A 42,008-nucleotide genomic window follows, 5' to 3' on the forward strand; every position below is an offset into this window, starting at 1 on the left:
GGTAGGCGGTTCGGTCGTTGGTGTCTGCGGGGATTGCCGGGGTGGGGTCGTAGGGCGTGATGGTGGAGTTTGAGGCGGCCGCGGGTTGGCAGATGCGGCTGCGGTGTAGGTGATTTCCGCGCGGCGGTTGCGGGCTCGGCCGGTGGGGTTGTCACGGCCGTCGGGGTGTGATTCCGCGGCGAGGGGGGCGGTTTCGCCTTTGCCGCTCACCTGGAGCATGTACTCGCGTGGTAGGGCCCGGGAAAGTGCTTGGCGCACGGCGTCCGCTCGTTGGCGCGACAGCCGCTGGTTGTAGGAAGCGGGGCCGACCGCGTCGGTGTGGCCGACAATCGTGATCGGATGGCTGGGATCGCCGTTATCGCGGATGTCGCGGGCGGCTTGCGTGATGGCGTCCTGTGCGGGGCGGGACAGGTGGGTGGCGTCAAAGGCGAACTGCACGACGATGTGGTGCTGCTGGAGCGAGCGAATCGTCTCCGTTCGTTGGGAGTGGTGTACAAAGAGGTGCTTGGGTGCGCTGGCGAGGTCGCTGGTGACTTGGGCGTCTGCCCATTGGGTGTTGGTTGACGGCGATGGTGCTGGGGTGTCACTCGCGGAGGGCGCGGTCGGCGGGGGCGGCGCGGAAGCCGTGGTACCGGGGTCCACGGGGGGAGGCATGATCGTTCGGCTGATCGGCGCGGTGGCTCCGATAGCGGCTATGCCCAGGCTCCCCACCAGGACGGCGGCGCTTCGTTGCAGACCGGTGAGCCCGGGGATCCGGGGGACGGCTCCGCCGATGATCTGAGCGGCGGCCTCGGTGAACACCAGTAATGTCCAGCCGGCCCAGCAGGTCCATGCTAGGTATTTGGCCGCCTCTAGGAGCAGGGTCTCGTCGGCTCGGTGAGACAGTCCCGCACCGATGTCGTCGAAGGAGGGTGGGGGGCGAGGGATGGGCGATCCGGTCACCAGGAGCAGGAGGCCGGGCAGGCCGATCACGCCAGCGATCAACAGCATGGCCGCGCCGAGGCTGCGCAGCGGGATAGTGCGGCGGCCGCGCTGCGCGCCTGCGGCTGCGTGCCGTTGCCGAGTCATCGCTGGTCCTACGGTGAGTGGCTGGTGTCAGCATGTGGCCCTGAAGAGGTCAGTCATGGAAAGGCTGAGGAATCCGCGATCACACGGATACTCCGTCCTGGGTTGGCGATCGATGTGGATCATGAATCGGCGGAAGGGCCGATTACCGGGAGGCGGCGCCCGTACCGGTTTTGTTCTGCGGTGATCTCCGCCATCGCCTCGGCCATGTCTTCGCTGATCAGATCGGCGCGAACGTAGGTCGTCTGGTCCTGGCCCCGCACGTCCACCACGGCGGGCTGTAGCGCTGCCGGCATCTGGTCGGCGGAGAGCCGGTGCATGCGGGCACGAGTTCTCGGTTCGGTCGGTGTCGTGATCGACACGGTGGCCTGGGAGTAGCGGTTGGCCAGCGCTTGGAACTCCATAGCCAATTCTTCGGCGATCTTGTCCGCCCGGCAGTAGAAGATCCATGCGGCGGGGGTCCGGTGGACCACGACCGGGCCGAGTTGATCGTCCATATCATCCGGTTTCACCCGGATGAATCGCGCTGGGATACTCATTGGTCACCTCGCAGCTGCAGTAACTCCAGGTCTTGATCGTCATGGTTCTTGCGGCTGCGGGGTGTATTGGTCTCTGGTTTCGGGTGGACCGAAGCATCAGGTCGGCTGCGTTCCCGTGTCGGCGTCGGGTGGTTCATCCAAGCGTCGGTTCTGGCGGTGGACGAACTCCTCGGCCATCCGCCGGAGCATGCGTTTGTCCTCGTCAGGAAGGTCATGCGCGAGCCGGAACAAGATCCATTCATCGGAGCCGAGGCGAACCTCGCTGATCTCGTACTCCAGCCACTGGCGCGCTGCCAGTGTCTTCACCGAATCTTCGGGCACGTCCATGGCCGCGGCCAGGGCGCGCATCTGCCAAGGCTCCGGGGACTTAGCCACCTGGCCAGCGGCAAGCTTGCTGATCCACTGGAATCCCAGGTGCTGCTCGGTCACTGGGTCGATCGCGCGCACTGCCATACGCCGATAGCTCAGCCCCTGCTCGTTGCGCTCGTGCACGAACTGGCTTAACGCCAGCTGCGCCGGTCTCGGTGTCGTTGACATTTACCTCAACTCACTCTGGCGTCCCTCTTTACAAGACTGCCCGGGAGTGTCTTAATATCACGACAGTTCGACCCAATCCAGTGACGACGGATACTGATCATGGTTCGATGCTCCCACCGAAAGCCGCGAAGTACGAGGTCAGACACGTCCGCCCAGCTGAACACGTTTGCGCTAGTGATCAGTTGCTCTGATGACGACGATAGATCGGCGCTGACGCCTCCGGTGCGAATGCCCGGCACCCGAGCATCATTCGCGGTGGCGCGTTCGTCGGTGGAAGCGGTCAAGTGCGGTCATGTCCAGCAACTGGTCCTGCGCCCTTGGGACGTTTCCGCAGGTGGTGAGATCTACGATCATGATCTTCAGGTCGAGGAACTGCCCTCCCCGGAGGATGGCGCGGTTGGCGCCCCCAATGCGCAGGTAAATGGCACTGCGGCTGCTCCCCAGACCTTCGCTACGGGTTGGCTCATGGAGGGTGGGCCGTGGCACGAGAAGCGATGATGGCGATCAACGAGTCCGCCCGTGGCTGGGCTGCGGCGGTGCCGGCTCCTGACATCTCGCCCCGGCATCGTTCCGCCCGCGCGCTTGGCCCTGGTCGGCCGCCGGCACGCCGTGCTCTGGCGGCCTGCTGCGCGATCGTTGTGGCAGCCGGTGGTCTGGCGTGCTCGCCGGGTTCAGACGATTCGGTGACGGTACCGTCGTCCCCGCCGCTCAGCGCGCCTTCAGGGAGCGGATCCTCTTCTGCCGGAGCGTCTTCCGCATCGCCCCGTGACGCGATCATCGCGAGCTATCAGCAGTACTGGGACGCTGGCCGGAAGGCGGCGACGGTTCCGGAAGACCAGGCGCGAAAGCTGCTTGAGCCGGTATCTACTCCCAAGGTGATGGCTGCTCAGTTGCGGGGTATCCGCGACATTCGTGCTAAGCGTCAAGAGCCCTGGGGCAAGATCGTTATCCGGGTGTACGCGGTCGATATCACTGGTTCCACTGCGGAGTTGGGTGATTGCCAGGACACCAGCGGGGCGGGGCTGGCGGACTCGCGCACCCATCAACTCATTCCCGGGACGCGGGGCAGCGCCAAACCGGTCAACTTCTCGGTGAAGCTCAAGCGCGGGGCCGATGGGCGCTGGCGCGTGTCGTCGATCTGGGCTGTGGAGGCGCCATGCACTCCCCCGTCTACCACCCCCGGTTCCTGAGCATGATGCGCGCTGCCATAACGGCCACAGTGGTGATCATGGTGACGGGTGCCATGGTCGGCCCCGCGTGGTCCAATCCACCGGCGCCGCCCAGCCCGGGCCCGTGGAAATGGCAGGGCAATATCGGCGATAATCCGCAAACACCAGAACATCCCGGTCGCGGCGGCGGTTCAGGCGGTGACGGTCCTGGCAGGCAACCTGTAGGCGGCGCCCCCTCTAGTGACCGCGGCTGCCGCACCGTCACCCCCGCCGACACGGGCTGTGACACGCTGGCCTGCGGTCCACTAAGCGCCATTTCCGGCTGCCAACCCGCCGGTGGCGGTGTTGCCGTCCCGGCGGTCACCCCGCAGGATCTGCTGCAGCAAGCGCTCTATGAACTTCGGCTCCCCAAGCCCCAGATTGTGACGGCTCCGCCGCGCGGAACCGAGGGTGTCGTGGGGTTGGCCGAGTGGTTCTGGCTCGATCCGGCGCAGCGAACCTCCAGGTCGGTTCGCCAATCGGCTGGGGACGTATGGGTTGAGCTCACCGCCTCTCCGCAGACCATGACGGTCCACCCAGGAGGTGGGCACGAGCCGGTCAGTTGCCCGGGCGGTGGTGTTCCCTATCAGGCTGGAGCGGCCGCTTCGGCGGCTTCATGCACCGTCACCTACACCCGCAGCTCCGCGCGGCAGCCCGAGAACGCCTACCAGGTCACCGCCACTGTCAGCTGGGGCGGAACGTGGCGTGGTTCGGGCGGAGTCGGCGGTGCGCTCACCCCGATCACGGTGACCTCGACCCTCCCGGTCCGGATCGCCGAGGGGCAGGCTCTCAATGGTGGTGGCCGGTGAGCAGCCCCCGTTCCGTTTCCACCCTTCCGCCCTCCGAGGACAGGCAGTTGCGGCCTTTGCCCCGCTCAGCCCGTCGCGGCCGGATTCTGTTGGGAACGCTCCTGATCGCGACGTCGGCCGCGGTGGTCGCCTGGCTGTTTGTGTCGGCGGGTAACCGCGCCGACGTGCTGGTCATCGTCCGTGACCTGCCGGTGGGGACACCCGTCTCCACGGCCGACCTGGCGACCACGCGCGCCGGGGTGGACGCGCCCGTCCAGACGATCCCCGCGTCCCGCGCGGACGAGGTGGTGGGAAAGATCGCGGCGGTGGACCTGCGGGCAGGGTCGCTGCTGTCGCCCGGCCAGCTGACCACCACGCTCACCCCCGGGCAGGGACAGCAGATCGTGGCCGTCGGGCTCAAAGCCTCTCAGCTGCCGGTCGGCGCCCTGCGCCCGGGAGACCACGTTCTAGTTGTGCCAACTCCCGGTGCCGCCGGGCAGGATGCCGCCTCGGCTGGGGCGTCACCGCTGGGCCGGGAGGTCGCCGCCGCGGTCGATCGGGTCTCGCAGCCCGACGCGGACGGAACCGTGGTGGTCAATCTTCTGATCGCCGCCGCATCGGGTCCCACGGTCGCCAAACAGGCCGCCCTTGGCCGGGTTGCGCTGGTCGTCACCGCCAGGAGGCCGTGAGATGGGGCTGATCGCGGTGGTTTCGGCCGGGGGCGCTCCAGGAGCGACCACCACGGCTTTGGCCTTGACCCTTGCCTGGCCAGAGCCGGCGCTGATGGCCGAATGCGACTGCGATGGCGGCAGTGTTCTGGCCGGGCTGTTCGGGGGCCACTTTCCGGCCGACCGGGGGCTGCTGAATCTGGCGTGGCAGATCACCGAAGACCCTGGCCGGGTCGCGTTGCACGAGCAGACCTATCCGCTCGATGACGTGGGCGATCGTCCGGTGCTGCCCGGCCCGGCCGATCCGTTCCAGGCGCAGGCCATCACTGCGGTCGCGTGGGAGAAGATCGCCGCGGTGCTCGCACGGCAGACCGCGGACGTGATCGCCGACGTCGGCCAGGTCCGCGCTGTCGGGTATCCGTTCGCGGTGCTGGCCGCCGCCGACCTCATCGTGCTGGTGTTGCGTCCCACGCTGCGGCAGGTGGTCGCCGCTCGGCCCCGCGTTGCGGCCATTCGCGACGCCTTGGGCCGGCAGGCCGCGATCGGGTTGTGTCTCATCGGCCGCGGCCCGCACTCGGTCGCCGAAGTCCGCAAGGTGCTGGGCGGCGACTTCGCGGTGGTCGTCCAGTTCCCCGACGATGCACGCTCTGCCGCCCGGTTGTCGGACGGCGACCCCAAACGCCGCCGCCTCACCCGGTCCAGTGACCTGCTGGTCCAGGCGCGGACGGTTGCCCGTGCCTTGCGAGCCGCCGTCGACCATCGCCCCGGCCGACGTCCGGATCGGCCGGTGTCACCGCTGAGCACTGGGGGCGGGCGCCCGGTATGAATCATGGCTCCTTCACCTGGCCACCTCCCGACCAGATTCCCGCCATGCCCCAGCCCGCGCGGCAGGCCGAGCACTCGCCTGAGCACGGTCCCGCCGCGCCGCGTGCGGCCGCGGGCGGCGCTCCCGGTGGGGTGTGGCGACCACGTCCTACCGCCGGTGCGGCACCTGCGGCCAAGCCCGAAGATCGGCTCGATGACGCGGCGGTGCGTGCCGCAGTGAAACACATCAACGCGGCGCTGGATGAGGTGCTGCTGGATGCCGACCCTGATGCCACCCGGACGCAGTTGGCCGTGGTGGAACAGGTCAAGGCTTGGGCGCAGCAGCAGGCGAACGCGGGCCGGATGCTGCTGCCGGCCGCCGAGCAGACGCGGCTGACCCGGGCGGTGCTGGATGAGCGGTTCGGGTTGGGGGTGCTGCAGCCGCTGCTGGACGACGACGACATCGAAGAGATCGACGTCAACGGGCCCGGGCAGGTGTGGCTGCACTACGCCGGTGCCCGCAAGGCCCCGGGCTCGCCGGTTGCCGAGTCCGACGACGAGTTGGCCGACAAGGTCCGCCGGTGGGCGGCTCGCGCGGCCAGCCCACGCGAGTTCAGCGCGGCCCGGCCGCTGCTGAACGTCGCGCTGGGTGTCGGGGTGCGGATGGCGGCGACGATGTCGGTCACCACCGGCACGCACGTGTCCATCCGCAAGCAGCGGCTGATGGATGTCACCCTCGACGAACTCGTCGGCCGCGGCACCATCGACGAGAGCCTGCACATGTTCCTGGGGGCCGCGGTGCGGGCCCGGCTGGACATTCTGGTCACCGGTGGTGTGGCCGCCGGCAAGACCACCTTTCTGCGGGCGCTGTGCAGCGAATTCGATCCTGAGGAACGCATCGTCACCCTGGAATCGGAACGGGAGCTGTACCTGGATCGCCTGGACCGCCACGACGATGTCGTGTCGTTCGAGGCACGGGAGGCCAACCAGGAAGGCATCGGCGCCATCACGCTGGTCGACCTGATCCCGCAGGTGCTGCGGATGAACCCCGACCGGATCCTGGTCGGCGAGGTCCGGCACGCCGAGATGCTGGCGCTGCTGCAAGCCATCGACAACGGCCTGCAAGGCAGCCTGACCACCCTGCACGCCAACTCCGGCGCCGAGGTGTTCGGCCGGATCCTGACCCTGTGCGCCTACGCCGAGCGGCACCCCGAACCCGCCGATCTGTTCCGCCTGGTCGGCCGGGCCGTCGACCTGGTCGTGCACCTGCGCCGTGACCCGCGCACCGGCCACCGGTACGTGTCCGAGATCGTCGAGGTCCTCGAACCCGCCGACGCACACGAGCCCGCCATCAACCGGATCTTTACTCCCGGGCCGGACGGCCGCGCCGTCCCCGCCGGGATCACACCCAAACTCGTCGGCGAACTGGAGGCGGCCGGGTTCGACCGGCGCCTGCTCACCCACGCGCACCGGCTATGGGAGGTGCCCCGCGAAAGAGGACGCCCATGACGACCGTGCTCGCGCTGCTGGCCGGGGCCGGGTTGGCCGGCGGGGCGCTGCTGATCAGCGCCGGACTGTTCGGCCGGGCTGTCACCGCGGCGCGGCCGCCCTCGCGCCTCGGCCGGATGCCGGCCCGGCCGTTCCAGCAGCACCGGCTGACCTGGGCGGCCGCCGCGGTATTCGGCGCCGGGGTGCTGCTGGTGACCCGGTGGCCTGCCGCAGCGATCGCCGCCACGGTGGGGGCGGTCTGGCTGCCGCGGGTCATGTCAGGGCGGGCCGTGGCCCGGCAACTGACCCGGCTGGACGCCATCGAACAGTGGGTCCGCAAGGTGTCCGGGCTGCTCGGTGCCAGCCGTGGCCTCGAAGACGCGCTGCAGACCAGCGTCCGTCATGCGCCCACCGCGATCGAGCCCGAAGTGGCGGCGTTGGCGGCGCGTCTCCGGGCGGGAGTGAGCGTCGAGGAGGCGGTGTACCGGCTGGCCGATGACCTCAACGACCCGGTCGGGGACCTGGTGGCGGGGGCATTGCTGCAGGCGTCGCAGATCCGCGGCGGCGGCGTCCAACCTCTCCTCAATGACCTCGCGGCGTTGGTGGCCGCCGACGTGGCTGGGCGACGTGAGGTCGAAGCCTCCCGCGCCCCGCACCGCACCACCATCCGCGGCCTCGCGGTGATCTTCGTCCTGTTCGCAGTGGCGCTGACGATGCGCCCCGACTACTCGGCCCCGTACGGCACCTTCCTCGGGCAGATCGTCCTGGCCGTTGTGCTGAGCATCTGCGGCATCGGGCTTTGGATCATGAACCGACTGGCCAACCAGCCGCCCGTCCAACGATTTCTGACCCGTCGCGACGCCGACCGCTCGCCCGGCGACCGGGACATGACCCGGGAGGGGGCGGCGCGGTGATCCGGTTGGCGATCGTGTTCGGGGCGTTGCTGGGTGCCGGGGTGATGCTGGTGGTCTCCGGCATGCGGCGCAGTCCACCCCGTCTGGACGCGGCACTGACTCGACTGGCGGGAACCGACGCCGCCGCGGTCGCGGCGCCCGGCGCAGTGCAGCCATGGCTGCGGCGGCAGGCGCAGCGGCTCACCGGGCCGGGCGGCCTGCCGATCCCACGCCAGGACCTCGCTCTGCTGGGCAGGTCACCGGAGCGGTTCATCGCGGAGAAGATCGGCGCGGGCCTGTTCGGTCTGTGCCTGCCGCTGCTGTTGTCCATGTTGGCCACCGTGCAGGGGCTGAGCATGCCGTGGACGGTGCCGGTCGCGGCCACCCTCGGATTCGCCGCCGCCGGTTTCTTCGTACCGGACGCGACCGTGCGTTCCACGGCAGCGCAACGGCGCGCCGACTTCCGGCACGCCCTGTCGGCCTATTTCGACTTCGTCCGGCTGGCCTTCGCCGGTGGCGCCGGCCCCAGCCAAGCCCTGGAACAGGCCCCCCGCTACAGCGACGGGTGGGCCTTCCGCCGGATCGCTGAAGCCGTGGAGGCCGCCCAGCACGCTCGGCTCACCCCCTGGCAGGGCCTGGCCCGCCTCGGTGCCGAGATCGGCGTGGACGAACTGGGTGATCTGGCGGATCTAGCGGACCTCGCCGGCAACGAGGGCGCCAAGATCGTCGACGCGATCACCGCCTACACCCAGCAGATCCGCTCCCGGCAGCTCACCGAAATGCGCTACGACGCCGAATCGCGCACCACCAGCATGACCGTGCCGATCGCCACGATCGGGCTGGCGTTCATCACCCTCCTGGGGTTCCCACAGATCTACCTGCTGCTGACGAGCTGACGATCAAAGGAGATGGCGATGCCACCTGAACTCATGTACGTCGCGGCGATGGTGCACGCGCTGCGCACCCGAGCACGGAACCTCACCCGGGCCGACCGCCGCGACGTCGGGTTGACCACGCTGGAGGTCGCCATCATCGCCGGCGGCCTGGCCCTCCTGGCCGCCGGCGTGATCACCGCGATCGGTACCGCGATCGAGAACCGCAAGGGGAACATCCGGTGACCCGCTGGCAGCCCATCCGAGCACCCGCACGGTTTCGCGCTGCGGTGACCGCCCGGACTCGGCGCACCGGACCGCGGGAGCGGGGCAGCGCCGCGTTAGAGACCGCCATCCTGGCCCCCGGGTTGCTGGTCCTGCTCGCCCTGCTGCTGCAGGCCGGATGGTGGTACATGGCGCGGTCGACTGCGCACGCCGCCGCGGCCGAAGGTGCTCGGGCAGGGCGGGTCCGGGACGCTCCCCCAGGGGCCGCGACCACGGCCGCGCGGCAGTTCGCCGCCGAGGTCGGCAGTGGTGAACTCCACCACATGTCTGTGGACACCGACGGCAGCGACACCCGCACCGTGGCGGTTACTGTCCGTGGCCGAGCGCCGTCGTTCGTGCCGTTCTTCGAACCGACGGTCTCGCAGACGGTGCGGGCACCGCGTGAACGGTTCACCGTGCCTGGGGACTCTCCGTGACCACGGCACCGTGCAGCCCAGGGCGCCGTGCCTGGTTCGGCCACCCTACAGCGCACCCGGGCTGCCGTTCCCCGGAGCGGGGTAGCGCCGCTTTGGAGACCGCGATCCTCGCGCCGGGGTTGTTGCTGCTGCTGGCTTTGCTGATCGGGATCGGCCGCACTCAGCATGCGCATCAGGCGGTGGAGGCGGCCGCCCGTGACGCCGCCCGCCAGGCCAGTATCACCCGGGACCCCGGCTCGGCCGCCGCACAGGCGAGCGGCAGTGCCCGTGCGGCACTCCAACGCGAGGGGCTGCGCTGCACCCCCGTGACGACCCTGGACACCTCGGGAATGCAGCGTCCGGTCGGTACCCAAGCGGCCGTGACCGCCCAAGTCAATTGCCAGCTCCCCCTGTCGGACCTGCTGATCCCTGGCCTTCCAGGGGAGACGACGATCCGGGCGCGGTTCTCCTCGCCCATCGACCCATACCGCGGGAGAGACCTCGGGTTCACGAATTCTGAAGGGACCTCTGGCCGGAACTTGAGCCTGGGAGGTCGATGATCATCATGCGGGTGAAGTCGACGGCGCCTCCCGGCACCACGGAGACGATCTCATCACCGACGACGCCTTGGCGCAGGCGAGTCTGGGTCCGCCGGGCAGCGATCTGCCCTCCAAGAGCGGGCGCCGCGGGGGACCGCGGACAGGTCACCGTGTTCGTGGTGCTCCTGTCGGTCGGCGCCCTGATGATTACCTCGCTGGTGTACTTCCAGGGGCTGAAGCTACGTGTCGGCCGCGAGGCCGGCAACGTCGCCGAGGAAGCCGCCCGCGCCGGGGCAGGCCAGCTCAACCGCGCCCAGTTCTACCAGACCGGCGTCAAGTCGATCGACCCGGAGGCGGCCGTACGGCAAGCGCGCGTGTACCTGGCCCGTGCCGGGCAGCGCGGCACCGTCACCCCGGTGAGCGCTCGCCGGGTCCGCGTCACCGTCACCATCAGCCGCTCGGCTCCGATGCTGTCGCTCATCGGCGTCGAAACGGTCACCGTGACCCGTACCGCCACCGCCGACCTCGTGACCGGCGTGGATTCAGGGGAGGGCCAGTGACCTCCTCATCGCCCCGCCCGTATCGCTCCCTCTCACGTCTTGCCGGCCTGGTGCGCGGCCTGGTGTCGCTGCTGGCCTTGGCCGCCGTCCTGGCCGTGTTGCCGTTGGTGCTCGCGCATGCGGCAGGCAACCCCCTTCCGGGACGATTGCCGTCCCTGGAGCAGGTCGGTGACGCGTTGGCTCGTCCCGCATCCGACGACACCCTGATCCTGCTCGTCGTCCGTGATCTGGCCTGGCTGCTGTGGGCCGCGTTCTGCGTCTCCACCTTGTTGGAAGTAGCCGCCCACGCCCGCGGCCGCGCGGCTCCGCGGCTCCCCGGGCTGGGATCGGTGCAGCACCTGGCCCGCAATTTGATCACCGGTGTCACGCTGATGACCAGCGCTCCTCCAGCGGTAGCACTGGCATCGACAGCGTCCCCATCAGCAGCGACTGCGCCCGCCGTGACGGCAGGCTCTGACGCACATACGGGGGCGCTCCCCCGCGATGCCACTGCCACGCCGTCGCCGCCGGTGCCCGCTATGCCCGAAACCGCCTTCTCGGCGTCCGTCGCCCCTTTGGCGTCCGCCACCGACCCGACGGTCGCCGAGTCGTCGCAGCCGCCGGGCCACACCGATTACGACGGCGACGTGTCCTGGGGGCCGCTGACCGCCGTGTTCGCCACCGGCATGCTCGCCGGCGGAGTGCTCACCAAGATCGCGCAGATGCGGCACGTGCAACGGCAGTACCGCCGCCGAGGCCGACGCATCCGGCTACCGCACTTCCCCCACGCCCGCCACGTGGAACAACGCCTCGCCTGCGAAGCACAGACCGCCGACGTGGACCAGGAAGCCGGACGGGTACTTCGAGCCTCGCTCCGTGCGTTGGCACACGGTGTGCGGCAAGGAGACCTGTCGCCACCGGAGATCGTCGGCATCCACCTGGCCGGCCACACCGTCGAAGTACTGCTCGCCCATCCAACCCGGGTCGCCCCCGAGCCTTTCGCCGTCCGCCCCGGCAGCAACGACATGTGCTGGCAACTCACACCCGACGGACGCACCCGTCTGCTCAGCGATGACACCACGGGCGCCATCGGCGATCAGGGCAGTGACCCCATCCCCGGGCTAATCAACGTCGGCCGGACCGGAGCGGGAGGGCAACTCCTGGTCAACGTGGAAGCCCTCGGCGTCGTCGGATGCGCCGGGGACCCTCAGCTCATCGAGAGCATCCTGTGCACCATCGCCACCGAGGTCTCCACCAACCCCTGGGCCAGCCTCGACGCCGTCCTGGTCGGCTTCGACGAACTCTCCGTCACCCAGGGACGGGTGCACTCCTACAACGACCTGGACAAAGCACTAGACCTTCTAGCCCACCGCGCCGAGGCCGTCCGGCGACGGCTCGATGACGCTAGCGCGTCCGGCGCCGGTGACGTCCGAACCCTACGGCTCCGGGGCAGCGGCGACACCGACCTCACCCTCCTGGTATCCCGAACCCCACCCGACCGCGATCAACTACGGCGACTCCTCGCGGCCGTCAACGGCACCGGTGGGGTAGCCGCGATCCAGCCGGCCGCCACCCATACCGAGTTTCCCGCGCTCTTCACCCTGGACACCAATGAGCAGCAAGCCCCGGTCCTGCGTATCGAACCGTGGCATCTCACCGTCACCCCCCATCCACTGACCAGCGACGACTACAACGCCATCGCCTCGATCCTGACAGCCGCAGCCGATACCAGCGACGTCGCCGCCGACCAGCCGCCCTACGGCACCGCCACCCACAACGTCGGGACCGTCCGCGCACCCGGCACCGAAGCGTTCTGGTCTGCCGCCACCGAACCGTCCGGCACCACCGACCACACCGGTCCAGCCGATCAGGACCGCTACCGCACCGCCTCCGGTGAAATGAACCTCCTACAGTCCCGACCCCGCACGGGCGCCACGCCGGGCAGCGCCCCCACTCCCGGGACAGGAACGGTCACCCCATCCCCGGCACCAGCCACACGGTGCGCTCCCAGCACCGATGACATTCCAGCGCCGACCGACTCAGTACGCCCCACGCAAACAGAAAGCGACGACGTTCTCGCCCCGGCCGGATTCCGCGTCCCGCCGATCACGCCAGGCATCGCCACCCGCACCCGCGCAGAGCCTGCTGAGGACGAGCACTCGGCAGGACTGTCCATCGGTGTCCTCGGGCCGCTTGAGGTGACCGGCGCCCACCACGATCTGCAGCCAAAACAACTTGAGATCGTGCTGCTGCTGGCACTCAACCATCCCGCTGGTCTCCGCAACGACCAGCTGCGGACGCTGCTGGGCCCTGACCCTGACCATCCACGCGGCAGCGACAGCCTCCGGCAGGCCATCACCCGGACACGGCGCCGACTCGGGCCAGCCACCGACGGCACCGAACGCATCCTCCATGTCGGGGACGGCGTCTACCGCCTCCACGACGCCGAACTGGACTGGAACCTTTTCCAGACGCTGGTCGATGAGGCCAATGGTCACGACAGCGACGCGGCCGACAAGCTCCGCCGAGCCCTGCGACTAGTGCGCGGCCGCCCCCTCGAAGGCTGCTACCACTGGTGGATCGACAGCCCGCTACTGGAGACCATGCGGGCCACCATCGTGGACACCGCCGAACTACTCGCCGAACTCGACCTGGCCACCGGCGCCATCACCAGCGCCGGACGAGCCGCCCGCATCGGCCTTATCGCCGACCCGGCGGCGGAACAGCTGTGGCGGATGGTCATGCACGCCGAGCACGCCGCCGGCAACACCGCCGGAGTCCATGAGGCCTGGTCCGGATGTCTTCGCGAACTCGCCGCCGTCGACACGGAACTCGAAACCCACCCCGCCACCGTTGAGCTCTACCACCGCCTCACCCACAAGCCCACGACTGCCGCATACGGCCGTTGACTGCGACGGATCAGTTCGTCCCTTGGCGGACGTCCGTCCCCTGTTCGGCGAACGCCTTGAAGTCCTGCATGTGTTGCCGCGACTGCTTGCGGAAGGAACTGGGCATCAGACGCCCCGCCAGCCGCGTCAGGAATCCGTCGAACCGGAACTCACTTTCACTCTCCCACAGAGTCGTTTCCGGACCGGCTTCGATGATCCGGTCACGCTGGGCCTGCCACAGGCCATCGCCGACGATCTCGCGGTCGTAGTGCACGACGACCGAACTGGGGATGGCGTGCAGGTCTGCAGGTTCAAGGCGTGTGATGGTCTCGGTGGCCTCCATCCTCTGCTTCCCGATTTGAAACACGACTCGCGAGGTGGTCCCGAGCCGGCCGTGCACCCCGTTGACCGGCTCGTGCAGCACCAGGCCGCGCAGCCACTTCGGCATGTGCGCCGGTTCCGCGAGCAGCTGGACCACCTGCTCGCGGGGCAAATCGATCTCGATCGAGGTGGCGTACTTCATCGTGTGTTCCCTCCGGGGACGTAGAACGCGGTGGTGGCCTCGACCGCGGCCGCCACGTCACCCGGATCGCCACCCGCGGCCAGGTGAGCTTCGCCCCATGCCACAGCGCTGCGCTTGGCGAACTCGCGTCCCGCGGGCGAGGTCTGGAACTCCTCGTGATCGAGCGCCTCGCCGTCGGCCAGAAACCGGGCCAGCGTGAGGAGATGCAGGTCCCAGCCCACACCGCCAGCACCGGGGCCGTAGGTCGGGAACATGGGCTCCCCAACGGCCGCTGCGTGGACCAGTTCCAGCTCGGTATCCCCGGCAGGGCCCGCGGACAGGCGCACCTCGACCTCGCTCGTGCCCGGCCACTCGTCGGCGTCCGGCCCGAAGAGCCAGGACACCCGTAGCAGCCGCGGCGGGTCGCAACGGAGGATCTCGCCGTGCTCGCCGCCGTCCAGCTCGAACGACCCGCCGAGCCGCAGATCTCCGGTGACCGGCTTCAACCAGCGGCCTAGGTGCTCAGGGTCGGTGATGGCGTTCCACACCTCGTCGACCGACGCGTCGTAGCGACGCCGCAACTCCATCGTGTACGCGTCGCCGGCGGGCAGGGTGGCTGTACCCATGGTCCGGCGCACAGCGGCCAGTTCGTCCAGTACGTCCTTCATGTCATGTTCCTTTCGCTGGTGGATCGGCCTTGCCAACACCTGGGGCCCGGGATGCACGCCTGCCGCGGGCCAGCTCCGTGCCCAGGGCATCGAGCCTCTGATCCCAGAACCCGCGAAACCGGTCCAACCACACATCCACCTCGCTCAGCGACGTGGGCTCGACGGCGTAGAACCGGCGAGCCCCCTCGGCCCGGACCGACGCGAACCCGTTCTCACGCAGAACGCGCAGATGCTGCGAGACAGCCGGCTGGGACAGTGCGAACTCGGCCCGGATCACGTCTGTGATCGCGCCAGAGGTCTGCTCACCGTCGGCGAGCAGCTCCAGAATGCGACGGCGCACCGGGTCGCCGAGGATGTCGAACGCGTGCACGAGCCAAAAATCATACCAGGCGTGACTTATATAAGCCATCACTGGTACTCGGGGTCAGTCCTCGGTGTCGACTCACATCGACATCCGATACGCACCATCCGATGCTGGTGTCGAACGAGACCGACACCCGGTGTCAGCCGAGAGCGACGTAGCCAAGCGTGCAGAGCCTCCGGACGGAAGATCTCTGCCGGGCGTGGTGCGCGACGCGGATCCACCGTCGGCACAGGTCAGCGGCGCATCACCGACCGAGTCCTCAGCGCGCACACTCAGGGAAGGGAGATACGGCGCCGCCGAGCAGTCAGGTGATCGCACGATCGAGACCAGCATGAGCCCGTTCACCCAGTGCCGGTCGGCGAAGTGCGACAGCCGCAGGACGAGGTTGATCACGGCATGCTTCTCCAGGTCAGACGTCCATCGAGGGCCGTGTCACACCGCGAGCAACCCGTGGAAAGAAGTCTGTGCGGCGAACCGTGCTGTCCCGACAAAGGAATCACAGCCACCATGGCCACGCTTCCCCTCCCGCACGAATCCTCCGACGACTTGCGCCCGGATCTGAGCTCAAAGCCGCAGCCCCCGGCCCAGCACAGCAGCCAGCCCCCCGAACGTTCGCTCCCGACACCTCGACCAACGCGGGGGCCCGCGCCGCCGTTGTGGCGGCGTCCACCCACAGAACGCCCGCTATGGAATCCGCCACGGTCAGCGCCACCGCCGTTGAACCGGTCGGCGACACCCCCAAGCTTCGGTTGCGCCCCACGAGCCCTACTCAGGCACCGACTTGCCGCCTGCCTCAAGAAACGTCGCACCTGGTGCCTGGGCGTCGGGCTAGGGCTCCTCACGCTCGTGGGCATCGGACTGGTGACCGGCCCCGTCTTGCGTTCCGCCGAGACGAACTCGGGCACCGACTCGCCTCTCCCCTTCGCAACCGAGCCGCCGCCATCAACACAGCCGCCCGCGAAACGGCCACACGCGACACGGCCACCGACCGCCGACTTCACGGCAATCGCCAATGCCTGTGCACTGCCGACATCGGCATCGCTGCAGCGACTCGCGCCAGGCGGGGACAACAAGGCATGGCGCACCGGCAACGACGACTGGTCGTGCTACCGGATGGGACGTGAGGAATCCCTGCCGGGCACGCCAGGCCACCGCCAACTCCGGAGAGTGCTGATCAGCCTGTCCATCGCCTCCGCCACACGATCGCATAGCGCAACCGAACAGGCACACAAAACCTTCACCGCCCAGCGTGACCGTGACCACGCCGCATGGGGGCGGCGCTACCGCGTACTCCACATCGGCGATGACGCCTACTCCGGATACTCCGAGATCGGCGGCGACGGCAAAGCAGAGACCACTGTGCGGCTCCGCAACCTCATCTTCACCGTCACCTACACCGGCACCACCTGGCCACCTCGCTTGCTAGGCCCCCACACGCCTATGCCCGACCCCACGGCTCGAAAGGGCGCGGAGATGCTTGCCCACGAAATTGCCCGGACACTGATCATGTGCGCCGCCTGCACGTCCCTGGACGCACCGACCACACCGGCCGCGCCGACCACGTCCACCCTTTCGCCAGGCACCGCTCCAGCAATTGAGGTGGTCCCTCCGACCGTGCAGGCGACGGCCAGTCCTGGAGACCCGTGACCTGCCCCGCTGATCAGGTCTGCAAAGGGTGATACGAAAGCGACCACGTCATGGACGCCCCATCACTGCCCATCACCGGCTAGTCCATCGGAACGGGTATCGGAGGGGCTTCATGTCGCGTTGCCCTCCGACGTTGCGCGGCACGGCCGCAGCATGGCCATCTGGGGCATGGGCGAGGTCCGCACCCGCCACGACATCACCGTCACCTGCAATAGCGGCCTCGGGCAGCTTGACCATCGACGACCTGGCTACCTCTACCTGGCCCTTGAACCAATCAACGACGCGTTCGCTAACGCCGCCGCACGGGCACGGCATCCGCACCATGATCCTCCCGGTCATAATGGACTCGAAGATCTAACTGCCCGTGGCAGCGACCGCAGCGACCGGTGCCCGGTCACGAACGCCGCCACCCGGTCCAGATCCAGGTAACCGTGCTCACCGCCGAACTGCACCTGCGCAGCCCGGCACGTGCGGAAGGCGGTGGCCGGTTGCGTTAGATGACGCCGGCTTCGGCCAGCCAGCGCCACAGTTCGTTCTGGTCGACGACCGTGACCCCGAGCTTTTCGGCCTTGCCCGTCTTCGCGGCGCCGACGTTGGCGCCGGCGAGCAGGTAGTCGGTGCCGGCCGACACCGACGAGGTGGCCGTGGCCGCCGCCTGCTCGACCAGGCGCGTGACGTCCGGCCGGCTGATCTTCGCGCCCGAGCGCGGGTCGGTGAACGCGCCGGTGATCACGACCGTCGTGCCCTTGAGCGGCGAGTCACCCGCCGCCGCCGCGTCGACCGGGCGGTCCTCGGCCAGCACATCGAGGTTCACCCCGCGCTCGCGCAGCGCCGCGATCTCCTCCTGGACCTCGGCGCGGGCGAAGAACGCCACGATGCTCTCGGCCGCCTTCGGCCCGATGTCGCGGATGGCCACCAGGTCCTCGGCCGTCGCCGCCGCGATGTCCTCGATGCGCTCGTAGCCGGCCAGGCACAGGCGCTTGGCCGTGCCCTCGGAGGCCATCGGGATCGCCAGCCCGATCAGCGCTCGCCGCAGCCCCATGTCCTTGGAGGACGCGATCGAGTCGACCATGTTCCCGGCGCTGACCTCGCCCATCCGCTCGTAGCCGAGCAACTGCTCGGCCGTCAGGTCGTAGAGGTCGCTGCGGTTCTTGAGCACGCCGTCCTCGGCGAGCTTCTCGATCCAGACGTCACCCACGCCCTCCATGTCGGCCGCCTGGCGCGAGGCCCAGTGCATCAGGCGGCGCGTCGCCTGGGCCGGGCACTGCAGGTTCACGCACCAGCGCTCCTCGCCGGTGCCGCGGACTTCGAGGCCGGAACCGCACGAGGGGCAGTCCGCCGGCGGGACGATCTCGACCTCGCTCCCGTCGCGCCGTTCCGGCAGCGAGCGGCCCGCGAACGGGATCACGTCACCGCGCCGCACGACGGCGACCGTGTCGCCGATGCGCAGGTCACGCTCACGGATCAGCCGCGGGTTGTGCAGGGTGATGTTCTCCACCGTCACGCCGCCGACGAACACCGGCGCGACCTTCGCACGGGGCGGCACGCGGCCGATCTTGCCGACCGGCCACTCGACCGACAGCAGCGTCGTCAGCTTCTCCTCCGGCGGGTACTTGAACGCGATCGCTCCGCGCGGCTCGGCGCTGTTGAAGCCCGCCGCGTCGAACGCCGCCGGCTCGTGCAGCCGCACGACCGCGCCGTCGATCTCGTAGTCCAGCCCGTCGCGGCGGCCGCCGATCTCATGGATCGCGTCCATCACCTCGCCGGCCGTCGCGCACACGTACTGGGCGACCGGCTCGAACTCCGCCGGGACCGGGACGGCGGCGCCGTCCCGGTCCGCACCGAACGCGAAGAACCGCAGCAACCGCTCGGCCTTCGCAGCGGCCTCGGGATCCTTCAGCACCAGCGTCCCGGCGGCGCCCGACCGCGGGTTGGTCAGCGTCTTGTCGGGGTGCGCCTCGTTATAGGCCGCCCACACCGACCGCAGCATCACCGCCTCGCCGCGGACCTCGACGCGCCCCCGCTCCTCGATCCGGACCGGCAGGCCCGGGATCACGTGGCGCACCTTCCCGGTCACCAGCTCGCCGACCGTGCCGGTGCCGCGCGTGGCGACGTAGTCGAGCTCCCCGCCGGTGTAGACGACGCTCAGCGAAAGCCCGTCGAGCTTCTCCGACACGCGGAAGACCTGACCGCCGAACCGCTCGCAGAACGTGCTGATCTGCTCCTGGCCGGTCGCCTTCGCCAGCGAGAGCATCGGACGTGCGTGGCGCACGGTCGGCCCCGTGAGCTCCGCCGGCGCGTTGACCTTGCCGAGCGGGTTGTCAGCCGGTTCGAGCTCGGGGTGCTCGGCGACCAGCGCCGCCAGCTCGTCCTTGAACGCGTCGTAGTCCGCGTCCGGCACCGGGCTGTCGCCGGAGCCGTAGTACAGGTCGTTCAGTCGCCTGACCTCGGCGGTCAGCTCGGTGATGCGCTTCTCGACGTCCACCCTTCGATTAAACGCGATGGCACCGACAGTGTCCCGGGCTTCTCTCCCGCCCGGCGGGTAGGGGGATCGATCCCATGCGTGGGCGAGGGTGAGTCCGCCGCCGTCGGCGGTCAGTCCAGTCCCGCGTAGATCCATTGGAAGGTGGAGCGGCAGGCCAGGGAGTCGGTGCGCCGTGCGGTGAGCAGGATGGACCGCGCCTCAGGAGGCGAAGTGCCGGTGACTTCCCGGTCCTCACTCCCCGCTGTGATCGTTCCGTGCGCGACAGGCTTGTTGTCGGCGGTCAGCGACCAGTCCACGGCGGTCGGGCAATCCCGGACCTCGTCCTGGACGAGCACCGCCGCCTCCAGGCGGAACCAGCCTCGGAACTCCGTGCGGTCGTCGACGTCCTCCCGCTCGAACCGCGTCTGAATGACACCCGACCCGGAGATGCTCCATTTGAAGCCGGTCGGCGGGCAGGGGCCGGAGTCGCTGTAGCAGATCGTCCGCTTCATCTCTTCGGGTAGGTCGCCAGACGCGTAGTCCAGTCCCTCAGTCGGGTCAGTGGTGACCATCCAATAGCCGAGCAGGCCGCTTATCACCACGGCCAGGAGCGCCCAGCCCGCCCCTGACGAAGCCCCCATGGATTCATAGTGATATGAACCGCCAAGCCCGGACACGTGCCCTCCCCGGAGTTCTGCCGCCCTCTCGCTTCGTCAACGGAAGCTACCGTGACGAGCCGGAGCGGCGGGGGGAGTAGCCGAGGCGGAAGGACAGCTCTCGGGCCGCCTCCGCGGTGGCCCGGCCCAGCTCGACGAGACGGTCGGCTCGGACGCGCTGCTCGGGGCCCGCCACCGAGAGCGCGGCCGCGGTAGTCCGGGACGGGGGCGCCGACGGCGCGGATCCCGGGCTCGTTCTCTTTTACGCTGGCGGCTGCGGACCGCCCATCACCGGCTGGTCAATCGGAAACAGGGTCTCGGAGAGGCTTCACGTGGTCGGTACGGTGTCGGTGATGCCTGATCCGCTGGAACCGAGGAGTGGTGATGCTGGAGGAAGCCGAGGAGATTGGCCGCCGCGCCAAGCGTGCTCGTCTCCGGCTCGGGATGACGCAGGCTGATCTTGCCGTCGATCTCGGGCGTACGCAGGGCTGGGTCTCCAAGATGGAGCGCGGGCAGATTGAACTCGACCGGGTCGGCTTGCTGAACCAGCTCTCGGCAGCCCTGCACATCCACCCCAACGACCTGATCGGGCGACCGTACGTGGCGTCCGCGGGGGAGAACCAGTGGCAGACCGCAGCGTCGTCCATTGTGCGGGAGCTGCGGCGGTTCGACCTGACCCCGGTGTTCGACGGGACGCCGCGCGCGTCGGGGGCGCTGTGGAGCGAGATGACCCGGATGCACCGCCTACGGGACGCGGCGGCGAATGTCGCTATATTGCGGGCCCTGCCGGACATGTTGCGGGAGGCTCGGGCGCTGGCAGAGGTGTCGGCCGGGCATGAACGCGAGGAGGCGTTCGCTCTCTACGGAGTGATGTGCAAGTTCGCCCACACTGCGGCGCACGCCCTCGGTCATCCCGAGCTGGTGGCGATGGCGTGCGAACGCGCGGCGTGGGCCGCCCGCCTGTCAGGAGATCCTGTGTTGGGGGCGGTCGTCGACTGGATGCGGGCGTGGGACATGTGGGCGACTGCGGACTGGACCGATTCGCTGGCCTTGTTGGACAAGGCCCTTGGTGATCTCGAACGGGACTATGACCGCGGTGACCAGCTCACTGTGCGAGCTTGGGGGTCACTGCATCTGCGTGCCGGGGTATCGGCCGCCCGTGCCGGTGACCCCGACAAAGCTCAGGACCGGGTCGCCTACGCCAAGACGGCTGCCGATCGGATGGACGCCGAGGCAGGGCCGCAGGTCTATGACCGTCACTCGCTGACCTTCTCCAGTGGAAACGTCGCCATTCACGCGGTGTCGGTCGCCTTGGAGACTGGGGACCAGCGCCGGGCACTGGAGTTGAATGCCCGCACCGACCCGCACGTCGTCACCGTCTTGCCGAACTCCCGGCAAGGCCACCACCATCTTGATCTGGCCCGTGCGTGGCTTTGGGACGGCAACCGTGCCAAGGCGCTGACCGAACTGGAAACCGCGGAGCGCTTGGCCCCCCAGCTCATCCGCAACCATCCGATCGCCCGCTCGACGCTGCGGTCGCTGGTCTACGCCGAGCGCACCATCACACGCGAGCGACTCCGTCACATGTCCGACCGCTTCCACCTGGACGAATGACCGTCATATTCCTTTGAGTCATATTCGGGTCCGGTAGAGGATTTACCGTCCCGGCATGACCACCTCTCACAGCGTGCCGGAGGCGGCGGACGCTCCCCTGCGATCCTGGCCGCGGCTGGGCGATCTGGTCGCGGACAGCAAGCGGGACGGCCAGGTCGGCGTGATCGTGGGTGTCCCCGGTGAGGAGGGCGCCAACTGGCTCACCTACCGGTTACGGCCTCCCGATAGTGGAGCGGACTGGTCCGCGGCGGCTGACGCCTCCACGTTGCTGCCCGTCCCTTCTCCTGTCGCCTACGCCTCGCTCCGCGACAGGCCGCTCCACCATCGGCCCGGTCGGCATTGGGCGCTTACCATCCGCCTCCACCACCAGGACGGCAGCGAACAAGAATCCCAACTGATCATCGCCGAACCCCAGGCGTGGCGCTTGGGCGCTCAGATCCGCGATAACGCGCCGGCCGAGCGAATGTGGACCGGTCACAGCCCCGGAGACGACACCGGACAGGATCGGCAGGACCATCTGCCACCTGGGGACATGCTCGCTCAGCTCACTGGCAGCCTTGCGACACCGGCCGGTGTGGCGTCGTCGGCCGCCGGAGACTTCTTTAGCTGGCTGGCCTCCACGCTGCCGATCACCCCTGCCGCGTGCCTGGCCGTCACCCACGTGCTACCGGGACAGATGGACTTCCTGATCGCGCTGAGCCACACAACCACGATCGCGGCCGTCCTTCCCAAGCCGAAGTCGGCCAATGACCTTGCGCTGGAGCAGACCGCCGCGCTCTACCCCTGTGACGAGCTCGATCGTGCCCTGTTCGCCGACCCCGACTGGGTGACGGGCTATGTACGTCGCCGAGCCGCAGGCCGGCGGATCGTTCTGTCGGATGTTGGCGGCTACTTCGCTCCTGCACTCGGGGAATTGTGCGCGCGGCTGCCCGGCCAGATCGCGGGCGTGGTCGAGGACACCGAGAACGGCCACCGCCGCTACGAGGCGCTGCCGCAGCTCCCGTGCGGCGTCTATAGCGTGGCCCGCAGCCCACTGAAGGAACCTGAGGATCGTCTGGTCGGCGAGGCGATCGTGTTCTCGGTGGAGACGCTGCTGCGGCATCTCGGCCAGGTGCTACAGGGCCGTCAGGCGTGCGTGATCGGGTACGGGAAGATCGGTGCCGGGATCGCTGCCGCCTTGCACTCGCGGCACGTGCGGGTTCTGGTTCTGGATATCGACCCGGTCCGCCAGGCGCAAGCCTTGTCGGTCGGATATGGCTCTACCGATCTGGCCGACGCACTCGCGCACTGTGAACTTGTGTTCTCGGCCACCGGTAATCGCGCTCTGACGGTCGAGCATCTGCCACTGTTGAAACAGGATGCGTTCCTTGCCGGTGCCACCTCCCGGGACGACGAGTTCGATCTGGCTGCGCTCGGTGAATCCGGCAGCGGCTACCTCCGCACCGAGTTGATCCCGGGCGTTTCCCGGATCCGGTCCGCGCAAGGCCGGTCGTTCTACCTGCTCGGCAACGGCAACGCCGTCAACTTCCTGCACACCTCGGCGATGGGGTCAGCGATCCATCTGGTCAAGGCCGAGATGACCGTCGCGGCCGGGCTGCTGGCCGAACAAGACCACGAGCCCGGCTTCTACGAGGTGTCCCCAAGCCACCGTGCCGCTATCGCGGCCGCCTGGGTCGACTTCTTCGGCCCACCTCATCCCGGGAGGAGCACATGACCATCGTGACCACCACGGCTGCAGCCCCCAGGGCCGTGCACGTGGAAGGGCCGGATGTCGCCGGTGCCCGCATCGTGGTCACCGGCGCGGCCGGTTTCCTCGGCTCGCACCTGTGCGAGCACCTGGTCCGCGCGGGGGCCGACGTGGTCGGATTCGACGACCTGTCGACCGGTCACCTGACCAACCTGGCGGCCATCGCCGATCATCGGGCCTTCGATTTCCACCACCACGATGTCACCGTGCCATACCGGATCCGCGGTGGTTTGGACGCGATCATGCATCTGGCGTCCCCTGCCGCACCGGGCGACTACCTGGCTCAGCCGCTGGCAACGCTGCGGGCCGGGTCGATCGGGACGTTGAATGTGGCCGAGTCCGCCCAGGCGAAGGACGCGCTGCTGGTGCTGGCCTCCACCTCTGAGGTGTACGGGGATCCGCAGGAGCATCCGCAGCGGGAGTCCTACCTCGGGAACGTCAACCCGATCGGTCCGCGGAGCGTCTACGACGAGGCCAAACGGTTCGGCGAGGCGGTCACCGCAGCCTACGCCCGGCTCGGCACGCGCACCGCGATCGCGCGAATCTTCAACACCTACGGGCCGCGCATGTCCAGCGGAGATAGTCGGGTCGTCCCGACGTTCCTGCGGCAGGCGTGCGCTGGGCAGCCGCTGACCGTCGCCGGGGACGGTACCCAGACACGGTCGCTGTGTTACGTCGACGACACCGTGGACGCGCTGGCCCGCCTGATGACCTCTGGCCACGCGGGCCCGGTCAACATCGGCGGTACCGGTGAGGTCTCGGTCCTGCGCTTAGCGGAATTGATCAAGCGGCTGTGCGGTTCGGGGGCACCGATCGAGTTCGTCGCGCTTCCCGCCGATGATCCTCGACGGCGTCGCCCGGACATCTCCTTGGCGGCCCGCGAGCTGGGCTGGCAGCCGCGGGTGAGCCTCGCCGAGGGGCTGGCGCGGACGCTGGCCTGGCATCGCGGTCAGCTCGACATCCGCGTCGGGGCGCGGTCATGAAGCGCGCCGAACTCGCGCCCGAGGCCGCGCCCGCCGACCTTGTGCCCATCGTGTGCTGCGTCGACGACCGGTACGTCCTGCCGTTGTGCGTGCTGATGACCTCGCTCGCCGCCGTCCCCGAACACACCGCCCTGCGGGTGCTGTTGCTGCACCAGGACCTGTCTCGCACCGGCCAAGAGCGGGTGGCCTTCCACGCCGACCGCCTCGGCATCGAGTTGGAGGTTCACCCGGTCCAGCCCGCTCGGTCCGCGCCTGTATCCGCGTGGGTATCCCAAGCGGTCTACCTTCGGCTGGAGATCGGTGACACGCTCGGTCCCCGCGGCACCGTCCTGTACCTGGACGTGGACACTCTCGTCCTGGGCGACCTAAACCCGCTGCGGCTGACCCCGTTGGAGGGCGCGCCGCTCGGCGCGGTCCGCGACCCGCAGAATCCCGTGATCGGTGCCGGGATCGCCTTCCCCGGCTGGGCCGAGTTGGGGCTGCCTCGGGGCCGGGACTACTTCAACTCGGGCGTGATGCTGTTTGACCTGGCCGTATGTGAACAGCAGGGCCTGTTCACCGCCGCCCGCCGGTTCCTGACCGATCACGGCGACCAGGTACGGCTGTGGGACCAGGACGCCCTCAACTTCGCCGCCGCCGATCAGTGGCGGCGGCTGGACCGGCGGTGGAACACCTTTGCGCTGTCGCCGCTGGCCACTCAACCTGGATACCGGCACCACGACGCCGAACCGTACGCGCCGCTGGCGATGCTGCTGGCCGACGAACCCACCGCAGCCGTCCTCCACTTCGCCGGCCCGGCCAAACCCTGGCGCGACGACTACCCGCCCGGCCGAGCCCGCGAGATCTACCGGCGATACCTCAAGACGGTGGAATGGAGCGAGTTCAATGGCAGCTGATAAGACCACTGCTCGGACGGCCGGGGGCGCGGCGGCCAGCGCGCTCGCCTGGGCAGCCGCGACGGGGCTGGTGGCACGGCACGGAGCGGGCGCGTGGGAGCTCGCTGGGACCGTGTCCTGGCTCGCCCGGCACGACCTTGGGCCGCTGCCGCCGCAACTCCCTGGTCCGCCGGTGCAGATCGTGGTGCCGGTCCTGCGCGAACAAGAGCACGTCGGCGCGGCGCTGGCCTGGTGGCGGACGATCCTTCCGCTGTTTGAGGGGATGTCGCTCACGCTGGTGTCGACGGCACGCGAAGATCACGATCGTGCACTACTGGCCCGCGCGGCCTGCGACGGTCCAGTGACCCGGGCCCGGTTCAGCCAGCTCACTCCGCACGAACTGTCCGCCCTGCGCGCAGTCAGGCGGCGCGGGCCGATGACGGCCAAGGACGCCGCCGCCATCCTCGCCCAGAGCCCCCGCACTCGCGAGGTCATCGACCGTGAGCTGGCCGATGCGCCCGACGAGCGGATCAAGCATCTCACCTACCCCGGGCTCGGCCGCAAGGCCGCACAACTCAACCACGCCGCCCGGCTCCTGCCCCCTGGGGGCTACCTGGCGGTGTACGACGTCGACTCCCGGCCCGACCCGAAAGCCCTGGCGATGGTGTATGCCCGCCTCGCGGACCGGCCACCTGTTGTCCAGCAGCACGCCCTCCACACCGTTCCCAGCCACCGCGGGGGCCCTGCGCGGGGAGCCGCGATGCTGCAGTCGATCTGGACGCTGCGCCGTGAGATCCCCTACGCACGCCGCCACCATCGCTCGGCTGGCCTGCCCGGTGCGCTGCGGCGATGGCGGGACGGGCTGGCGCAACCGGTCGGTCATGGCCTGTACCTGCGCGACGACATTCTCGCCGCGATCGGCGGGTTCCCCGAGAACAGCGTCTTGGACGACGTCCCGACCGGCGTCGCGCTTACTCTGGCGCAGATCCCCACCGTCAGCGTGCCGTCCCTGACGACGGTACCCGCCTCAGGTTCGGTGGCGGAGGACATCGCGCAGGGCCGGCGTTGGTTCTGCTCGTACCTCGACTACCCGGCGGTCCTTCGGGGGGCCGCCGCCCGCCAAGCCGGAACCGCTCGGCACCGCAGTGTGGTCGCGGTCGTCGCCGTGTACCGCGGTACCGCGTGGCTCGCCGCCAGCCCCGCCACCCTGCTGACCTTGCTTGCCGCCGTCGCGCCCGGTTCCCGCCGCGCACTGCGGGTCACGGCCATCATCGGGCTGACGCTCGCGATCGTCGTCCCCGTCGTGGCCACCGCCCCCATCCGCGGGGTCCGGCGCTCACCCGCCGCACTCGGCCGGGACTGCGGTGCGCTGCTGGCCGCCTACCTACTACGCAGTGTCGGCCCCTGGCTGGCCGTCGCAGATGCCGTCCGAGGCCGTCACCCCGCCACGGCCGCCGCGACCGCGCCGAAGGCTCTCCGGTCTGCCGGCCCGTCAGGAGCCGCATCATGATCACGATCGGGGTGGAAGGGGTTTCGTGCACCGGCAAGACCACGCTCACCCGCGCCCTGGCCGGACGCTCTGCGGGGTGCCTGGCCGCGACGGACACACCACGTGAGGTGTGCATCGTGCCGTGCTATTACCATGCCGCGCCTGATCCGAAGACGCTGTCCAACCGGGAGGTGAAGACCGAAGCCGACCAGCTCGCGCTGCTGGCCGCCCATCTTGAGGTCGAGCAGCTCCGCGATCGACAGGCCCGCAGTGCGCGGGCTAGGGGCTCTGTGGTCGTGCTCGATCGGACGGTCGACACCCTGCTCGCCCACGTGCGCGCGGTAGGGCATTTGCGCGGGTTGGACGCCCGTGCCCAAGCTCGCCGCCTGGTCACCGAGGCGATCGACCGGGGGCACGTCGCCGTCCCTGCGGTGACGCTGCTGCTTCAGGCCAGCCATGAGGTGCTATCGCAGCGGGCGCAGACCCGGACCGGGATGCCGCCGCTGTATTACGACCCGGACTTCACCCAGGCCTTCCAGGGCCATTTCGCCGACCCGATCACGGCGCACTGCCTGGTCATCAACGCAACCGGCGGGGCAGACCAGGTGGTCGACCAGGCGTGGAAGCTACTGAAGCCGTACCTGGACGGTGCCCAGTGAACGTCATCGTCCTGGGTTGCGGGCTGATCGCTGGCCGCTGGGTGCGGGCCCTGGTCGCCGATGCCCGCCTCACCGTGATCGCGCTGGTCGACCCTGATCCCGCAGCAGCACGCCGGATCGCCCAGCGGTGCGGCCTGAACGTCCCCTTGTTTCCCACCTTGGAAGCGGCAGTCCCCCAACTCACCCACACCGACGCCGCCCCCCAGGTCGTGGTGAACCTGGCCCCGGCCGACCTGCACGCTGCGACCACTCGGGCCGCCCTTGAGTATGGGTACCACGTGCTCACCGAAAAGCCGCTCGCCCTCACACTGAAGGAGGCCGAGCGGCTAGTGTCGCTGGCCCGCCGCCGCACTCTGGTGCTGAGCGTCATGAGCAACCGCGGTTTGGACAGTCGTTTTCTCAGCTACTGCCAGGCCGCCCACGCGCTCGGGTCCGGACCTTACGTGGCCACGGTAGAGATGCTTGTGCACCTGCCCAGCCCAGGATTCCGCAGTCGACTGACCTACCCTGCCCTCCAAGATCTGGCCGTGCATGCCTTCGACCAGGCCCAGCACCTCGTCACCGCCCGGGCCCAGACCATCGCATGCTTTGAAACACCGCTGCCTCGGCCTGGCGGGCACTGCTCCATCGCTACCGCGCACGTCCGCTTCGCCGACGGGTCGCTGCTGGCCTTCCGTGGCGGGTTTAGCGGACCGGGCATGCGCACCCCCGCCGACGGAACCTGGCGCATCGACCTGCCGGACGGGCACACCTGCTGCTGGGACGGCCAGCAGACCGTCACCACCATCCGTCCCTGCGGCCAGACCACAGCGGCCGAACTGACGCGGGCCAGTGACGGTCACGCTCCCCGCATCACCCAGATGATCGACGCCCTGTACGGCGGCCCGCCACCACCGGACGGCCTCGCCCCCCTCGCCCTACTGGACGCCGCAGTGCGATCGGCACAGAACTCGGCTCCAACCGACATTCGCCAGGATCCGCGATGAGCCCAGGACCGGCTCCAACAGCCCCGGTGCTCACGGCCAGAATCCGCGCGGCCGGCATTCCCCTGGACCGGACCGGGCTAGCCCCGCTGGCCAGCGGGGCCGACAACACCGTGTTCACCGCCCAGACCATCGACGGCCACCACCTCATCGTCAAGGCATCGCTGCGCCCGAACCCCCGGTACGCGACCGCCGCGTGGGCCGCCGCTGCACTGACCGCACAGGGCATCCCAGCCCCACGCATTCTTTGGCACGACCGCTGGGACGGCGGAACGGCTTGCGTCGAAACCCGCTGTCCCGGTAACCCACTCACCGGGACGCCCGATCAGCTCGACACCACCGACGCCGCCATCTCCGAGTCCGCGGTTCGGGCAGCGCGCCACGCCGGCACTCTGCTCCATCTCGCCCACGCCATCACGGTCGGCGGATATGGCAAGCTCACCCCCCAAGGCACCGGCCCGCACCGCAGCTTGACCACCTCGATCCTTCCCGATCTCACCGCCCGGGCGAGCGTCGATCCGTCCGGTGGGCTCGCCACCTGCGCCCGCCGGCTCATCAGCGCCAACCTGTGGCGGCTCCCCGACCCCGGTCCGCACCTGTTGGTGGGGGATTGCGCGGCCCGGCACATCTTCCATCACCCCGGCACCGGCCGGGTTACCGGATTCATCGACCTCGAAAGCGCCCGCGGCGGCGACCCACTCGCTGACCTTGCCGGATTCAGTGTCCGTGAGCACCCCGACCTCGTGCGCCCGCTGCTAGAGAGCTACTTCCCGGACGGCGCCACCGTTGACCAGATATGGGCGCTCACTCTGCACCGCGCCCGTATCGCGACCCACCTCATGCTGTTCCACCTCACCCGCGGCCAGTACCGGCCCGCCGAACGCCTGACCGAGCACGTCACAGCCGACATCCGCGCGATCAGCACCGAAACCCCGACCGCGATGCCAGCGCCGCTGCCATTCCGGCACTCCGCCGAACCGTCGTCTCCACACTGAGGAGGCCCACGTCCATGTCCCTCATCCGGACCGCCGACCGGCACAAGCTCACCGCCGATAACCGGCCAGCAGGCTGTCGCGCCCACTCAGCCGGCCGGTTCCGGCTCCGCGCCGACGGCACCAGCCGTTTCGACCGGCACCACCACGACTTCGACGAGTTTTGGTTCGTAGCCACCGGTAGCGGCACCATCCTGCTCGGTGACACCGAACTGGACGTGCAACCCGGCGACATCATCTATACCCCCGCCGGGACCGACCACGACGTCCGCGCCGTCACCGGACCCGACGATCTTCACGTGTTCTGGCTGTCCTGGACGCTCCCTGACCGAGCCAGTGGCCAGCACCTGCACCGCGACCCGGCCGACGCCGCCGGACACCTCGTCGCCTCGCGCAGGCCCGCATGACCGCCGCAGCGCCCGCAGTGACTCTGCCGTTCCCGCGCCGCCCGAAGTACGGAGACAGCGAGATTACGGCGGTTACCGAGCTCCTGCGGTCGGGGTCGCTGTCAGAGATCGGCTGCGGCCCGGCCAGCAGGGGCCTCGAAGACGCCTTCCGCGAACTGATCGGCACGACGTACGGGCTGTCGTTCAATTCCGGCACCGCCTCACTCCACGCTGCCCTACACGCGGTCGAATCGGCGACGGGCGCCAGCCTGAACGCGGGGGTGGCCATGTCGCCCATGACGTGGATCTCCGCGATCACCGCGGCGTTTCACGCCGGAAGCTTCCCCGTCTTCGCCGACATGGCGCCCGGCTCACCCAACCTGGACCCCGCAGCAGCTGAGGCCACAGGCTGCTCGGCGATCCTGGCCACCCACGCCTGGGGCATTCCCGCCCGCATGGACGAGTTCGCTCGGTTTCAGTCCGCGGTCATCGAGGATTGCTCTCATGCCCACGGTGCGCTCTACCAGGGCCGGCCGGTCGGATCCTGGGGAATCGCGGGCTGTTTCAGCCTCCAGGAATCCAAAGCGGTCTCTGCCGGTGAGGGAGGCGTCCTCACCACCAGCGACCGCGGCATATACGAGGCGGCGATGACAGTCGGCCACCACCCAATCCGGCTCGCGGCCGAACTGACCGATCCCGGCTTGCTGCCGCTGGCCGCCGCTGCCGCCTCCTACAAGTACAGGATCCCCGCACTGTCCGCGGTGATCGCGACCGAGCAGCTCAGAACGCTGCCCGAGCGGATGAAGGCATCCCAAGAGAACCTCGCCCACCTGACCGACCTCATCAGCGCCCACGACCTTCCACTCCAGCCCGTACCGCTCCCCGATGGCTCCGTACGAGGCTGGTACGGCATGCCCTTCACCTTGCTCGAACCCGTCACCGCGCCAGACGATCTCGCCGTCGCTTGCAAACGGGCGGGCCTGCCGGTCCGCCCCCTGTACCGGGATTGGATGTCCACTCCGCTCCTGCAACAGCCCGCTCTGATCGATCGGTACTGGCCCCATATGCGCGCCCGGTGGAACCCACCCGACGCCCGGGACTTCCCGAACTATCAGCACTTCCGCAACCAGACACTGGTGCTGAAGATCCCGGACGTCGCCGCGCCCCGCTACATCGAACAAGTCGCCGCAGCACTCACGATCACCAGCAAACCTTTCTGATCCGCGCCGATCAGATCCGAGCTGAACGGAGCACGCAACCATGACCACCATCACCGCGCGGGCCGCCGTCCTGCACGAGCCCGGCAAACCCATGACCATCCAACAGATCAGCCTCCGCGAGCCCGGCCCCGGCGAGGTCCTGGTCCGCACCGCCACCGCTGGCATCTGCGGCACCGACCTGCACTTCGCCGCAGGCCGCTTCCCCTACCCCGTTCCCACCGTGCTCGGTCATGAAGCCAGCGGCGTCATCGAGCAGACCGGACCCGACGTCCCCGGTCTCCAGCCAGGCGACCGGGTTCTGGTGTGCGATCAGATCCCGTGCGGCCGCTGCGGGAACTGCTTAGCCGGACGGATGGTGTACTGCACCGACAACGGCACCAAGCAGCGTCAACGAGCCCGGCTGAGCCTCGGCGGGCAAAACTTCCGCCAGTTCCTGGGCGTCTCCGCGCTCGCCGAGCGCATGCTCGTCGACACCGCCGCACTCATCGCGCTTCCCGACCAGATCAGCTTCGCCGCTGGAGCCCTGCTCGGCTGCTGCCTGACCACCGGCGCCGCCACCATCATCAACACCGCGCACACCCGCCCCGGCGACACCGTACTGATCATCGGATGCGGCGGAGTCGGACTCGGCGCTGTCCAAGCGGCCCACATCGCCGGGGCCGCACGAATAATCGCAGCCGACCCCGAACCGCACCGCGCACAAGCCGCGCTCGATCTCGGTGCGACCGACGTCATCGACCCGACCATCACCGATCTCACCAGTGCCGTAGCGGCCGTGACAGAGCACCGAGGAGTCGACGTCGCCGTGGAGGCCGTCGGCGACGTCGCGCTCGCCGAAGCCGCCTTCGCTGCACTCGCTCCCGGCGGCAGGGCCATCGTCGTCGGCATGATGCCCTCCGACAGCTGTATCGCGTTGCCCTCCGAACTTGTGCGGCACGGCCGCAGCATGGCCGGCTCGGTCATGGGCGAGGTCCGCACCCGACACGACATCCCCGTCTACCTGCAGATGGCGGCCTCGGGCCGCTTGACCGCCGACGACCTGGCCACCTCTACCTGGCCCTTGAACCAAATCAACGACGCGTTCGCCAACGCCGCCGCACGGCACGGCATCCGCACCATGATCGAATTCTGAAAGGGATGCCCGGGTCGGGGTGCCTGACCAGCTCGTCAGGCACCCGCCGCGTACGCCTCCTGTACCTCCTGGCGGCGATCAGTCCACCACGCCAGCAACCGCTCGCTCGGCTCCAGCAACGCATCCGGGCCATGATCCGCCCGGTCATAGTGGAACTCAAAAATCCAGTAATCGGACATCCGCTTCCACCACAGCCGATCGACCGCGTCCGCCAGATCTGCCCGCGGTAACGACCGCAGCGACCGGTACCCGGTCACGAACGCCGCCACTCGGTCCAGATCCAGGTAGCCGTGCTCACCGCCGAACTGCACCTGCGCAGTCCGGCAAACCTCCTCCCCCAGAGCCTTCACCGCGACCCGATCCCAATCCAACACCGCGCTCACCGAACCACCGCTCCACATGATGTTGCGGTACTGCAGGTCACCGTGGACCCAGCCGAACAGACCAAGCGCCTCACCGGCCACCGGCACGCTGGAACGGTACTTGTCGATCAACACCTTGCGGTCCTCCAGCAGTCCCCGAGCGATGGCGTCGAACTCGGCCGGCTCATCGAGGTCAGCTAGCCGCCGAAGCAGCCGATCGGCCTTCGCCAGAGCTGTCTCCGGCCCGGTCACCATCGCCCTCGGGCGGTTCTCAGCGGCCGGGAGAACCACCCCAGCCTGCACGGAAAGCGCGTTATGGAGCTCAGCGACCACAGCACCAAAGGACTCCACCTCGGTCAAGGACAGCTTGATCCCCTCACGATGAACACCCTGGGCCCATGGCGACACCAGATAGTCGCGCGACCCGATCGACAACAGCGCCTCACCCTGCACCGTCCGCACCGGTGCACAGACCGGCAAACCCGCCGCGGCCAGCCCGTCCAGCACCGAAGCGTTGCGCCGTGCCAACTCCGCCGGGACATCGCACAGCAGCTTCAATGCGTACGTACCCGCAGCGGACCCTATCCGCCAGTTCCGGTTCATGATCCCAGCGGCCAGGAACTCAACATCGCGAACGTCGCCGAGTTCGAACGCCCTGGCGATGAGCGGGACGTCACCAACCACCAAGCCTTCTGCCGTAGCGGTACCCGTCCCCCACACCTCGTTCGTAGCCACCCGGCAACCGTAACCACGAGAAGGCACCGCTGACGCATGAATCACGAACCGACATCACGGGGCGCGCGCGAGCGGGGCGCGTGGGGGTGAGAGGTCGTATATCGGGTGTACCGGGAGCCTGTTGCACCAGGTCAGAGCGGCAAACACGACTTCACCGCCGCCGCGGTCGCACCATTGGCCATCTCGCCCTCAGTGCCTCGCCCCGCCGCCAACTCAACCGCCAACCTCACTTGTGGGAACGGCGAATCGCTACACGGGCCCGGCCCACCGCGCCAACGATCGTGGTCGTTGGCCGCCCCACGGCTTTCACCAAGTGCCGGGCATGGTCGTTCCCCGAGGGCAAACGTGCCAAAACCTCGCTGATCTCCGCATCGCGGGGATACGCTGCCGGACGACGAGCCGATGCGTAGACAGGGTGGAAGGCGCCTCGTTTACCGTGGGGGTAGTCGATGGTTTTACGGAAGGGCATCCCCTTATGCGTGACCGTTCACCGGACTTGGCGGATCCGGACTTGACTGTGGGGGACCGGATCAAGTTCTATCGCCGTCGCCGCGGTATGACCCAGGCCGTGCTCGGCGGGCTGGTCGGTAAGACCGGCCGGTGGGTGAAGGCCGTGGAGTCCGGGCAGCTTCAATGTCCCAAGCTCCCGACTCTGCTGGCCCTTGCCGAGGCGTTGAACGTGCGGGACCTAGCTCAGCTCACCGGCGGTCAATCGATACCGACAACGATGTTCCGTGGTCCCGGGCATCCTGCTCTACCCGCCGTGCGCGACGCCATCAACGCTGTGACAGTCTCGCTTACAGGCCCACCGTCGTCGCCGGGTTACCTGCAAGCTCGTCTGGACGCTGCCTGGCGAGCGCGCCATGCCGCACCCGATCACCGAACCGTCCTTGGGACTTTGCTCCCGGACTTGATCCGCGATACCAAGCATGCGGCGCGCAGCTTCGATGGCGCCGACCGCCAGCGCGTGTTGGCGGTACTCGCCGGCGTTTACAACCTGGCGCAGTTCTTCGTGGCCTATCAGCCGGACACTGGCCTGCTGTGGCGGGTGGCGGAGAGGTCGGTCATGGCGGCCGAGGAGTCAGAGGACCCACGGGCGTTCGGCGGGGCCGTTTGGCTGTTGGCGCAGGCGCACCGGGATGCCGGTGACTTCGATGCAGCGGAGAGCGTCAACCAGGAGGGACTGGAGGTGCTCCGCCCGCAGATGGGTGAGGCTGACGAAGATCTGCGTGCCATGTGGGGCGCATTGCTTTTCGAGGCTGGCTATACCGCAGCCCGCGCGGGCCAGCGCGGTACTGCTTGGCGGCGATGGGAGGAGGCGGACAAGGTCGCCCGAACTCTCTCGACCAGGCACTACGATGCAATGACGTCGTTCTCCCGGGTCATCATGGCGGCGCACGCGGTGACAATCGCCGTGGAGTTGCGCCAAGGCGGCGAGAGCGCGGTCCAAGCTCGAAAAGCGCGAAAGGCCGCGGTTCCGTCTCAACCCCGCAAAGGCCGTCATTTGATCGAGGTCGCGCGGGCATGGCAGCTCAGTGGCGACCAAGAGGCAACCCTCGGCACGCTGAAGGCCGCTTACGTCGCCGCGCCGGAGACAATCCGCTACAACGGGTATGCGCGACGTATGATCCTCGAACTCGCAGACGGGCCTGCGGCGCTACGGCGAGATGCGCATGATCTCGCAGATCGAGTTGGTGTGCTCGTCTGAGGGAACGACCATACGGTTGAAGGTGACGGAGGCTCCCGTGGAAGGAGCGGAACGCATGGACGGTGGTACGGGGATTGGCGCGCGGCTGAGGACCCTGCGCCGCGATGCGGATCTTACCCAGGAGCAGCTCGCGGAGGCGGCCGGTGTGTCCGTCGATTTGATCGGCAAGCTGGAGCGCGGCGACCGACCATCGGCGCGGCTGTCGTCACTGCTCAAGCTTGCGACTGCTCTGGACGTCGATCTGTCTGCATTGGCAGGGAAGCGGCCACGCCTGGATCACGGTGAGGATGCAAGCATCCTGGCTGTGCGGGATACGGTTCTCGCACCTGGAGTACTTCCAGGAATCACCGACGAAGACTCCGACGCCCCCCGGCTTACCGACCTTGAGCGCACTGTACGTGGTGCGTGGCTCGACTATTGGGGTGGACGGCTGTCCCGCCTCACTACGATTGTTCCCGGTCTACTTGGCGAGGCGCGAATGGCGTCACACGAGTACGGCCCCGGGGCCGCGCGGTCGCTCGCGCAGGCGTATCAATTGGCCGCATGCCTGTTGGTGCACCTTGGCAAGGATGACCTTGCCGTCATGGCAGCCGAACGTGCTGTGAACGCCTCAATGAATGGTGATGACCGCCTGTTGTGGGCCACCATGAACGGCACATGGGCTTGGTGCGTCCATCACCAGGGTCGCCTGGACGCAGCCGAGCGGCACGCCCTCCGTGTGGCTGAAGAGATCGAACCAGACTTCACTCGTAGCCCCCTCCCGCACCTGACCGTTTGGGGAGGCCTGATTCTTACGGGGCTCGCGTCCGCAGCGGCAGCTGAACGTGTCAACGAGGTCAGGGAGTACATCGGGCTCGCTCGCACAGGGACGGGGCGGTTCGAGGGCGACCGTCACGACTATGAAGTCAGCTACGGACCGTCGCAGGTCCAGACCCAGGCGTGCCATGCGTGGACGATGCTGCGAAAGCCCGACGAAGCACTCAAGGCCGCCAAGGGTGTACACCGGGCGGATCTGTACGGCATCAGTTACGGCAGGCATCTGCTCGACAAAGCTTCAGCGCATACGGACGCCCGCCACTTCCAAACCGCAGAGTCCGTGCTCGCCGAAGCCCAAGGCATCTCGGCTGAATGGTTCCGGCATCAAGGGCCAGCGCGGGCGCTAGTCGGGGAGCTTGTCCGCGAGTCGAGACGATTGACCCCCGGCCTACGCCGACTGGCCCGGATGGTTGACGTTGAACGCTAGGTGAAATTGGACGCCCCGCGCCTCTGACGTTTACCCGGACATAGCGTCCGGGTGCGGCCAGATGCGGACGGCTGCATCCGGACAACCTGCCCGTTCCCCAGTTGGGCCACGACCGAGAACATGTGCGGTGTGACGCAAACACAGCCGCCGTCAGGTTCCGGCAAGGGGACGGAAGCTGAGACAGCCGCAGGGTTTTCGGTGCGGGGCAGAGTATTCACCCGACGGGACACATGGTATTGCTCCCGAGGCCCCCTGGTCAGAAAGCATCTGAGCGAGGAAACCAGGAATTACGGCGCCAGCAAACGCTTGCCGGGAGAATGGCGCGCCCCGTGGGCCGCACACGGTCCCTACCAGGGGATGGATTCGCGCATAGTCCATGCTCCATACCGCAGCGCTCGAAAGCTGCGTTACCACAGGCTCCGCACCTTCCTGGCGATCCTGCGGCTATCACCGTCCACGACAAGGGGACATGAAGTATGTCCCTGTGCCGCAGCAGCTGGCTTGACTCTATGTCGGGTGGAACACAGAAGGCATGCCCTGCAAGAGACCCTCGCCCGGTGCACCCGCCGTCGCGTAACTGGCTGGTGCCACGAGTTCGGACAAGCAGGCGATGAATGCACGACCGCCAAGCCTTCAGCGCTCCCCGGACGACGGCACACTACGCCGTCTCTTTCCGTGTTCCCCGGTTCCTGCCTGCTCAGAGGTTCTGTCATGGCCCTTGCGAATACATCACCCCCTGCGGTCGCCAAGGCCGCGCTGAAGGAAGACTTCCCCGGCTGGCGGATCATCGTGTCCGACGAGGGCCGCTGGTGGGGCCAGCTCTGGCCGCTGCCCCGCGACCAGTTCAACCGCGTGAACCTGGTCGACGCCGACACCGCCGAGGACCTGCGCGCCGAGCTCGCCCGGGTCGTTGCCGGGAGCGCGCAATGACCGGCCAGGAGCTGACACCAGGCGGGGCGCTGGACTTCGCTCAGGCCAGCCCAGCCCGGACCTACAACGCGCTGCTGAAGGGCCGGACGGCGTACGCGGCGGACCGGGAGGCGGCCGACAAGGTGACCGCGATGGCGCCCGATGCCGGGCAAATCGCGCGGGAGAACTTCCAGTTCGCCGGCCGTGCCGCCGCGTGGGCGGTGGCCGAGTTCGGGATCGGGCAGGTCGCCGATATCGGAGTCGGCGTCCTGGACGCCGACATCGGGCTGCCCAGCGTGGAGGAGTGCGTCCTGCGGGTGGCGCCGGATGCCCGGGTCGTTGCTTTCGACAACGATCCGGTGGTTCTGGCGCATGCCCGTAGTGGCCGTAGCTACGGTCGCGTGCTCCACGGCGACGTCACCGACCTCGACACCGTCTTTGGCAACCCCGAGCTGGGCGAGGCCCTGGACCGGTCGGCCCCGACGGTCGTGGTGCTGGCCGCAGTGCTCCATTTCGTCGCCGACCCGGATGCGGTGATGGCTGACCTTGGGCGGCGGCTGGCGCCCGGCAGTGTGGTGGTGCTTTCCCACGCGACCACCACGGACACCGAGACGCGCCGTGTCGACGGCATGACCAAGGCCTACGACAAGGCCACCAGCCGGATTCGTTTCCGGTCTGAAGAGGAGATTCTGGGGCTGGTCGACGGCTGGGACCTGGTCGACCCTCCCGGGCTGTGCGATGTGGCCGAATGGGGGCTGCCCGGACCGCACGACGGCCAGGTGGGTGAGCACGTCCGGGTCGTCGGCCTGGTCGCCGGCTGGCCCGGCCGCCGCGACCGGGGACGTGAGCGATGATGGCGCGCGCCGCCGAGCGGCCGGCGTTCGGTGAGCTGACCGGCCCGGGTCTTCGGGAACCGTCCACCGCGGTTCCGTGGTGGCCGAGGGTGTGGAACTACCTGGTCGGCGGTAGGGATGCCTTCCATGCTGATCGGGAGTTGGCTGCTGATCTGGAACGGCAGATCCCGGGTATAGCGCGGATCGCTCAGATGCGGCGGCGGGCTCGCCACCGTCTGGTCGAGGGCCTGGTCGGCGCGGGAGCGATCGAGCAGTTGCTGGTCCTGGGTGCGGAGCCGCCGCTGACGATGCCGCCGTTGGGCGAGGTCCACAGCGTCGCGCGGCGGATCAATCCCTCGGCCAGGACTGTCTACGTCACCGGCGATCCTGTTGCCGCGGTGCATGTCCAGGCGCTGATGTGCATTGACCGAAGCTGCGGATGCGTTGAGGCCGCCGTCGATGATCCGGCCGCGGCGCTGTCGGGTGCTTCGAGACTTCTGGATCTGTCTCGTCCGGTCGCGGTGGTGCTGGCCGGCGCGCTGGAACCGCTCGACGACCACGAGGTCGAGGCGTGGCTGCACATCGCCGGGACTGTTCTGGCGCCGGGCAGTCGGCTGGGCATCTCGCATCTGACCGGGCCCACTGTTCTGAGTGTGACGCTGGCGCAGATCTGCGGAATGCATCAGGCGCCGCTGCCGCATCTGCGTGGGCCGGCAGACGTCGCCGCCTTGCTATGTACAGGACCGAGCGAAGAACCGCGGGCCTTCGCCGAACCTTTCCCGGGGATGGGCCCGGATCCTGCCGCGGGGCCTGCGGACGGGCTGGCCGTGTGGTGCGGCACCGTCCAGATCGGAGGTGTTCCGCATGACCGGTCGATCTGTGGTGCGGCCTCGGGCGACTCGTTGGGCGGCCAACCTGTAGGGCGCGCTATGACCTCCGGAGCGCTGCGATGACCATCCCACGCTCCCTTGCCCCGTCCGTCGATGTCCAGGCGCGTCGTTCAGGTCATGCCGCGAGTGGTCGCCCTGACTCGCGTGGCCAGCCCAGCCGGAGCTGCCGAGATCGCCTCCGCTGAGGTGCGGCGCAACAGCCAGCCCCTGTTAACCCCCTTTTCCGTTCCGTCAAGGTGATCATGACTGCTACCGCGCGTTCCTCGACGTCCCCGCCGCCGTCGGCGCAACCTCCGGTGGACCACCAGCGTCCGGCGTGCCCGCCGGGGGCTGGTCAGCTGCCCGAGCGCCGGTGGTTGTGGTGGGCGGGTGCCGTGGCCGCCTGCGTGTTGTTGCTTCACGCCGTTGCCGCGCCCGCGGTGTACCCGGAGGCGGGCGTGTTGGGTCTGGTGGCCGTGTTCGCGGCCCCGTGCTCGGCGGTGCTCGTGCTGGTGGTTTTTGCCCTGCTGTGGCAGCGCGACCGCGATATCCGGGCCTTGCTGGGCAGGAAGGACCAGGGGCTGGTGTCGGCCCGCGAGCGGGCGAATGTGCTGGAGAGCGAGCGTGTGCGCGCCCAGCACGGTGAGCGTTTGGCCGCGGAGGCGGCCCGGCAGTCTGAGCGGCAGATGGTGGAGCAGGCGGTCCTGCACGCCTCCAGCGCGGAGGCCGTCCGGCAGGCGCTGGTGTTCCTGGTGGAGCGGCAGTTGCCCGCCGTGGTCGAAGGGACACCGGCGCCGCCGCTCGTCTTGTCCGAGGACGTGGCCGACCGGGCGACCGCGGAACTGGTCGAGGAGACCGTGGCCGACGTGCTCAGGCTGGTGGGGCGGGAGGCGGGCCGGCGGGAGACGATGCGGCTGGTGGTGGTGGCGCTGGCCCGGCGGCTGCAGGCATCGGCTCTGGAGATCTACGGCGAGGCGATCCAGATGCCGCCGCACGTTCAGCAGGATCCGGGCCTGCTGAAGGCCAATCTGCATGTGCAGCACGCGGCGATGCAGCAGGCCCGGCGGGCCCAAAGCGTGGTGACGCTGGCCGGGGAGTGGCCCGGCCAGCAGTGGCAGGACGATGTGCCGCTGGTGGACGTGGTCCGCTCGGCCGCGGGCCGGATCACCAGTTATCAGCGGGTCCAGGTCACCGGGAACCGGGAGATCGCGATCACTGCCGCGGTGGTCGAGCCGGTGATCCACACGATGGCCGAGCTGCTGGCCAACGCCGCCCAATCCTCCCCGGCGACCACCGCGGTGCAGGTTCAGGTCCGTGAGGTGCAGCGCGGCGCGGTGATCGAGGTCGACGACGCCGGGTTGGGACTGCGCGACCACGAACTGAGCGCGTACCGCGAGATCGCCAGCGGGCACCGCCTGGTGGCGCTGGAGGAGATGGGCGCGGTCCCCCAGACGGGGCTGGCGGTGGTGGGCCAGTACGCGCGGCGGCACGGCCTGGGAGTGGATCTGGCCGAATCGCCCTATGGCGGTATCCGTGCCGTGGTGTTGATCCCGGGGGAACTGCTGACCACCGTGCCCCTGCCCGCCTACCCCGACCAGCACGCCCCAGCACCCGAATCCACCGTGCCCGAGCCTCCACCGCCGGGGCCGGCGGCGGCAGAGGGCGGCCGGCGGGAAAGCAAGGAACTGTCGGCCGGCGACCTGGAGCCGGGGCCTGCCGATCCCGGGCCTGCCGATCCGGACCCTACGCAGACGGTTGACGGGCTCCCTCAGCGGCGCCACCGGCGCGGCGCCACCGCCCCGGTAGCGCAGCCCTCAGCCGCTGGTCCTTCTGCTGAGCGGGAACGCACTCCGGCTGAGGAAGCCGCATGGACCGCCGCCTACATGACCGGGACGCCGACCCGCCCCGACACCCCCGAGCCGGGGCCGGCCCCCGGCTCCGACCCCAAGGATGATCATGTCTGACCAGACCTGGATGCTGGCCGAAGTCCTGAAAGTTCCCGGCGTGATCCATGCGCTGGTGGCCACAGCTGATGGCCTGGTCAAACAGCGTTCGGAGAATCTGCGAGACGACACCGCTGAACGGCTGGCCGCCGCGTGCTCCGGCCTCAACAGCGTGGCCCAGAGTGTGGCCAAGGAACACGCCGGCGACCGGCCGATGCGGCGGGTCGTGCTGGAGCTGGACGGCGCGGTGCTGTTCGTCCGCGGGGCCGGTGACGGCTCACACCTGGCCGTCCTGACCGACCCCAGAGTCGACCCCGGCCTCATCGCCCAGCAGATGGGTTCCCAGGTCCAGAAGATCGGCGAAAGCAACCTGGCCACTCCCGCCCGCAGCCCAGCCCACGGCGCAGTACCTGGTGCCGGGCCCACCGGGGGGATCAGCCCGTGAAGAGCCCCTCAGACCGTGACCCGGCCCGTGGCCGGCCGCCAGACCCATCGGCGAGTGAGCAGCCGGATCCGGTGGTTCCGGTGTACGTCATCACCCATGGCCGGGCCGCGCCGACCCGTAACACGCTGCAGCCCGAAACGCTCCTGCTCGCCGCCGATCCGGGCGCGGACGGCCACCCCGACGGCGGCCGTTCCTCGCTGCGGGGACCGGACCGGGCGCTGCCGGTCACCGCGACGCGCGAGCAGGTCGCTTTGCTGCGGCTGTGCCAGGTGCAGTTGTCGGTCGCCGAGGTCGCGGCGTATCTGCGGCTGCCGGTCAGTGCCGTGACGGTGGTCGCCGCCGACCTGATCGACGGCGGTCACCTCATCTTCCGGGCCCCAGCGTCCCGGACCGATCTTGAGATCTTGAAGGAGGTGCTCGATGGTCTCCGCAACCTCGTCTGACCCCGTCGACCACGCTGCGGCGGGCCTGGTGGGCTCGGCTCCCGCTGCGGTCCCGTCCTCGGTCCGGCATTCGGTGAAGATTCTGGTGGTCGGCGGGTTCGGGGTCGGCAAGACGACACTGATCGGGTCGGTCAGCGAGATCGCCCCGCTGCGGACCGAGGAACCCATGACCACCGCCAGCGTCGGCGTGGACGACTTGGAACGGCTGGAGAACAAGACCGCGACCACGGTCGCCATGGATTTCGGGCGCATCACCCTGTCGGACCAGCTGGTGCTCTACTTGTTCGGTACCCCCGGCCAGCAGCGATTCTGGCCGCTCTGGCAGGGCCTGGCCACCGGCGCGCTAGGCGCCCTGGTCCTGGTCGACACCCGCCGCCTAGCGGCGTCGTTCTCTGCCATCGACCAGCTGGAACAGCACCACCCGGACCTGCCCTTGGCCGTCGCGGTCAACCAGTTCCCCGACAGCCCCACCGTCGACCACGACCAGCTACGCCAGGCGCTGGACCTGCAACCAGGCACCCCGCTGACCGACTGCGACGCCCGCCAGCGCGGCTCGGCAGCCGGCTCGCTGATCAGCCTGGTCGACCACATCTACCGCCCTGTCCCCACCGCCCCTTCTCCTCGGTAAC

At 69.0% G+C, this 42,008-nt stretch carries 42 protein-coding genes; 33 read left to right on the forward strand and 9 right to left on the reverse strand.

The genetic code is table 11. The features are described from left to right. The 3 genes from E1289_RS16550 to E1289_RS16560 all read right to left on the reverse strand — a co-directional run. A partial coding sequence (locus tag E1289_RS16550; protein ID WP_165970501.1) for an OmpA family protein occupies positions 1 to 990 on the reverse strand: 990 nt, incomplete at its 3' end. A gap of 197 nt (positions 991 to 1,187) precedes the next feature. Continuing rightward, positions 1,188 to 1,562 (reverse strand): hypothetical protein, encoded by a 375-nt coding sequence (locus E1289_RS16555; protein WP_131981028.1) that lies wholly within the window; start codon positions 1,560 to 1,562, stop codon positions 1,188 to 1,190. Positions 1,563 to 1,700: 138 nt separating this feature from the next. Then, entirely contained in the window at positions 1,701 to 2,141 is a 441-nt protein-coding gene (locus E1289_RS16560) for a hypothetical protein (protein ID WP_131981030.1), read from the reverse strand. A gap of 479 nt (positions 2,142 to 2,620) precedes the next feature. On the opposite strand from E1289_RS16560, the gene E1289_RS16565 reads away from it, so the two are divergent. The 12 genes from E1289_RS16565 to E1289_RS16615 all read left to right on the forward strand — a co-directional run bounded on the left by E1289_RS16565 (position 2,621) and on the right by E1289_RS16615 (position 13,529). After that, entirely contained in the window at positions 2,621 to 3,331 is a 711-nt protein-coding gene (locus E1289_RS16565) for a hypothetical protein (protein ID WP_131981032.1), read from the forward strand. Beyond that, entirely contained in the window at positions 3,298 to 4,158 is an 861-nt protein-coding gene (locus E1289_RS38230; protein ID WP_165970502.1) for a hypothetical protein, read from the forward strand. Before E1289_RS16565 ends, E1289_RS38230 begins: the two co-directional genes overlap by 34 nt. A gap of 89 nt (positions 4,159 to 4,247) precedes the next feature. After that, complete coding sequence (locus tag E1289_RS38235; RefSeq protein WP_165970503.1) at positions 4,248 to 4,826, forward strand: SAF domain-containing protein; 579 nt, start codon at positions 4,248 to 4,250, stop codon at positions 4,824 to 4,826. A 1-nt stretch (position 4,827) separates the two neighbouring features. After that, complete coding sequence (locus E1289_RS16575) at positions 4,828 to 5,631, forward strand: hypothetical protein (RefSeq protein WP_131981036.1); 804 nt, start codon at positions 4,828 to 4,830, stop codon at positions 5,629 to 5,631. 215 nt (positions 5,632 to 5,846) lie between these two features. Beyond that, complete coding sequence (locus E1289_RS16580) at positions 5,847 to 7,118, forward strand: ATPase, T2SS/T4P/T4SS family (RefSeq protein ID WP_165970504.1); 1,272 nt, start codon at positions 5,847 to 5,849, stop codon at positions 7,116 to 7,118. A 5-nt stretch (positions 7,119 to 7,123) separates the two neighbouring features. Beyond that, positions 7,124 to 8,011: a type II secretion system F family protein gene (locus E1289_RS16585; RefSeq protein WP_165970505.1), complete on the forward strand. Its 888-nt coding sequence runs from the start codon at positions 7,124 to 7,126 to the stop codon at positions 8,009 to 8,011. Beyond that, positions 8,008 to 8,886, forward strand: a complete 879-nt coding sequence (locus E1289_RS16590) for a type II secretion system F family protein (RefSeq protein ID WP_131981041.1) — start codon at positions 8,008 to 8,010, stop codon at positions 8,884 to 8,886. The genes E1289_RS16585 and E1289_RS16590 overlap by 4 nt, the downstream gene beginning before the upstream one ends. Before the next feature lie 18 nt (positions 8,887 to 8,904). Next, positions 8,905 to 9,108, forward strand: a complete 204-nt coding sequence (locus E1289_RS16595) for a hypothetical protein (protein WP_131981043.1) — start codon at positions 8,905 to 8,907, stop codon at positions 9,106 to 9,108. Positions 9,109 to 9,152: 44 nt separating this feature from the next. After that, a complete protein-coding gene (locus E1289_RS16600; RefSeq protein WP_165970506.1) occupies positions 9,153 to 9,563 on the forward strand; it encodes a TadE/TadG family type IV pilus assembly protein in 411 nt (136 codons plus the stop codon). A 92-nt stretch (positions 9,564 to 9,655) separates the two neighbouring features. After that, positions 9,656 to 10,102, forward strand: a complete 447-nt coding sequence (locus E1289_RS16605; protein ID WP_207929001.1) for a TadE/TadG family type IV pilus assembly protein — start codon at positions 9,656 to 9,658, stop codon at positions 10,100 to 10,102. Between the two features lie 149 nt (positions 10,103 to 10,251). Next, entirely contained in the window at positions 10,252 to 10,641 is a 390-nt protein-coding gene (locus E1289_RS16610) for a hypothetical protein (RefSeq protein ID WP_131981060.1), read from the forward strand. Continuing rightward, on the forward strand, positions 10,638 to 13,529 hold the full coding sequence (locus E1289_RS16615; protein ID WP_131981062.1) for a BTAD domain-containing putative transcriptional regulator: 2,892 nt from the start codon (positions 10,638 to 10,640) through the stop codon (positions 13,527 to 13,529). Before E1289_RS16610 ends, E1289_RS16615 begins: the two co-directional genes overlap by 4 nt. Before the next feature lie 10 nt (positions 13,530 to 13,539). Here the strand turns inward: E1289_RS16615 and E1289_RS16620 are convergent, their stop codons facing one another. The 3 genes from E1289_RS16620 to E1289_RS16630 are packed head-to-tail and all read right to left on the reverse strand — an operon-like array spanning position 13,540 to position 15,048. Then, positions 13,540 to 14,031 carry an SRPBCC family protein gene (locus tag E1289_RS16620; protein WP_131981064.1) on the reverse strand — a complete coding sequence of 164 codons (492 nt, stop codon included), beginning with the start codon at positions 14,029 to 14,031 and terminating at the stop codon, positions 13,540 to 13,542. Next, on the reverse strand, positions 14,028 to 14,678 hold the full coding sequence (locus tag E1289_RS16625) for an SRPBCC family protein (RefSeq protein WP_131981066.1): 651 nt from the start codon (positions 14,676 to 14,678) through the stop codon (positions 14,028 to 14,030). Before E1289_RS16625 ends, E1289_RS16620 begins: the two co-directional genes overlap by 4 nt. A gap of 1 nt (position 14,679) precedes the next feature. Then, positions 14,680 to 15,048, reverse strand: a complete 369-nt coding sequence (locus E1289_RS16630; RefSeq protein WP_131981068.1) for a metalloregulator ArsR/SmtB family transcription factor — start codon at positions 15,046 to 15,048, stop codon at positions 14,680 to 14,682. Positions 15,049 to 15,888: 840 nt separating this feature from the next. On the opposite strand from E1289_RS16630, the gene E1289_RS16635 reads away from it, so the two are divergent. Then, complete coding sequence (locus tag E1289_RS16635; RefSeq protein ID WP_131981070.1) at positions 15,889 to 16,689, forward strand: hypothetical protein; 801 nt, start codon at positions 15,889 to 15,891, stop codon at positions 16,687 to 16,689. A 493-nt stretch (positions 16,690 to 17,182) separates the two neighbouring features. Here E1289_RS16635 and ligA read toward each other — a convergent pair whose 3' ends face one another. Both ligA and E1289_RS16650 read right to left on the reverse strand, forming a co-directional pair. Then, positions 17,183 to 19,174, reverse strand: coding sequence for an NAD-dependent DNA ligase LigA (gene ligA / locus E1289_RS16645; RefSeq protein ID WP_165970507.1), 1,992 nt, complete (start codon positions 19,172 to 19,174; stop codon positions 17,183 to 17,185). Positions 19,175 to 19,284: 110 nt separating this feature from the next. After that, complete coding sequence (locus E1289_RS16650; protein ID WP_131981076.1) at positions 19,285 to 19,794, reverse strand: hypothetical protein; 510 nt, start codon at positions 19,792 to 19,794, stop codon at positions 19,285 to 19,287. A gap of 399 nt (positions 19,795 to 20,193) precedes the next feature. On the opposite strand from E1289_RS16650, the gene E1289_RS16655 reads away from it, so the two are divergent. The 11 genes from E1289_RS16655 to E1289_RS16705 are packed head-to-tail and all read left to right on the forward strand — an operon-like array spanning position 20,194 to position 31,889. Continuing rightward, a complete protein-coding gene (locus tag E1289_RS16655) occupies positions 20,194 to 21,423 on the forward strand; it encodes a helix-turn-helix transcriptional regulator (protein WP_131981078.1) in 1,230 nt (409 codons plus the stop codon). A gap of 55 nt (positions 21,424 to 21,478) precedes the next feature. Then, on the forward strand, positions 21,479 to 23,137 hold the full coding sequence (locus E1289_RS16660) for an adenosylhomocysteinase (protein WP_131981080.1): 1,659 nt from the start codon (positions 21,479 to 21,481) through the stop codon (positions 23,135 to 23,137). After that, positions 23,134 to 24,153, forward strand: a complete 1,020-nt coding sequence (locus E1289_RS16665) for an NAD-dependent epimerase/dehydratase family protein (protein WP_131981082.1) — start codon at positions 23,134 to 23,136, stop codon at positions 24,151 to 24,153. The genes E1289_RS16660 and E1289_RS16665 overlap by 4 nt, the downstream gene beginning before the upstream one ends. Beyond that, positions 24,150 to 25,049, forward strand: coding sequence for a glycosyltransferase family 8 protein (locus E1289_RS16670; RefSeq protein WP_131981084.1), 900 nt, complete (start codon positions 24,150 to 24,152; stop codon positions 25,047 to 25,049). Before E1289_RS16665 ends, E1289_RS16670 begins: the two co-directional genes overlap by 4 nt. Beyond that, the gene (locus tag E1289_RS16675) at positions 25,039 to 26,538 is read left to right on the forward strand and encodes a glycosyltransferase (protein WP_131981086.1); all 1,500 of its coding nucleotides are present in this window, start codon (positions 25,039 to 25,041) and stop codon (positions 26,536 to 26,538) included. The genes E1289_RS16670 and E1289_RS16675 overlap by 11 nt, the downstream gene beginning before the upstream one ends. Then, positions 26,535 to 27,176 carry an AAA family ATPase gene (locus E1289_RS16680; RefSeq protein ID WP_131981088.1) on the forward strand — a complete coding sequence of 214 codons (642 nt, stop codon included), beginning with the start codon at positions 26,535 to 26,537 and terminating at the stop codon, positions 27,174 to 27,176. The genes E1289_RS16675 and E1289_RS16680 overlap by 4 nt, the downstream gene beginning before the upstream one ends. Further along, entirely contained in the window at positions 27,173 to 28,162 is a 990-nt protein-coding gene (locus tag E1289_RS16685; RefSeq protein WP_165970508.1) for a Gfo/Idh/MocA family oxidoreductase, read from the forward strand. The genes E1289_RS16680 and E1289_RS16685 overlap by 4 nt, the downstream gene beginning before the upstream one ends. A gap of 26 nt (positions 28,163 to 28,188) precedes the next feature. Next, positions 28,189 to 29,154 carry a phosphotransferase gene (locus E1289_RS16690; RefSeq protein WP_165970509.1) on the forward strand — a complete coding sequence of 322 codons (966 nt, stop codon included), beginning with the start codon at positions 28,189 to 28,191 and terminating at the stop codon, positions 29,152 to 29,154. 14 nt (positions 29,155 to 29,168) lie between these two features. Beyond that, complete coding sequence (locus E1289_RS38240; RefSeq protein ID WP_165970510.1) at positions 29,169 to 29,558, forward strand: cupin domain-containing protein; 390 nt, start codon at positions 29,169 to 29,171, stop codon at positions 29,556 to 29,558. Then, positions 29,555 to 30,757, forward strand: coding sequence for a DegT/DnrJ/EryC1/StrS family aminotransferase (locus E1289_RS16700; protein ID WP_131981096.1), 1,203 nt, complete (start codon positions 29,555 to 29,557; stop codon positions 30,755 to 30,757). The genes E1289_RS38240 and E1289_RS16700 overlap by 4 nt, the downstream gene beginning before the upstream one ends. Before the next feature lie 40 nt (positions 30,758 to 30,797). After that, positions 30,798 to 31,889 carry a zinc-binding dehydrogenase gene (locus E1289_RS16705; protein WP_131981098.1) on the forward strand — a complete coding sequence of 364 codons (1,092 nt, stop codon included), beginning with the start codon at positions 30,798 to 30,800 and terminating at the stop codon, positions 31,887 to 31,889. Positions 31,890 to 31,924: 35 nt separating this feature from the next. Here the strand turns inward: E1289_RS16705 and E1289_RS16710 are convergent, their stop codons facing one another. Further along, positions 31,925 to 32,986: a phosphotransferase gene (locus E1289_RS16710; protein WP_131981100.1), complete on the reverse strand. Its 1,062-nt coding sequence runs from the start codon at positions 32,984 to 32,986 to the stop codon at positions 31,925 to 31,927. A gap of 496 nt (positions 32,987 to 33,482) precedes the next feature. Between E1289_RS16710 and E1289_RS16715 the strand changes: the two genes are divergently transcribed. From E1289_RS16715 to E1289_RS16750, 9 genes are all read left to right on the forward strand, one after another. Beyond that, entirely contained in the window at positions 33,483 to 34,694 is a 1,212-nt protein-coding gene (locus E1289_RS16715) for a helix-turn-helix transcriptional regulator (protein WP_243712860.1), read from the forward strand. Continuing rightward, on the forward strand, positions 34,660 to 35,937 hold the full coding sequence (locus tag E1289_RS16720; protein ID WP_207929002.1) for a helix-turn-helix transcriptional regulator: 1,278 nt from the start codon (positions 34,660 to 34,662) through the stop codon (positions 35,935 to 35,937). The genes E1289_RS16715 and E1289_RS16720 overlap by 35 nt, the downstream gene beginning before the upstream one ends. Before the next feature lie 711 nt (positions 35,938 to 36,648). Continuing rightward, positions 36,649 to 36,867 (forward strand): hypothetical protein, encoded by a 219-nt coding sequence (locus E1289_RS38245; RefSeq protein ID WP_165970511.1) that lies wholly within the window; start codon positions 36,649 to 36,651, stop codon positions 36,865 to 36,867. Then, positions 36,864 to 37,700 (forward strand): SAM-dependent methyltransferase, encoded by an 837-nt coding sequence (locus E1289_RS16725; RefSeq protein ID WP_165970512.1) that lies wholly within the window; start codon positions 36,864 to 36,866, stop codon positions 37,698 to 37,700. Before E1289_RS38245 ends, E1289_RS16725 begins: the two co-directional genes overlap by 4 nt. Then, positions 37,700 to 38,632 (forward strand): SAM-dependent methyltransferase, encoded by a 933-nt coding sequence (locus tag E1289_RS16730; RefSeq protein ID WP_279487350.1) that lies wholly within the window; start codon positions 37,700 to 37,702, stop codon positions 38,630 to 38,632. Before E1289_RS16725 ends, E1289_RS16730 begins: the two co-directional genes overlap by 1 nt. Before the next feature lie 311 nt (positions 38,633 to 38,943). Beyond that, positions 38,944 to 40,512 (forward strand): ATP-binding protein, encoded by a 1,569-nt coding sequence (locus E1289_RS39000; RefSeq protein ID WP_207929003.1) that lies wholly within the window; start codon positions 38,944 to 38,946, stop codon positions 40,510 to 40,512. Then, positions 40,505 to 40,936, forward strand: a complete 432-nt coding sequence (locus tag E1289_RS16740; RefSeq protein ID WP_207929004.1) for a roadblock/LC7 domain-containing protein — start codon at positions 40,505 to 40,507, stop codon at positions 40,934 to 40,936. The genes E1289_RS39000 and E1289_RS16740 overlap by 8 nt, the downstream gene beginning before the upstream one ends. Positions 40,937 to 41,016: 80 nt before the next feature. After that, the gene (locus E1289_RS16745; RefSeq protein ID WP_243712861.1) at positions 41,017 to 41,379 is read left to right on the forward strand and encodes a DUF742 domain-containing protein; all 363 of its coding nucleotides are present in this window, start codon (positions 41,017 to 41,019) and stop codon (positions 41,377 to 41,379) included. Further along, the gene (locus E1289_RS16750; protein WP_131981112.1) at positions 41,357 to 42,007 is read left to right on the forward strand and encodes an ATP/GTP-binding protein; all 651 of its coding nucleotides are present in this window, start codon (positions 41,357 to 41,359) and stop codon (positions 42,005 to 42,007) included. Before E1289_RS16745 ends, E1289_RS16750 begins: the two co-directional genes overlap by 23 nt. Position 42,008: the final 1 nt, after the last annotated feature.

This window comes from Actinomadura sp. 6K520 (assembly GCF_004349245.1).
Taxonomy (GTDB): domain Bacteria; phylum Actinomycetota; class Actinomycetes; order Streptosporangiales; family Streptosporangiaceae; genus Spirillospora.

Coding starts and splice junctions, on each gene's coding strand:
- E1289_RS16670 (WP_131981084.1), top strand. CDS start 24,150: ATGAAGCGCGCCGAACTCGCGCCCGAGGCCGCGCCCGCCGACCTTGTG.
- E1289_RS16655 (WP_131981078.1), top strand. CDS start 20,194: ATGCTGGAGGAAGCCGAGGAGATTGGCCGCCGCGCCAAGCGTGCTCGT.
- E1289_RS16675 (WP_131981086.1), top strand. CDS start 25,039: ATGGCAGCTGATAAGACCACTGCTCGGACGGCCGGGGGCGCGGCGGCC.
- E1289_RS16555 (WP_131981028.1), bottom strand. CDS start 1,562: ATGGACGATCAACTCGGCCCGGTCGTGGTCCACCGGACCCCCGCCGCA.
- E1289_RS16730 (WP_279487350.1), top strand. CDS start 37,700: ATGGCGCGCGCCGCCGAGCGGCCGGCGTTCGGTGAGCTGACCGGCCCG.
- E1289_RS16680 (WP_131981088.1), top strand. CDS start 26,535: ATGATCACGATCGGGGTGGAAGGGGTTTCGTGCACCGGCAAGACCACG.
- E1289_RS16595 (WP_131981043.1), top strand. CDS start 8,905: ATGCCACCTGAACTCATGTACGTCGCGGCGATGGTGCACGCGCTGCGC.
- E1289_RS16750 (WP_131981112.1), top strand. CDS start 41,357: ATGGTCTCCGCAACCTCGTCTGACCCCGTCGACCACGCTGCGGCGGGC.
- E1289_RS38230 (WP_165970502.1), top strand. CDS start 3,298: ATGCACTCCCCCGTCTACCACCCCCGGTTCCTGAGCATGATGCGCGCT.
- E1289_RS16705 (WP_131981098.1), top strand. CDS start 30,798: ATGACCACCATCACCGCGCGGGCCGCCGTCCTGCACGAGCCCGGCAAA.
- E1289_RS38245 (WP_165970511.1), top strand. CDS start 36,649: ATGGCCCTTGCGAATACATCACCCCCTGCGGTCGCCAAGGCCGCGCTG.
- E1289_RS16560 (WP_131981030.1), bottom strand. CDS start 2,141: ATGTCAACGACACCGAGACCGGCGCAGCTGGCGTTAAGCCAGTTCGTG.
- E1289_RS16700 (WP_131981096.1), top strand. CDS start 29,555: ATGACCGCCGCAGCGCCCGCAGTGACTCTGCCGTTCCCGCGCCGCCCG.
- E1289_RS16575 (WP_131981036.1), top strand. CDS start 4,828: ATGGGGCTGATCGCGGTGGTTTCGGCCGGGGGCGCTCCAGGAGCGACC.
- E1289_RS16625 (WP_131981066.1), bottom strand. CDS start 14,678: ATGAAGGACGTACTGGACGAACTGGCCGCTGTGCGCCGGACCATGGGT.
- E1289_RS16725 (WP_165970512.1), top strand. CDS start 36,864: ATGACCGGCCAGGAGCTGACACCAGGCGGGGCGCTGGACTTCGCTCAG.
- E1289_RS16740 (WP_207929004.1), top strand. CDS start 40,505: ATGTCTGACCAGACCTGGATGCTGGCCGAAGTCCTGAAAGTTCCCGGC.
- E1289_RS16660 (WP_131981080.1), top strand. CDS start 21,479: ATGACCACCTCTCACAGCGTGCCGGAGGCGGCGGACGCTCCCCTGCGA.
- E1289_RS16620 (WP_131981064.1), bottom strand. CDS start 14,031: ATGAAGTACGCCACCTCGATCGAGATCGATTTGCCCCGCGAGCAGGTG.
- E1289_RS16665 (WP_131981082.1), top strand. CDS start 23,134: ATGACCATCGTGACCACCACGGCTGCAGCCCCCAGGGCCGTGCACGTG.
- E1289_RS16720 (WP_207929002.1), top strand. CDS start 34,660: ATGATCTCGCAGATCGAGTTGGTGTGCTCGTCTGAGGGAACGACCATA.
- E1289_RS16650 (WP_131981076.1), bottom strand. CDS start 19,794: ATGGGGGCTTCGTCAGGGGCGGGCTGGGCGCTCCTGGCCGTGGTGATA.
- E1289_RS38240 (WP_165970510.1), top strand. CDS start 29,169: ATGTCCCTCATCCGGACCGCCGACCGGCACAAGCTCACCGCCGATAAC.